At 44.3% G+C, this 56,969-nt stretch carries 58 protein-coding genes and 1 tRNA gene (2 of these 59 running past the window's edge); 46 read left to right on the plus strand and 13 right to left on the minus strand.

The window, feature by feature from the left end; genetic code table 11:
* The 4 genes from ACYVNW_RS17090 to ACYVNW_RS17105 form a co-directional block, all read left to right on the plus strand.
* On the plus strand, positions 1 to 63 hold the end of the coding sequence (locus ACYVNW_RS17090) for a carotenoid biosynthesis protein (RefSeq protein WP_460681133.1). It extends 585 nt beyond the left edge of the window; 63 of the gene's 648 nt are visible here — the last part of the coding sequence; its start codon lies beyond the left edge, outside the window; the stop codon is at positions 61 to 63.
* A gap of 44 nt (positions 64 to 107) precedes the next feature.
* Entirely contained in the window at positions 108 to 959 is an 852-nt protein-coding gene (locus ACYVNW_RS17095; protein WP_460681134.1) for a 4-hydroxy-3-methylbut-2-enyl diphosphate reductase, read from the plus strand.
* 12 nt (positions 960 to 971) lie between these two features.
* Positions 972 to 1,643 carry a fatty acid desaturase gene (locus ACYVNW_RS17100; RefSeq protein ID WP_460681135.1) on the plus strand — a complete coding sequence of 224 codons (672 nt, stop codon included), beginning with the start codon at positions 972 to 974 and terminating at the stop codon, positions 1,641 to 1,643.
* 816 nt (positions 1,644 to 2,459) lie between these two features.
* The gene (locus tag ACYVNW_RS17105; RefSeq protein WP_460681136.1) at positions 2,460 to 3,995 is read left to right on the plus strand and encodes a cryptochrome/photolyase family protein; all 1,536 of its coding nucleotides are present in this window, start codon (positions 2,460 to 2,462) and stop codon (positions 3,993 to 3,995) included.
* A gap of 73 nt (positions 3,996 to 4,068) precedes the next feature.
* Here ACYVNW_RS17105 and ACYVNW_RS17110 read toward each other — a convergent pair whose 3' ends face one another.
* Positions 4,069 to 4,671, minus strand: a complete 603-nt coding sequence (locus ACYVNW_RS17110) for an FEKKY domain-containing protein (protein ID WP_460681137.1) — start codon at positions 4,669 to 4,671, stop codon at positions 4,069 to 4,071.
* Positions 4,672 to 4,864: 193 nt separating this feature from the next.
* Here ACYVNW_RS17110 and ACYVNW_RS17115 point away from each other — a divergent pair, with 193 nt between their 5' ends.
* Positions 4,865 to 5,182, plus strand: coding sequence for a hypothetical protein (locus ACYVNW_RS17115; protein WP_460681138.1), 318 nt, complete (start codon positions 4,865 to 4,867; stop codon positions 5,180 to 5,182).
* A 347-nt stretch (positions 5,183 to 5,529) separates the two neighbouring features.
* Here the strand turns inward: ACYVNW_RS17115 and ACYVNW_RS17120 are convergent, their stop codons facing one another.
* Positions 5,530 to 6,387: a glycosyltransferase family 92 protein gene (locus ACYVNW_RS17120; RefSeq protein ID WP_460681139.1), complete on the minus strand. Its 858-nt coding sequence runs from the start codon at positions 6,385 to 6,387 to the stop codon at positions 5,530 to 5,532.
* A gap of 272 nt (positions 6,388 to 6,659) precedes the next feature.
* On the opposite strand from ACYVNW_RS17120, the gene ACYVNW_RS17125 reads away from it, so the two are divergent.
* Both ACYVNW_RS17125 and odhB read left to right on the plus strand, forming a co-directional pair.
* Complete coding sequence (locus ACYVNW_RS17125; RefSeq protein WP_460681140.1) at positions 6,660 to 9,485, plus strand: 2-oxoglutarate dehydrogenase E1 component; 2,826 nt, start codon at positions 6,660 to 6,662, stop codon at positions 9,483 to 9,485.
* Between the two features lie 180 nt (positions 9,486 to 9,665).
* The gene (gene odhB / locus ACYVNW_RS17130) at positions 9,666 to 11,252 is read left to right on the plus strand and encodes a 2-oxoglutarate dehydrogenase complex dihydrolipoyllysine-residue succinyltransferase (protein ID WP_460681141.1); all 1,587 of its coding nucleotides are present in this window, start codon (positions 9,666 to 9,668) and stop codon (positions 11,250 to 11,252) included.
* Between the two features lie 129 nt (positions 11,253 to 11,381).
* Here the strand turns inward: odhB and ACYVNW_RS17135 are convergent, their stop codons facing one another.
* The gene (locus ACYVNW_RS17135) at positions 11,382 to 11,861 is read right to left on the minus strand and encodes an outer membrane beta-barrel protein (RefSeq protein WP_460681142.1); all 480 of its coding nucleotides are present in this window, start codon (positions 11,859 to 11,861) and stop codon (positions 11,382 to 11,384) included.
* Here ACYVNW_RS17135 and ACYVNW_RS17140 point away from each other — a divergent pair.
* The 5 genes from ACYVNW_RS17140 to ACYVNW_RS17160 all read left to right on the plus strand — a co-directional run bounded on the left by ACYVNW_RS17140 (position 11,824) and on the right by ACYVNW_RS17160 (position 17,146).
* Positions 11,824 to 11,988: a hypothetical protein gene (locus ACYVNW_RS17140; protein WP_460681376.1), complete on the plus strand. Its 165-nt coding sequence runs from the start codon at positions 11,824 to 11,826 to the stop codon at positions 11,986 to 11,988. The two genes, ACYVNW_RS17135 and ACYVNW_RS17140, sit on opposite strands and share 38 nt — an antisense overlap.
* Positions 11,989 to 12,415: 427 nt before the next feature.
* Positions 12,416 to 14,269 (plus strand): glycoside hydrolase family 97 protein, encoded by a 1,854-nt coding sequence (locus ACYVNW_RS17145; RefSeq protein ID WP_460681143.1) that lies wholly within the window; start codon positions 12,416 to 12,418, stop codon positions 14,267 to 14,269.
* A gap of 111 nt (positions 14,270 to 14,380) precedes the next feature.
* On the plus strand, positions 14,381 to 15,124 hold the full coding sequence (locus ACYVNW_RS17150) for a hypothetical protein (protein WP_460681144.1): 744 nt from the start codon (positions 14,381 to 14,383) through the stop codon (positions 15,122 to 15,124).
* A gap of 171 nt (positions 15,125 to 15,295) precedes the next feature.
* A complete protein-coding gene (locus tag ACYVNW_RS17155) occupies positions 15,296 to 16,141 on the plus strand; it encodes an SDR family NAD(P)-dependent oxidoreductase (protein ID WP_460681145.1) in 846 nt (281 codons plus the stop codon).
* An 84-nt stretch (positions 16,142 to 16,225) separates the two neighbouring features.
* Positions 16,226 to 17,146 (plus strand): helix-turn-helix domain-containing protein, encoded by a 921-nt coding sequence (locus ACYVNW_RS17160; protein ID WP_460681146.1) that lies wholly within the window; start codon positions 16,226 to 16,228, stop codon positions 17,144 to 17,146.
* A 56-nt stretch (positions 17,147 to 17,202) separates the two neighbouring features.
* Here the strand turns inward: ACYVNW_RS17160 and ACYVNW_RS17165 are convergent, their stop codons facing one another.
* From ACYVNW_RS17165 to ACYVNW_RS17175, 3 genes are all read right to left on the minus strand, one after another.
* On the minus strand, positions 17,203 to 18,354 hold the full coding sequence (locus ACYVNW_RS17165; RefSeq protein WP_460681147.1) for an acyltransferase family protein: 1,152 nt from the start codon (positions 18,352 to 18,354) through the stop codon (positions 17,203 to 17,205).
* A gap of 115 nt (positions 18,355 to 18,469) precedes the next feature.
* Complete coding sequence (locus tag ACYVNW_RS17170; protein ID WP_460681148.1) at positions 18,470 to 18,658, minus strand: hypothetical protein; 189 nt, start codon at positions 18,656 to 18,658, stop codon at positions 18,470 to 18,472.
* Between the two features lie 92 nt (positions 18,659 to 18,750).
* Entirely contained in the window at positions 18,751 to 21,894 is a 3,144-nt protein-coding gene (locus ACYVNW_RS17175) for a protein O-mannosyl-transferase family (protein ID WP_460681149.1), read from the minus strand.
* 206 nt (positions 21,895 to 22,100) lie between these two features.
* Between ACYVNW_RS17175 and ACYVNW_RS17180 the strand changes: the two genes are divergently transcribed.
* The 3 genes from ACYVNW_RS17180 (at position 22,101) to ACYVNW_RS17190 (ending at position 23,983) form a co-directional block, all read left to right on the plus strand.
* Positions 22,101 to 22,171 (plus strand) — tRNA-Gln (locus tag ACYVNW_RS17180).
* 153 nt (positions 22,172 to 22,324) lie between these two features.
* Positions 22,325 to 23,269, plus strand: coding sequence for a ribose-phosphate pyrophosphokinase (locus ACYVNW_RS17185; protein ID WP_460681150.1), 945 nt, complete (start codon positions 22,325 to 22,327; stop codon positions 23,267 to 23,269).
* A gap of 129 nt (positions 23,270 to 23,398) precedes the next feature.
* The gene (locus ACYVNW_RS17190; protein WP_460681151.1) at positions 23,399 to 23,983 is read left to right on the plus strand and encodes a 50S ribosomal protein L25/general stress protein Ctc; all 585 of its coding nucleotides are present in this window, start codon (positions 23,399 to 23,401) and stop codon (positions 23,981 to 23,983) included.
* 19 nt (positions 23,984 to 24,002) lie between these two features.
* On the opposite strand, the gene ACYVNW_RS17195 is transcribed toward ACYVNW_RS17190, so the two are convergent.
* Positions 24,003 to 24,242, minus strand: coding sequence for a hypothetical protein (locus ACYVNW_RS17195; RefSeq protein WP_460681152.1), 240 nt, complete (start codon positions 24,240 to 24,242; stop codon positions 24,003 to 24,005).
* A gap of 605 nt (positions 24,243 to 24,847) precedes the next feature.
* On the opposite strand from ACYVNW_RS17195, the gene pth reads away from it, so the two are divergent.
* From pth to ACYVNW_RS17230, 7 genes are all read left to right on the plus strand, one after another.
* The gene (pth, locus tag ACYVNW_RS17200) at positions 24,848 to 25,408 is read left to right on the plus strand and encodes an aminoacyl-tRNA hydrolase (protein ID WP_460681153.1); all 561 of its coding nucleotides are present in this window, start codon (positions 24,848 to 24,850) and stop codon (positions 25,406 to 25,408) included.
* A 177-nt stretch (positions 25,409 to 25,585) separates the two neighbouring features.
* On the plus strand, positions 25,586 to 28,015 hold the full coding sequence (locus ACYVNW_RS17205; RefSeq protein ID WP_460681154.1) for a TonB-dependent receptor: 2,430 nt from the start codon (positions 25,586 to 25,588) through the stop codon (positions 28,013 to 28,015).
* A gap of 150 nt (positions 28,016 to 28,165) precedes the next feature.
* Entirely contained in the window at positions 28,166 to 30,634 is a 2,469-nt protein-coding gene (locus ACYVNW_RS17210; protein ID WP_460681155.1) for a TonB-dependent receptor domain-containing protein, read from the plus strand.
* A gap of 12 nt (positions 30,635 to 30,646) precedes the next feature.
* Positions 30,647 to 30,994, plus strand: a complete 348-nt coding sequence (locus ACYVNW_RS17215; protein ID WP_460681156.1) for a Spx/MgsR family RNA polymerase-binding regulatory protein — start codon at positions 30,647 to 30,649, stop codon at positions 30,992 to 30,994.
* A gap of 209 nt (positions 30,995 to 31,203) precedes the next feature.
* Positions 31,204 to 33,189: a M1 family metallopeptidase gene (locus tag ACYVNW_RS17220; protein ID WP_460681157.1), complete on the plus strand. Its 1,986-nt coding sequence runs from the start codon at positions 31,204 to 31,206 to the stop codon at positions 33,187 to 33,189.
* Positions 33,190 to 33,728: 539 nt separating this feature from the next.
* Positions 33,729 to 34,412 (plus strand): peptidase associated/transthyretin-like domain-containing protein, encoded by a 684-nt coding sequence (locus ACYVNW_RS17225; RefSeq protein WP_460681158.1) that lies wholly within the window; start codon positions 33,729 to 33,731, stop codon positions 34,410 to 34,412.
* Between the two features lie 92 nt (positions 34,413 to 34,504).
* Positions 34,505 to 35,101, plus strand: coding sequence for a TMEM175 family protein (locus ACYVNW_RS17230; RefSeq protein WP_460681159.1), 597 nt, complete (start codon positions 34,505 to 34,507; stop codon positions 35,099 to 35,101).
* Positions 35,102 to 35,118: 17 nt separating this feature from the next.
* Here the strand turns inward: ACYVNW_RS17230 and ACYVNW_RS17235 are convergent, their stop codons facing one another.
* The gene (locus ACYVNW_RS17235; RefSeq protein ID WP_460681160.1) at positions 35,119 to 35,688 is read right to left on the minus strand and encodes a cysteine hydrolase family protein; all 570 of its coding nucleotides are present in this window, start codon (positions 35,686 to 35,688) and stop codon (positions 35,119 to 35,121) included.
* Positions 35,689 to 35,815: 127 nt separating this feature from the next.
* Here ACYVNW_RS17235 and ACYVNW_RS17240 point away from each other — a divergent pair, with 127 nt between their 5' ends.
* From ACYVNW_RS17240 to ACYVNW_RS17250, 3 genes are all read left to right on the plus strand, one after another.
* Complete coding sequence (locus ACYVNW_RS17240; protein ID WP_460681161.1) at positions 35,816 to 36,169, plus strand: hypothetical protein; 354 nt, start codon at positions 35,816 to 35,818, stop codon at positions 36,167 to 36,169.
* A gap of 212 nt (positions 36,170 to 36,381) precedes the next feature.
* On the plus strand, positions 36,382 to 37,017 hold the full coding sequence (locus tag ACYVNW_RS17245) for a DUF2306 domain-containing protein (RefSeq protein WP_460681162.1): 636 nt from the start codon (positions 36,382 to 36,384) through the stop codon (positions 37,015 to 37,017).
* Positions 37,018 to 37,083: 66 nt separating this feature from the next.
* A complete protein-coding gene (locus tag ACYVNW_RS17250; RefSeq protein ID WP_460681163.1) occupies positions 37,084 to 38,184 on the plus strand; it encodes a hypothetical protein in 1,101 nt (366 codons plus the stop codon).
* A gap of 30 nt (positions 38,185 to 38,214) precedes the next feature.
* Here the strand turns inward: ACYVNW_RS17250 and ACYVNW_RS17255 are convergent, their stop codons facing one another.
* On the minus strand, positions 38,215 to 39,231 hold the full coding sequence (locus tag ACYVNW_RS17255) for a hypothetical protein (protein ID WP_460681164.1): 1,017 nt from the start codon (positions 39,229 to 39,231) through the stop codon (positions 38,215 to 38,217).
* A gap of 277 nt (positions 39,232 to 39,508) precedes the next feature.
* On the opposite strand from ACYVNW_RS17255, the gene ACYVNW_RS17260 reads away from it, so the two are divergent.
* The 3 genes from ACYVNW_RS17260 (at position 39,509) to ACYVNW_RS17270 (ending at position 41,659) form a co-directional block, all read left to right on the plus strand.
* Complete coding sequence (locus ACYVNW_RS17260) at positions 39,509 to 39,715, plus strand: hypothetical protein (RefSeq protein ID WP_460681165.1); 207 nt, start codon at positions 39,509 to 39,511, stop codon at positions 39,713 to 39,715.
* A gap of 227 nt (positions 39,716 to 39,942) precedes the next feature.
* The gene (locus ACYVNW_RS17265; RefSeq protein WP_460681166.1) at positions 39,943 to 40,818 is read left to right on the plus strand and encodes an ATP synthase subunit B family protein; all 876 of its coding nucleotides are present in this window, start codon (positions 39,943 to 39,945) and stop codon (positions 40,816 to 40,818) included.
* Positions 40,819 to 41,005: 187 nt separating this feature from the next.
* Positions 41,006 to 41,659 carry an alpha-ketoglutarate-dependent dioxygenase AlkB gene (locus tag ACYVNW_RS17270; RefSeq protein WP_460681167.1) on the plus strand — a complete coding sequence of 218 codons (654 nt, stop codon included), beginning with the start codon at positions 41,006 to 41,008 and terminating at the stop codon, positions 41,657 to 41,659.
* A 12-nt stretch (positions 41,660 to 41,671) separates the two neighbouring features.
* On the opposite strand, the gene ACYVNW_RS17275 is transcribed toward ACYVNW_RS17270, so the two are convergent.
* Together ACYVNW_RS17275 and ACYVNW_RS17280 are read right to left on the minus strand one after the other, a co-directional pair.
* Entirely contained in the window at positions 41,672 to 42,655 is a 984-nt protein-coding gene (locus ACYVNW_RS17275) for a nucleotide kinase domain-containing protein (protein WP_460681168.1), read from the minus strand.
* Complete coding sequence (locus ACYVNW_RS17280; protein ID WP_460681169.1) at positions 42,655 to 42,948, minus strand: TIGR03643 family protein; 294 nt, start codon at positions 42,946 to 42,948, stop codon at positions 42,655 to 42,657. The genes ACYVNW_RS17275 and ACYVNW_RS17280 overlap by 1 nt, the downstream gene beginning before the upstream one ends.
* 106 nt (positions 42,949 to 43,054) lie before the next feature.
* Between ACYVNW_RS17280 and ACYVNW_RS17285 the strand changes: the two genes are divergently transcribed.
* The 6 genes from ACYVNW_RS17285 (at position 43,055) to rpsJ (ending at position 48,166) form a co-directional block, all read left to right on the plus strand.
* The gene (locus ACYVNW_RS17285; RefSeq protein WP_460681170.1) at positions 43,055 to 43,276 is read left to right on the plus strand and encodes a hypothetical protein; all 222 of its coding nucleotides are present in this window, start codon (positions 43,055 to 43,057) and stop codon (positions 43,274 to 43,276) included.
* A 175-nt stretch (positions 43,277 to 43,451) separates the two neighbouring features.
* Positions 43,452 to 44,318, plus strand: coding sequence for a DUF808 domain-containing protein (locus ACYVNW_RS17290; protein WP_460681171.1), 867 nt, complete (start codon positions 43,452 to 43,454; stop codon positions 44,316 to 44,318).
* Positions 44,319 to 44,557: 239 nt separating this feature from the next.
* Positions 44,558 to 44,974, plus strand: coding sequence for a 30S ribosomal protein S12 (gene rpsL, locus ACYVNW_RS17295; protein WP_460681172.1), 417 nt, complete (start codon positions 44,558 to 44,560; stop codon positions 44,972 to 44,974).
* Positions 44,975 to 44,995: 21 nt separating this feature from the next.
* Positions 44,996 to 45,463: a 30S ribosomal protein S7 gene (gene rpsG, locus ACYVNW_RS17300; RefSeq protein WP_460681173.1), complete on the plus strand. Its 468-nt coding sequence runs from the start codon at positions 44,996 to 44,998 to the stop codon at positions 45,461 to 45,463.
* A 108-nt stretch (positions 45,464 to 45,571) separates the two neighbouring features.
* On the plus strand, positions 45,572 to 47,683 hold the full coding sequence (gene fusA, locus ACYVNW_RS17305; RefSeq protein WP_460681174.1) for an elongation factor G: 2,112 nt from the start codon (positions 45,572 to 45,574) through the stop codon (positions 47,681 to 47,683).
* A 177-nt stretch (positions 47,684 to 47,860) separates the two neighbouring features.
* The gene (gene rpsJ / locus ACYVNW_RS17310) at positions 47,861 to 48,166 is read left to right on the plus strand and encodes a 30S ribosomal protein S10 (protein ID WP_158825059.1); all 306 of its coding nucleotides are present in this window, start codon (positions 47,861 to 47,863) and stop codon (positions 48,164 to 48,166) included.
* Positions 48,167 to 48,628: 462 nt separating this feature from the next.
* Here rpsJ and ACYVNW_RS17315 read toward each other — a convergent pair whose 3' ends face one another.
* Positions 48,629 to 49,444 (minus strand): hypothetical protein, encoded by an 816-nt coding sequence (locus tag ACYVNW_RS17315; protein WP_460681175.1) that lies wholly within the window; start codon positions 49,442 to 49,444, stop codon positions 48,629 to 48,631.
* Between the two features lie 162 nt (positions 49,445 to 49,606).
* On the opposite strand from ACYVNW_RS17315, the gene ACYVNW_RS17320 reads away from it, so the two are divergent.
* On the plus strand, positions 49,607 to 50,866 hold the full coding sequence (locus tag ACYVNW_RS17320) for an NAD(P)-binding domain-containing protein (RefSeq protein ID WP_460681176.1): 1,260 nt from the start codon (positions 49,607 to 49,609) through the stop codon (positions 50,864 to 50,866).
* A gap of 33 nt (positions 50,867 to 50,899) precedes the next feature.
* Here ACYVNW_RS17320 and ACYVNW_RS17325 read toward each other — a convergent pair whose 3' ends face one another.
* Positions 50,900 to 51,505, minus strand: a complete 606-nt coding sequence (locus ACYVNW_RS17325) for a murein L,D-transpeptidase catalytic domain-containing protein (RefSeq protein WP_460681177.1) — start codon at positions 51,503 to 51,505, stop codon at positions 50,900 to 50,902.
* A 303-nt stretch (positions 51,506 to 51,808) separates the two neighbouring features.
* Here ACYVNW_RS17325 and rplC point away from each other — a divergent pair, with 303 nt between their 5' ends.
* The 11 genes from rplC to rplN all read left to right on the plus strand — a co-directional run.
* Positions 51,809 to 52,426, plus strand: a complete 618-nt coding sequence (gene rplC, locus ACYVNW_RS17330) for a 50S ribosomal protein L3 (protein WP_460681178.1) — start codon at positions 51,809 to 51,811, stop codon at positions 52,424 to 52,426.
* A 1-nt stretch (position 52,427) separates the two neighbouring features.
* Positions 52,428 to 53,057 carry a 50S ribosomal protein L4 gene (gene rplD / locus ACYVNW_RS17335; protein ID WP_460681179.1) on the plus strand — a complete coding sequence of 210 codons (630 nt, stop codon included), beginning with the start codon at positions 52,428 to 52,430 and terminating at the stop codon, positions 53,055 to 53,057.
* Positions 53,058 to 53,059: 2 nt separating this feature from the next.
* Positions 53,060 to 53,350: a 50S ribosomal protein L23 gene (gene rplW, locus ACYVNW_RS17340; RefSeq protein ID WP_460681180.1), complete on the plus strand. Its 291-nt coding sequence runs from the start codon at positions 53,060 to 53,062 to the stop codon at positions 53,348 to 53,350.
* Positions 53,351 to 53,358: 8 nt separating this feature from the next.
* The gene (gene rplB, locus ACYVNW_RS17345) at positions 53,359 to 54,183 is read left to right on the plus strand and encodes a 50S ribosomal protein L2 (RefSeq protein ID WP_460681181.1); all 825 of its coding nucleotides are present in this window, start codon (positions 53,359 to 53,361) and stop codon (positions 54,181 to 54,183) included.
* Complete coding sequence (rpsS, locus tag ACYVNW_RS17350; protein WP_460681182.1) at positions 54,183 to 54,449, plus strand: 30S ribosomal protein S19; 267 nt, start codon at positions 54,183 to 54,185, stop codon at positions 54,447 to 54,449. Before rplB ends, rpsS begins: the two co-directional genes overlap by 1 nt.
* Before the next feature lie 6 nt (positions 54,450 to 54,455).
* A complete protein-coding gene (gene rplV, locus ACYVNW_RS17355; protein WP_460681183.1) occupies positions 54,456 to 54,884 on the plus strand; it encodes a 50S ribosomal protein L22 in 429 nt (142 codons plus the stop codon).
* 7 nt (positions 54,885 to 54,891) lie between these two features.
* The gene (gene rpsC / locus ACYVNW_RS17360; protein ID WP_460681184.1) at positions 54,892 to 55,737 is read left to right on the plus strand and encodes a 30S ribosomal protein S3; all 846 of its coding nucleotides are present in this window, start codon (positions 54,892 to 54,894) and stop codon (positions 55,735 to 55,737) included.
* A 156-nt stretch (positions 55,738 to 55,893) separates the two neighbouring features.
* Positions 55,894 to 56,316, plus strand: a complete 423-nt coding sequence (gene rplP, locus ACYVNW_RS17365) for a 50S ribosomal protein L16 (protein ID WP_460681185.1) — start codon at positions 55,894 to 55,896, stop codon at positions 56,314 to 56,316.
* A gap of 132 nt (positions 56,317 to 56,448) precedes the next feature.
* The gene (rpmC, locus tag ACYVNW_RS17370; RefSeq protein WP_460681186.1) at positions 56,449 to 56,661 is read left to right on the plus strand and encodes a 50S ribosomal protein L29; all 213 of its coding nucleotides are present in this window, start codon (positions 56,449 to 56,451) and stop codon (positions 56,659 to 56,661) included.
* A gap of 18 nt (positions 56,662 to 56,679) precedes the next feature.
* The gene (rpsQ, locus tag ACYVNW_RS17375; protein WP_460681187.1) at positions 56,680 to 56,934 is read left to right on the plus strand and encodes a 30S ribosomal protein S17; all 255 of its coding nucleotides are present in this window, start codon (positions 56,680 to 56,682) and stop codon (positions 56,932 to 56,934) included.
* Between the two features lies 1 nt (position 56,935).
* Positions 56,936 to 56,969 carry the 5' end (the start) of a 50S ribosomal protein L14 gene (rplN, locus tag ACYVNW_RS17380; protein ID WP_157539792.1) on the plus strand. The gene runs 335 nt beyond the window's last position, so the window shows 34 of its 369 coding nt (coding positions 1-34); the start codon lies at positions 56,936 to 56,938; the stop codon falls past the right edge of the window.

Here is a 56,969-nt window from a genome sequence, read left to right on the forward strand (position 1 = left end):
TTAGCCGGGCCGGTGCTGCTGCTGGTACAGGCGGTGTTTTTTGCTTTATTGCTGCTGGCCTAAACTAATTGCGAGTTGTGCCGTTTTTAACGTAATTTTGTATTACTATGGGCGAATATGGATTACAGGTAACCATTGATGAGGATTCGGGCTTTTGCTTTGGTGTAGTATATGCTATTGATATGGCCGAAGAAATACTGGCTGAAGATGGCTACTTATACTGCCTGGGCGATATTGTACACAACGATGAAGAGGTAGAGCGGCTGAAAGCCAAAGGCCTGCGCATTATTGAGCATGAGGAGCTAAAGGGTTTACACAACGAGAAAGTACTGATCCGTGCCCACGGCGAAGCGCCCGAAACCTACCGCATTGCCATGGAAAACAACATCATGCTTATTGATGCCTCCTGCCCGGTAGTGCTTAAACTGCAAAACCGCATCAAAACCTCGCATGATGCCAAGGATAATATCCTGATTTTCGGCAAACACGGCCATGCGGAAGTGATTGGCTTGCAGGGGCAAACCAATGGCGAGGCACTGGTATTTCAGGATTTGGCCGAACTGGATAATGTAGAACTACCACAGCAAATTACGCTTTACAGTCAAACTACCAAAAGCACCGCCAAATTTTACGATATCAAAAACACCTTAATTGAGCGTGGCTACGAAGTAAAAGCGAACGATACCATTTGCCGGCAGGTATCTAACCGCGATAAGGAACTGCCTAAATTTGTAACTCAATTTGATAAGATTGTATTCGTATCAGGCAAAAAGTCTTCTAACGGAAAGGTGTTGTTTGAAGTATGCCGCAAATATAATCCTGATACCTATTTCGTTTCTTCGGCAGATGAACTGCATGCCGAAATGTTTGCGCCTCATGATAAAATTGGCATTTGTGGCGCTACCTCAACCCCCATGTGGCTGATGCGACAAGTAAAAGCCCGGCTGGAAAGCTATTAAATTTTATTATGTATGCGCAGGCCCGTATCCAACGCCGGAATTTTAGTTGCACTGCTGGTCATCGGTTGTTGGGTAACTTCTACGTTGCTGTTGATGCAATGGCAGGTGAATTGGCGCAATCCTTTGCTGTACCTGTTTATGCTGCTGCAAATGCACCTGTACACCGGCCTGTTCATTACCGCCCACGATGCCATGCATGGCACGGTAGCTTCAAATCCGAAAGTTAACACCCTGATAGGCTGTGTTACTACTTTTTTGTACGCGGCATTTTGGTATCCCAAACTGTATACCAAGCACCACAAGCACCACAGCCATGTGCACAGCGATGATGACCCCGACTATCATCATGGCAATTTTGTCACCTGGTATTTTACCTTCATCCGCAATTACCTTTCCATTTGGCAAGTTATATTTATGGCGGCTTTATTCAATATTTTAATGATTTGGATACCGCAGCCTAACCTGATTTTGTTTTGGGTGGTGCCTTCGCTGTTAAGCACTTTGCAGCTGTTTTATTTCGGTACCTATCAACCCCACAAAGGCGAGCACGAAAACCCCCATCATTCCCGCACCCAGTCCAAAAACCATGTGTTTGCGTTTTTGTCCTGCTACTTTTTTGGTTACCACTACGAACACCATGCCTCACCCGGTACACCATGGTGGAAGTTGTGGCGAATGAAGTGATTCTTTTTGTTTTTTGTGGTGCTACCCGCTTTGTTAGGCTTGTGCTGTATGTTGGTTGTTGTTCTTTTGTCTTGATAGAAAAGAACCAAAAACTTAGCGTAGCGGTCTCATGAGCGATAGCGAATAAATCAAGTAAAGCGCGCTTAGGCTTTTTTGCCGCACAAGGCCACCGCTGCAAAGGCAGTCAGCACCACAGGCTGTTTAGTGTTTGCGTATGAGCGGCTTGTGCTTTGTTTACTGGCAGTGCAAACACTAAAAGGCCTCTTGCCTGCGCTCAAGGCCACCAAGTGCTGCCCTCCTTTCGCCCAAAGCTGAGGGGCTGACAAAGGAATAGAGTTAAGAATCAAGAGCCAAGAAGCAAGAATCAACTGGTACTACACCTATCACCACCACGTCATTGCGAGGAACGAAGCAATCTCTATGCATCCTGTCTTAGTCAGGTGGTGAAAGATTGCTTCGTACCTCGCAATGACGCAGTGGTGTCAAGCATTTTGTTCATTCTTAATCTTATAAATTCTGATTAAGTCAGCTCCCCTCAATGCACATCAATACCCTACTTATGTGGCCTTGGCTTTTTCGGCTGTTACCGCAGTTGCCTTCCCACTGCACACCTCAAAGAAAAAGACGCAGCCACGAGTTTTCTTTTTGGTTCTTTTTCTTTTGCGGAAAAAGAAAAAGAACATCCACTGACATTCATACACGACAACCCTGGCCTCATGAAACACTAAATCAACATTTTTAACCCAGAATCACTAAAACCCTACTCATACAAGTGATAAAAAGAACAACAGCATAACCACTGTTGTTAAACCATGTATGCCCAATACCCTCCGCCTTATTTTAGGCGATCAACTCAACAGTCAGCACCACTGGTACCAGAAAGTAAACCCTGAGATTACTTATGTCATGATGGAAGTAATGCAGGAGCAGCAGTATGTATTTCATCATGTGCAAAAGATACTGGCCTTTTTTGGGGCAATGCGCAACTTCGCACATCAATTAAAAAAAGCAGGACACCAGGTGGTTTACATTAACCTGGATACACCGGAGAATACGCAGGATATTGAGCATAACTTGAAGCGGCTCATTGAACAGCACCACATCGAAAATTTTGAGTACCAGTTGCCCGATGAATACCGGCTGGATGAGCAATTAAAATTGATTGGTAAAGGTTTAGGCATTGAAACCTCAGTAGCCGATACCGAGCATTTTTTAACCCAGCGCGACGATGTTCGTAACTTTTTCGGCGGCAAAAAGAATTACTTGATGGAATCTTTTTACCGCTATATGCGCGAGCAAACCGGCGTGCTAATGCATGGCGACAAGCCCATTGGTCAGCGTTGGAATTTTGATGCTGATAACCGTAAAAAGTATGACGGTGCAGTGCCGCTCATTCCGCCCATTAGTTACAACCATGATGTATCGGCATTGAAAGAGATGATTGACCGGATGGGGGTAAGATACTTTGGTAAGGTGGATGAGAAAAGTTTAGAATGGCCGCTATCCCGCAAGGAGGCTTTAAGTTCGCTGGATTATTTCTGTGAACACCTGCTGCCGCACTTTGGTACTTATGAAGATGCCATGTTGCAGCAACACATCAGCTTATACCATTCGCGCATGTCGTTTGCGCTAAACTCCAAGCAGATTGCGCCGCGCGAGATCATTAACAAAGTAGTACAACACTGGCAGCAACATCAGCAGGCGATTTCTTTGGCGCAGGTAGAAGGCTATGTGAGGCAGGTGATGGGCTGGCGCGAGTTTATGCGGGGCGTGTACTGGGCACAAATGCCGGAGCTGGAACAAAAGAATTACTTTAATCACCAAAATAAAGCACCGCACTGGTATTGGGATGGGCAAACCAAAATGAACTGCATGGCCAAGTGCATTGGGCAATCCTTGGAGCATGCCTGGGCACATCATATTCAGCGCCTCATGGTCATCGGTAATTTCTCGCTGATTGCCGGCTTACACCCCGATGAGGTGGATGAATGGTATTTGGGTGTATATGTGGATGCCATACAATGGGTAGAAATTACCAATACCCGCTGCATGAGCCAGTTTGCTGACGGTGGCCTCATTGCCTCAAAACCCTATGCTTCTACGGCAGCCTACATCAACAGGATGAGCGATTACTGTAAGCATTGCCATTACGATTACAAAAAGCGCCATGGCGAACGGGCCTGCCCCTTCAACAGCCTGTACTGGAATTTTTTAGACCGCAACGCTGATAAGCTGAAAAGCAACCCCCGCATCGGTATGGCCTACAAACACCTCAACAACATGAGCCGAGAGGAACTGGAAGCGGTGAATGAGCAGGCGGCTGCTTATATTGATGATTTGGAGAATTTGTAAACTAGCTAAAACTTTGCCTGTACCCAACGCTTCTTCGCTTAAGTGTCCTAGCATGAGCGAAAAAGCGTTGGGCCTATTTGTAACCAATCACATCCTTTCTAACCTCTTTACGCCAGCGCTTGCCATATTGCTGATCAAGGTATTTAAAGATAACTTTATTATAAGCTAACATGCAAGTTTGGTCTGGTGGCGTACAGCCATATTCATAATATTTCAATTTATACTTCATCTCAAAAGTTTCTTGTCCGTGGTAATAGACAGGGGCAATACCACCGGCAAGTAAGAGTTTGACATTACTATGCTGAATATCTACAACTGCTTGACTGGCATCTATATCACATGCATTTAGCTCAATGATAAAGGGGATAATCGAATGGCCATTAATGATAAAAGTGCTATCAAGTTTGTAATTTTTGTTTATCAAATGATATTTCCCGTTCGGCAAGTCTTTAAAAGCAAATTGGCCTAAACTGTCACTCGTAACAGAAGTAATCATTTTTTTACTACTGTCAGCTAAAGTAAGCGGCATAGATTTTAATTGTAACCCATTTATTATTGTGCCTTTGATAACGAAAGTCTGACGGGATTGTGCGTTTACCATAATTGGTATTAAACAGATTAAGGCTATCGGTAAAGAAGTGATTATTGATTTAAAGGATAGGATCGGTTGCTTCATTTATTAGCAATATAATTGTCTTTCTTTAGTTTTTTAAATTTTTCCGGTTCTTTAAAGTTTGCAAGTTGAAGTTTATAAGTATAACAGCATAATAACTTTCCATATATTCACTTTTGTGAAAAGTCTCTTTGTCCTGTCCTTTATAGCCTTGTTTACTTGTAAAGCATTTGCACAACAACCGCTTCAACAAGCATTGAAAGGCAGAGTAAACGCTGAAGAACCTACTATGCCCACCAAGGATGCAGTAAGCCATAAAGGTGCTGAGGTGTATATTTATGATGCGGTAACCGGTTATAAAGTAATCAATAGTTCGCTTACTCTATTGTATGTAGGAGGTAGATACCCTAACCAGCTGTTAACAGTGTTGATTCAAGGTTTAAAGACTAATAAGGAATGTATAAATGCAAGGAAAGGCAAATGGCACTTTAGTGGCATTGTAAGCAGTTACAAGGGAAGGCCCGCTATTATAGTTACCAACGCTGTTCAATTGGGCCCCAAGATACAGATTTGATAAAAGGACTTACCCTTTTCCGCTCAAGCGTCCACGCTTGAGCGGAAAAGGGGGAATGTTAAAATCCCTAAACGAATTCAAATGGCTGCTATTAATTATCGGTTCTTTTTTGCAACGCGATTTCGCAGTACATAAAAGATAATGCCTGCAGATGTACAGGCTACTAAAATCAACGGTGTAATTTGCGGAATCATAATCGGTAATTGTTTTTTATGAATCTAATCAAACTTATCTGGAATTCTCAATATTACTCAATTATCCAAGCGTGGGTATTTGAGCGGGGATAAGATAATTACCAGTAAAAAGTAATAACAGTGCGTAAAGTAAAAATACTTTGAAACCTACTTTTAGTGTTTGGCCTTGTTGGTACTTGAAGTATTTGATTCTGCAGCCTTCCACATCAGTTCGAGTTCCAAGACACTTTCGTCAACTATTAAATTGGCTTCTTTGTTCAATTCATAAAAGTAATCGATGGTACGGTCTGTTGTTGGTGAATCAGCTCGGCCGCGCTTCATTTTTTCGTTATAATCTTCAAGTGAACGCAAAAAATAATGGTTAAGCTGTATTTTGTTTGAAGTATGGGTGGAAAGAGGGCCGTCAACACGCTCAAAGTTTTCATTTACAGTGTACCACCCTTTCTTCAGCCTGAAGTGATGCGGGTTGTAAGGCGCATCAATTGCGTACTGTGCTTGTACAATGCTTTTTACATGTTCATTGAACGACAGGCTTTTTAATGACCGGCGGATATAAGTAGAAAGTTGTGATTCGCTGCTCTTTTCATTTTGCCCGTTTGAACCAAACAGCAGCCAGTTAATGCATAATGCACCGTACTGTTCATAGTTTTTCAAAAAATCCGGAATGTTGCCATTAAGTGTTTTAACTACTATATATTCATCAACATCTATAAAAGCTATCCATTGGCAAATCGGGCCATATTGTTTCAGGCACCTGCCGTATACTTCCGTCTGTATGCCTTTACCTGCTACAACGGTTATGGTTACAATTCCTTGCCTTACATAATCTTTTAATGCTTCAGCCAGTGGCCAAGATGATTCATTATCATAAAAATAAAAATGCTCAACACCTGCCTTGCTATGGTAATCAATAAATTCTTCGAGGTAGCGTTTTTCCTCATCTTTTACGATACAGCAAATGGCAAGGCGGTAAGTAAATGAGCGTGGCTTATTAAATAATTTCTGTAACATTACAAAACTGGTTCAAGTTACGAAGGTAATTTTTAGAATGGAGATTTAGCTTTTACTTCAAGCCCTATCTCCAGTTCTTTAAAGTTTCCAAATTGAAGCTTTATGCCAGTAGTCCGTGACTATATGATTAACTACCTGCAAATGGTCTATATACTACCTTCAATCCCCTTCCGCCCCAAAATATAAACTTTCTGAAAACGATTTGCAAATTAAACCGTGTAACTTACCACAGTTATTGTTAATTTTGTACCGTTTTTAAAATAGGAACACCTATGGACCGTCTTTCGTACGTGAACAGCGGCAACGCTGATTATATAAACTCTCTTTACCAGTCTTACCAGCAAGATCCCGAATCGGTTGATTACGGCTGGCAGAAATTTTTTGAAGGCTTTGATTTCGGTCAGCAAACCGAAGGCGCAGCAGCAGGAGAGGCCCCGGCCGCAACCGGCGGCAATGCCCCCGAGCACTTCCTGAAAGAAATTAATGTGCTGAACATGATTAACGGGTACCGTACCCGTGGTCACCTGTTCACCAAAACCAATCCTGTGCGCGAGCGCCGCAAGTACTACCCAGGCAAAGAACTGGCAACTTTCGGCCTGAGCGATGCCGACCTGGACACCGTGTTTAATGCCGGTGTGGAAGTAGGCTTAGGCCCAGCCAAACTGCGCGACATCCGCGAATTGCTGGAGCAAACCTATTGCCAGTCTATCGGCGCCGAGTACCGCTACATCCGCGATCCGCATAAAATTAAATGGTTTGAGGAGCGTATGGAGAAAGGCCGCAATACGCCTAATTTCTCTATCGAAGAAAAGAAACGCATCCTGAACAAGCTGAATCAGGCCGTGGTGTTCGAAAACTTTTTAGGTACAAAATTCCTGGGCCAAAAACGTTTCTCACTGGAAGGTGCCGAGTCACTGATTCCGGCATTGGATTCGGTAATTGAGAAAGGGGCACACTTAGGCATCGAGGAGTTTACCATTGGTATGGCGCACCGTGGCCGCTTAAACGTGCTTACCAATATTTTGGGTAAAACCTATAAAGAAGTATTCTCGGAGTTTGAAGGCAAAACCTACGACCCTGAAACTACTTTTGGTGGCGACGTTAAATATCACTTAGGTTACTCTACCGATGTGGAAACCAGTAATGGTAACAAAGTACACCTGAGCCTTTGCCCTAATCCATCACACCTGGAAACGGTTGACCCGATTGTAGAAGGCTTAACCCGTGCCAAAATTGACGGCAAGTACAACAACGATAACAAAAAGATAGCCTCTATATTGATTCATGGCGATGCCTCAGTGGCCGGCCAGGGCATTGTATACGAGGTGCTGCAAATGGAAAAGCTGGACGGTTATCAAACCGGTGGTACCATCCATTTGGTCATCAATAACCAGATTGGCTTTACTACCAATTATAAGGATGCCCGCTCGAGTACGTATTGTACCGATGTGGCCAAAACTGTGCTCTCACCGGTACTGCACGTAAACGGTGATGACGCCGAGGCAGTGGTATATGTAATTAACCTGGCTATGGAGTTCCGTCAGGAATTTAATGAAGACGTATTTATTGATTTGTTGTGCTACCGCAGATACGGCCACAACGAATCTGACGAGCCGAAATTCACCCAGCCTACTTTATATAAAGCCATTGAGGCGCACCCGAACCCGCGCGAAATCTATAACCAGCAACTTTTGGCTCAGGGCAGCGTAGATGCCAACCTGGCTAAAGAGATGGAAAAAAGCTTCCGCGATTTATTGCAGGAAAAGCTGAACGAATCAAAATCAGAAGAGCGCTTTACCGAAAGCAAACCCATGTTTGCCGGTGCCTGGGAGGGTCTGCACATTGCCAAAACCGAAGAGGTATATGCCGATACCGAAACCAGGGTATCAGAAGAAACCCTGCTGGAGGTTGGCCGTAAATTAACCGAACTTCCTGCCGACAAACAGTTCTTCAAAAAAATTGAGAAACTGTTTGACGACCGCCGCAAAATGGTGAACGAAACCCGTACCTTTGACTGGGCTGTGGGCGAACTGATGGCTTACGGTACTTTATTAAAAGAAGGTCACCCGGTACGTTTAAGTGGTGAAGATGTAAAGCGCGGTACTTTCTCACACCGCCATGCGGTATTAACCCTGCCCGATACCGACGAAGAATACACTCCGCTCGATCACATCAGCGAGGAACAAGCCCGTTTCAGTATTTACAACTCTTTACTGTCTGAATACGGCGTATTGGGTTTTGAATACGGTTACGCTTTAGCTTACCCTGATGCGCTGACCATTTGGGAAGCTCAGTTTGGTGATTTTGCCAACGGTGCCCAAATCATCATCGACCAGTACATTGCCAGCGCCGAAACCAAGTGGAAGCGTGGTAACGGCTTAGTAATGCTGCTGCCACATGGTTATGAAGGCCAGGGCCCTGAGCACTCCTCAGCACGTATTGAGCGTTATTTGGAGCTTTGTGCCGATAACAACATACAGGTAGCTAACTGTACCACGCCTGCTAACTTCTTCCACATGCTGCGCCGCCAGCTACACCGCAATTTCCGTAAGCCATTGGTAGTGTTTACACCCAAAAGCTTACTGCGCAGCCCGGCCTGTGTATCTAAACTGGAAGACTTTACTCAGGGCGCTTTCCAGTTGTTAATTGATGACAGCTACGCAGAAACCAAAAAAGTGAAACGCGTGCTGTTCTGTACCGGCAAAATTTATTACGATTTGCTGGAGAAACAACAGGCCGACAAACGTACCGACGTGGCCATTGTGCGCGTAGAGCAATTGTACCCAACCCCGGTACTGGAGATGGAAGCTATCCAAGCCAAATACACCAATGCCAAAGATTTCATCTGGGTACAAGAGGAGCCAGAGAATATGGGAGCATGGCCATTCATGCTGCGCAAGTTCCGCAAGAGTAAGTTGCAATTGGATGTCATCTCACGTAAAGAGGCTGCCAGCACCGCTACCGGTTACTCTAAGCAGCACAACTCGCAGCAGTTGTACATTATTGCCAAAGCGTTTGAAGATGCTACCGCTGGTAAAGAGGTAAAAGAAACGGTGAAGGAAACCACCAAAGAAATGGCTAAAGCCAATGCTGATTAATTAATAGAATAAAATACAACCCTTGTCATGCTGAGGCACTCGAAGCATAGGTGCAGAGACGCTCATCGGAGCAGTGGGTGCGACTATCCTTCGACGGAGCTCAGGATGACAACGGTACTTTATAAAAAAGTAGACAAGCTTGCATTGTAAGCTAAATATAAAAACATAACAACTTCAACCATGAGTTTAGAAATCAAAGTTCCGCCGGTAGGCGAATCCATTACCGAAGTTACCTTATCGCGCTGGGTAAAAAAGCAGGGCGATGCTGTACAAATGGACGAAGTAATAGCCGAGCTGGAATCAGACAAGGCTACCTTTGAGCTTACTGCCGAACAAGCCGGAACTTTAACTACCATTGCAGCCGAAGGTGATACCCTGCCTATTGGCGCTGTAGTAGCCAAAATTGAAGATGGTGGTGCTGCGCCTGCTGCTGCACCGGCAGCACCGCAACAAGAGACTGCCCCGGCCGCACAACCGCAAGCTGAAGCCGCACCTGCCGCTCCGGCTGCCAATGCTGCCCCGGTAGAAATCAAAGTTCCGCCAGTGGGTGAGTCGATCACTGAGGTTACCCTATCGCGCTGGATTAAGAAAGACGGCGAGGAAGTAGCCATGGACGAAGCCATTGCCGAACTGGAATCTGATAAAGCCACTTTTGAACTCACTGCCGAAAGCGCAGGTACTTTAAAAACCATTGCCAACGAAGGTGATACTTTAGCTATTGGCGCGGTAGTTTGTTCTATTACGCCTGGCGCAGGTACTGCACCTGCACAGCAAAACGCACCAAGCCAGCCTGCTGCCCAAGCCTCGGCACAACCGGCTGCACAGGCAGGTGGTTACGCGGCAGGTACGCCATCGCCGGCTGCCGGTAAAATACTGGCCGAAAAAGGCATTGAGCCCAACGGCGTAAGCGGTACCGGTGTAGGTGGCCGTATTACCAAAGAGGATGCCATTAACGCCAAGCAGCCAGAGAAAGCTGCACCATCGGCTTCGCCGAAAAGCGCACAGTCGCCGGCTTCTTCAGCGCCTCAAATTGTTCCGCAAACTGCGCAAAGCACGCCAACCGGAACCCGGGGTGAGCGCCGCGAAAAAATGTCGAACCTGCGTAAAACCGTAGCCCGCCGTTTGGTAAGCGTTAAAAATGAAACCGCAATGCTGACTACCTTTAACGAGGTGGATATGCAGCCGATTATGGAATTACGTGCCAAGTATAAAGATAAATTCAAAGAAAAGTATGGCGTGGGCTTAGGCTTTATGTCGTTCTTCACCAAGGCGGTTACCGAGGCCCTGAAAGAGTGGCCTGCCGTAGGTGCCCGCATTGAAGGCGAAGAAGTGGTATACAGTAACTACGCTGATATCTCTATCGCCGTATCGGCCCCTAAAGGTTTGGTGGTGCCCATCATTCGCAATGCCGATGCCATGACGCTGGCCGAAATTGAAAAGGCTGTAGTTACCCTGGCTGGTAAAGCCCGCGAAAACAAACTGACCATTGAGGACATGACTGGTGGTACCTTCACTATTACTAATGGTGGTGTGTTCGGTTCCATGATGTCGACCCCGATCATCAATGCACCGCAATCGGCAATTTTGGGAATGCACAACATTGTGGAGCGCCCGGTAGCCGTAAACGGACAAGTGGTGATTCGCCCGATGATGTATGTAGCCTTGTCATACGATCACCGTATCATTGACGGCCGTGAATCGGTAAGCTTCCTGGTACGCGTAAAACAACTGCTGGAAGACCCAGCACGTTTACTGTTAGGTGTATAAGCTTTTGTTATGATATAAAAAGAAAGCCCGGTGTTGAGCCGGGCTTTTTGCGTTTATGTGGTGGTTAAAAACTACAGGCATATAGCTTCGATTTGGAAACATCTAGGAGCAAGAAAAATAGGAAGGAATTTAAAAACGTTGACCTATACCCAAATAAAAAGTGACAGTTTTAAGTTGAGTAGCATCAAATCCAGTCGTATTTTTTTGCATAATATTGGTTAATCCAAATTCCAGATTGCCGCTGATGCTAGTGCCGCTGGCAGTTTGAAAACCAAATACACTGGTAATGCCAGCGTCAATTCGTTTAAAATCGCCGTTGGTGCCATAAGTGATTTTATAAGTTATCGGATCACCTGTACTTATGGTTTGCTTATTTACTCCATTTAAACCCCATGAAAAGAAAGGACCTGCACCCAGAAATATATCGGCACCGCTTGCTAATGGTATGTGCCCTATTGCATTCAGCGGAACTTCTAAATAATGTAATTTATACTCTTCGAACACGGAGACATTGTTAAAAAAATCATCCCCATATACCGGATTCAAAGTGCCGCCTTTACCGGCATAAAATATGGCAGGACGTAAAGAAAAGAAATCATTGAACCGCAATTCGGCTGTTAAGCCTAATGAGAAAGGTGTGGAAGCATCTGTAGTAACCTATTGCCGATGTGGCGTGGTTGGACGTAAATATGCGAAATTTGAACCGCCAATTAAGCCGAATGTTACTGCCGGATAACTACCATCTCCATAATACTGGGCATAGGAGGTAAAAACAGACAGTAAAAAACCGAAGGTAAATAAAAGTTTTTTCATGAATTGTGATATGGTAAGGCGCTAAGATAAGATTTTCTTTAGTGGTTTGAGTCTTTCACACGAGTACTTAAATCCAATCATCCCAGTCATTATTTAGTGCTTCACATAGCATAAAAATCCTTATAGCGGCAGCAATTATTAAGTAGTATTGGCCGATGAGCAGTCGATAGCCTGAATAAAAACAAGGATGTTAGTTTGATCTCATTTCAATAAATGTTTAAATGACATTATTTATTAAAAATTTATCTAAAACTCTTATATTACCTCACATTCTAATCCATTGCTACTAAGGCAAATAATTAATAGTAACGGTTACAATGTCACATCTAACCATCATATCAAACACTGCCATGAAACTGCATTTGCTGCTGCGCCCTTTACTTCTGATTTCCTTTATTATCTGTTACTTCAACCTGAGTGCACAGCAGAATAAAATTACAGTCAAAAGTCCGGATCAAAATGTAGTAGCCACTGTTTTTACTGCCAATGGGAGTTTGCAATATGCCGTACAATACCGGGGCCAGCCGGTACTCGAGCCTTCGCGTATGGGTTTATTTATTGATAGTACTGCATATGCAGGTAGTGGCAAATTGGTCTCTTCCAAATCTAAACTTATTCAGGAGCGCTTTGCCTGGCGCGGTAACCATAGCACCGCACAGCATTACGCAACGGCGGCCACCATTCATACCAATCGTACAAGCACTGTTAATCAACTGGTGATTGAAATGCAGGTGTTCAATAACGGTGTAGCTTTCAGGTATTTGATGCCCTACCGTAGGGGTGCTACCCTGAATCATGAACTTACTACTTTTGCTGTGCCGGAGCAGGCGCAGGTGTGGTGGCAGGGTGATGTACAGAATTACGAAGGTGAGTATAAACAAAACAAGCCTGCCGAAATCAAGACTGGCCAGGCCATTGGTTTACCGCTTACCATGGTGCTGCCGCATCAGCAATGTTATGCGGCTATTGTTGAAGCTGATGTAAACCATTACGCGGGTATGCACCTGGAGGCTACGGGTAGCAATGCATTTCATGCTTCGCTTGATGGCAAAGTAAAATTAACCGGTAACATAAAAACGCCCTGGCGTATCATCACCATCGGGCGGGATTTGGATGCGTTGGTCAACAATGATATCATCGCCAGCCTTTCGCCCAAACCTGACCCGGCATTGTTCCCCAAAGGGTTTAATACCGATTGGATTAAGCCGGGTAAAAGTGTATGGTCATGGATGACGGACAACCGCAGTGTAACCCCCGAAAATATGCGCCGGTTTTCAGACCTGGCCTCGCAGTGCGGCATACCATACAATTTGGTAGATGACGGTTGGGGCCGCTGGCAGCAGCCCGGTAAAGACAAGTGGCAGATGATGAGAGATTTGGTGGATTATTCGGCTGCCAAAAAAGTTAAAATATGGGTCTGGGCAGCCTACCCGGATAACAACGGCATACCCGGCCTCAAAGACTCGGTATATATGATGGACTTCTTCCGCAAATGCCACGAAACGGGCATTGTGGGTGTTAAAATCGACTTCATGAGCAGCGAAACACAAGCCATGATGGATTTTTATAATCGTGCCAGTCGTGAGGCGGCAAAACTGCAGCTCATGATCGATTTTCATGGTGCCGGTAAACCATCCGGCCAAAGCCGTACCTGGCCCAATGAGCTGTCAAGAGAAGCTGTTCGTGGGCTGGAGTATAGCGATGGTACGGATTATCCTACACATAATACCATTATTCCGTTTACCCGTTACCTGGCCGGGCACGGCGATTACACGCCCTTGAGCATGGATAAGTTTGTATCTTCCACCACACTTGCGCACCAGGTAGCTACGGTAGTTACCTTTACCTCGCCATTTTTATGCTTGGGCGTAGACCCTGCCAAATTGTTAAAAAGTGAAGCACTGCCATTTGTGCAAGCCATCCCAAGTGTTTGGGATGAAACCAGGGTACTGCCTGCAAGTGCCATTGGTGAGGTTTGTGTAATGGCCCGTCGTAGCGGAACCACTTGGTTTTTAGCAGTCCTGAACAATAAACAAACCCGAACTTTGAGCATACCGCTTTCATTTTTGAATAAAGCCAATTACAGTTGTAAAGTTATAGGCAACATAACCGCAGCTAATAGTAAAACGGTAAATAGCAAAGATAAATTCACGGTTAATTTGACTTCTGGCGATGGTTTGGTTGCCATTTTTCGCCCCCGGTAAATCCAACAGATAAAAGCTGATATTGCTGAGATTAATATTTCTGTTTTAATACTTGTAATCATCATTCTGTTTATTATATTCGTAACAAATAAGTTACAAACCCCCTAATTAATGATGATTAAAAATTTTACTTCAACCGGTTTATCACTGGCTTTAGTTGGCTTGTTAAGCCTGTCGGCCTGCAAAAAAGACAACACCACAGCTTCAGCTGATGCCGATGTTTCTTTCGGTATGGCATCAGACAACACCTTAGTAACTGTGGCTACAACCAACGGTAGTGGCCAGCTGGCAACCTTTGCTACAGCAACTACACCTGCAATAGCCTCGGTAAAATGGACGGATGCCATTGCCAACATCAGCAAATTCAAGCTGGAAGCTAAAAAGGATGGCAGCTCTTATGAGGTCAGCTCTGCCGGATTGGCCAATGTAGATTTATTGGCGCTTAACCCATCAACTATTAAAGCCACCTTACCCAAAGGCACTTACACGCATGTAGAACTAAAAGTGCAATTGGTAAAAGCCACAGGCACTGCTATGCCACTGGTGTTAAAAGGCACTTATACTACCAAAGCAGGCACCACCGTACCTATCGAATTTGATTTTAATGATAACCTGATCTTGGTAGCTTCGTTAAATGATCTTACCGTTGATGGTAAAAACAACTTCGTAGCCAAACTGAACCTGCACCTGAACAAAATGTTCGGCAACATCTCGGCACAGCAAATTGATAATGCCACCCGCACTAATGGCGCTGTGTTGATTAACAGCACCACCAACGTAGCACTCTACCAGAAAATCATTATAGATATTTTGACAAGCGGCGACGGTAAATTAGAACTTAAAGGAAAAAAGTAAAACCTGCATCCATACACACATTGTAGGCTTAAAGTGGTTGGTTTTGTACCAACCACTTTTTTTATTGCTATTGTTTTCCCTCATTTTCACTACAAACATCCGCAATTAGGCTACAAACGGGCCGTACCTTCTGCCCAACTTTGTGTTGTTAAAAATTAATAACATAAACTTATGGCACAGCAACAAGAAAGTAATAAAGTATGGTTCATCACCGGCGCTTCGAGAGGATTTGGGCGCGTTTGGACCGAGGCCGCCTTACAGCGTGGCGACAAGGTAGCTGCCACAGCACGTAAACTGGAAAGCATAGCCGATTTTAAAGAAAAGTACGGCGAGCAGGTATTAACGCTGGAACTGGATGTAACAAACCCCGAGCAGGTAAAGTCAGTGGTAACACAGGCGCATACGCACTTTGGCCGGTTAGATGTGGTATTAAACAATGCCGGCTATTCTCTGGTAAGTACCATTGAGGAGGCCAGTGCCGATGACATCACGGCGTTGTATGAAACCAATGTATTGGGGCCGGTTGCGGTGATACAGGCGGTTTTACCGCTATTGCGTGAGCAGGGGTTCGGGCATATTCTGGGCACATCGAGTAATTTGGGGCATGTTACTTTGCCGGTTATCGGTTACTATTGCTCTTCAAAGTGGGCATTTGAGGCCATACACGAAAGTTTGGCCGCCGAGGTAAAACCTTTCGGTATCAAAGTTACCATCATTGAGCCTGGCGCATATGCTACAGAATTTGGCAGCCCGGATTCATTGAAATTTGCTGCGGGAATGGACGTCTACACTAACTTTAAAGAACAGTTTTTTGGTAGCTTAAGAACGATGGAAAGGGGCGACCCTAATGCTACACCACAGGCACTCTTCCAGATCGTAGACGCCGAAAACCCGCCGCTGCGGTTCTTTTTGGGTAGCCATAACCTGCCCTGGACACGCACAGCTTACCAGGCGCGTTTGGCTGAATGGGAAGCATGGGCAGAGGTTTCAAACGCTGCTCAGGGTGAGCCTAAGTAAGCAAAATGTAAATACTATAGCTCAGAAACAGATGATAACCGGTATTTGAATGAATATCGGTTATTATTGTAATAAACATTAACCATGAAACGGGAAGAAAATACGCCGTATAAATTTGACTCACTATCTGATGCGCACCGGGTTTTTGGTTTGCCCAAGCCCAAGCATCCGCTCATTAGTTTAATTAACGGTGTGCATGGCACTGTTGATATGAGTAATCTACCGCAACTACATGTACTGAGCTTTTACAAAATTTCGTACAAGCCCCGCCTGGGGGGTAAACTCAAATACGGACAAAGTTATTATGATTTTGACGAAGGCGGTCTCCTGTTCGCTGCCCCGGGCCAGATTGTGGGCCCTAATGATAACGATGCTAGTGTATGCTCTGAGTATACGCTGCTCATTCATCCCGACTTTTTGTTGGGTACTGCTTTAGCCAAAAACATCCGAGAATATGGGTTCTTTTCATATACAACTAACGAAACCCTTCATCTTTCGGAAGAAGAAAGGATAACCATGATGGCGATTTTTAAGATGATTGAAACGGAGCTTAACAGCCGGATTGATGATTTTAGTCAGGATGTAGTGATTTCGCAAATTGAACTTTTGCTTAACTATGCCAACCGTTTTTACAAACGCCAGTTTCTTACCCGCAAAGCCATCAACCATAATTTATTGCAGCAAATGGAAGAGGTATTGAACCGGTTTTTTAACAACGATAGCTTGTTAAATCAAGGTATTCCGACTGTAGCTTATCTGGCCGAACAGTTAAACTTATCGCCAAGTTACCTGAGTGATATGCTGCGCTCACTTACCGGGCAAAATGCACAGCAGCATATCCATCATAAGCTAATTGAAAAGGCGAAAGAAAAACTGTCTACTACCAACTTATCGGTAAGTGAAGTGGCTTATGCATTGGGGTTTGAGCATTCACAGTCGTTCAGCAAGCTCTTTAAAACCAAGACTAACTATTCGCCTCTGGAGTTCAGGCGTTCGTTTAATTAATAGCTAAAAGCAGTAGGTGAATAGTTAGAGCGGTTTTTAAAAGGTGGCAGCACCCATCAAACAACACGCTTTACACCCGGTATATGCACTACAACGCTGCCTAATATAAAACTTAATATTACACCCAGCGGCGCTACTACCAAGCATTTCAAAGCCGGATCAGCCTGCCAGGGTTTCAGCAGCATGGAGAGGCTAACAAGCACCAGTGGATGGAAAATATAAACTGCAAACGTACTGCGCGACAGGCTGGCAAGAAAAGGTGAAGACTTGTTCCATTTAGCTTTACCGATACACAAAAAAGCGGTGGCAATGCTAAAACCCAGCACTTGTTCCCACAGGGCATACCACAACTGCGGCCAGTGTGCACCTGCACTAAATTGCTCAACCGGAAACTTAAATACCATGCGTGCAATAAAAAATAAAGGGAACATAACGATAGCCAGCCATACGGCAAAGCGGCGCATTTTGATACCCATGCTTGCGGTAGACTGGTGCAGCCACTGATTACGGGCTGCCATCAAACCCAGTATAAACAAGGCGATGTATTGAGGGAAATGCCCTAACTGAAAGCCCAGTGGCTTCAGTGTCCAGCCCACTGGAAAAATAATACGAACCAAAAAACTAATGAGGCCCACACCTGCCGCAAACCACCAAATGTGCCTGGCTTTTGGCGCAGCTAAAAGAGGTGCGACCTTGTTAATGATTAGCCTGTATACTACATACACCTGTGTGAACAGTAAAAGCGCAGCTACAAACCACAACACACCAAAATCTATCCAGTCATCAAAGCCACTTAAGTATTGCGTGTAAGTAATGTGATTGCCTTTAGCAAAATAATAAGTGAGGTAACTTAAAAACGGCGAAAGGATAAATGAGTAAAAGGCCAGCGGCAGGCCGAGCCTTAGCAGGCGGTCGGCCACAAATTTAACAGGCCCTTTCCTGTCATATGATGACGGGATAAACAAGGCCGACAAAAAGAAGAAGAAACCCATAAAAAACGATTGGTTGACCGATACCAAAATTGTCATCAACAATTTGGGTATGAGCAAAGTCGTTTTTTCACTGTAGTACCATCCGCCCGGCGCACCGTAAGTTACTAAGGCGTGATGAATGACTACCAAAGCCGTAAGTACTATCTTAATGTTGTCTATATAAACCAGTTTAGTTTTAGGGTGTTCGGGAATGACAGGTTGGGTATTGGTGGTCATGGTATAAGGTAAGTTGAACGATATGATAATAAGATGCAATATAGTTCTTGATGTTGTACTCGCCTCCTTTTAAATGATTTAGTTACTCATTGCCAAATACATATTAAGGAAATAATTAATCAATATGGTCATTGTACGGATACATCTGCGCCTTTGTACCATAAGCGGTTGCCCCGCTATCAAACGCAATGACAAAGTTTGAGCTCCCTGTACTGACATGCATATGCCACTGCTGCGCCTGCTGCGTAGCGCTGCGGGTGCTTCGCGCTGCTTCGGGTGCTGCGCCTGCTGCGTAGTGCTGCACCCGCTGTGCGCAGCAGTGGCATATGTATGTCAGTAAAATAAAGAAAGCCGGTGTTGATAAACACCGGCTTTTTTTATTTTGAGCAAGAAGATTTACTGCCTACTGCTCATTACTGAGGCAAATTTGCCTTCGTAATCTTTCATCTGGGCGCTTAGCTTGTTGCTCAGGGCAGTTTGCTTGGCCTGCTGTGTAGTACCAATCAGGGCATTAATTACTGAAAGGCTTAATTGGATATCGCGCTGATTAACACTATTACCGTTTTGCATATTGGTGTATTGGTAATCCAACAGGTTCTTCAGGTAATCATCCAGGTGGTTGGTCCATTTTACAGCCAGGGCAGTTTCGCCTAACTTAAAGGCATTGTCAATCAGGTAATATTTACGACCGGCTACCTCGCTATACGGCATCAGGTCGGGCATTACTGTATCATATTTGCGAATGATGTTTTTAGCCAGATCAGGGTGGCCTTCTTTCTGCAGGTTTTCAGCCAGAGTAATAAACTGGCGCAAAATGATAGGGTAGAACATCACCAATGATTCATGATCGAGATACCTGGCGGTTTTCATTTGCCCGTATCTGAATTTGTTCATCATGTTATTATACATAATCAGGGTGTTGGTCGCACCGCCTTCAGTTTGCGCGGTATCGGGCTGTACAGGTTGCAGGCGCATCGCAAAGCCTTCATCGTGCAGGTACTTATCCATTCCAATCAGGTTATCGCTGCCCACGGTGTTGGCAAAATAGATTGGGCGTTTCCAGTTGTTGTGGGCCAAAATATCCAGCATGGCCAGGTTATCTTTGGTTACATAATTAGAAGGGTATGTCCACTGCATTACCGGTAAAATCTTCGCTGCATCCTGTGCAGGTACAGTGCCGGTGCTGATAACCTCTGCCGGGTTAATAGTAATTTTAAAGTTTTTGGTAGGCAGGTAATTTACTGCTGCACCGCCATCTTCATATTGTACTTTTACATTAGGGTTGTCAGAAGTTAAAAAGTCGAACACTTCTTTTACCTCCGTAGGAGCGGTGATTTTTTGGTCGTTAAAATAAAGTACATCTCGTACACCGGCCGCAAATTTGTCGTTTGCCATGGTAATCGGCAATGGGGCCGATTCATTCATTTTTTGCTTCATCTGGCGTATATACCAATCGGTACCCAGTAAGCTCAGGTTTACAATGCGTATATCGGGGCGTACGTTTTCAACTTCCTGTAAATACCATAACGGGTAAGTATCGTTATCCCCATAAGTGAATAGTATAGCATTCGGGGCGCAAGAGTTTAAATAGTTCCAGGCCATGTCATGCGGAGTGAGTTTGGTAGAGCGGTCGTGGTCGTCCCATTCCTGGCTGGCCATCAGTGCAGGCGCTGCCAGCAGGCAGGCTACTGTGGCAATTATGCCGCTGGTTTTAGCATTAAGCTTTTTACTCAGCAAATCGGCAATGGCAATTACGCCTAACCCTATCCAGATGGCAAAAGCGTAGAAAGAACCGGCATAAGCATAGTCACGTTCGCGTGGCTGGTTAGGGTCCTGGTTCAGATACAGTACAATAGCCAAACCGGTAAAGAAGAACAGGATAGCCACCACGCCTGCATCTTTTTCGTCACATTTAAAGTGATAAATCAAACCGAAAATGCCGATAATCAGCGGCAGTGCGAACAGGCGGTTGTAAGACTTGCTTTGGGTAACCGAATAAGGGAATGCCTTATTAAACTGGAAGCCGCTGATCCAGTTGCCGTCAATGCCGTTCGAATCGTTTTGGCCGTCCATCTCATTGGTGCGGCCTACAAAGTTCCATAAAAAGTAGCGGGTGTACATCTGGTATACCTGCCAGCTGAAGAAGAACCCTAAATTATCTTTCAGGGTAGGCGAATCGTTTTCGCCCAGGTTCAACCATTGGCGGTAAAACTGCGGATGCCCGGCTTTATCGCTGAAGGTACGGGGGAACAGGGTATTGTGGTCGTACTCAGTTTTAATTTTTTTGCCGGCTACTTCATATTGGGTTGCGCCACGGCGGTAAAGTGTAGCGCCTTCGCTTTGGCTTACTGGTTTGGCGTCAAAATACTGGCCGTACAGTAAAGGCGTTTCTCCATACTGATCGCGGTTGAGGTAGCTATTCAAGGCAAAGGCATCCTGCGGGTCACTGTTGTTCAGGTTAGTTTGCGCTTTGGCGCGGATGATGATCATCACAAAAGAGCTGTATCCAAACAGAATAAACAGGGCGCTAATCAATACCATATTCAACATATAGCGGCGCTGGCGTACTTTAAGCACATACTCTAAAAACGCCAGGATGGCCACCGCAATCACCAAGCCTATAATACCACCACTGGCCAGCAAAGCCAGGCCAAAAGTAATAGCGGCAATAATAACAGCAGCATGAGCCTGGGTTACGGTATAGTAAATACCTGCAACTATAGTGGCAAACACCAATAAATAGAAGATAGCTGCACCAGTGCCAAAACCCATATGTAGGGTGTTCACGAATAATAAATCGGAGAAGGCGGCGCCTTTAACTGTAAATTGGATGATGCCCCATAAAATAAGGCCCAGCACCACTATACTTACTATAAAAGCAATTATGCCACCTCTCCAGGTAGGTTTTGCCGTGCGGCGGAAATAAATTACCAGAGCAATAGCCGGAATTACCAGCAAGTTGAGCAGGTGTATACCGATGGATAAACCCATAATGTAGGCAATGAACACCAGCCATCGGTCGGCGCGGGGCTCGTCAGCATGGGTATCCCATTTCAGGATAGCCCAGAACACTACGGCAGTACATAATGATGATTGCGCATATACCTCAGATTCTACGGCTGAGAACCAGAAAGTATCGGAAAATGTATAAGCCAATGCGCCTACCAAACCGGCACCAATAATCAATATCTGCTGAGTGGAGGTAATGGCCTGGCCGCCTTTCACCAATGATTTTTTAGCCAGGGCAGTAATGGTCCAGAACAAGAACAATATGGTAGCACTGCTGGCCAGAGCCGAGGCCATGTTAGTCCAGTAAGCCACTTTGGTTAAGTCGCCGAATGAAAAAAGCGAGAAGAATTTACCAATCATGGTAAACAGGGGCGCACCTGGCTGGTGGGCTACCTGGAGGCGGTAAATACAGGCGATGAATTCGCCGCAATCCCAAAAGCTGGCAGAAGGCTCGAGTGTAAGAACATAAGTAAGCGTAGCCACTAAGAATACCAGCCAGCCAAACAGGTTATTGGTTTTTGTATAACTCATTGTTTAAATATAATACAGTAAGTACAGTTTTAGCTGCCGAAATTAGCAAAACTATCGGTACCAAGAGGCAGCTTTAACAAATTTTAACCATTAACCGGTTGAGACAAAGTGAATTGAAAAATTTTTTAAAAAATGGTTTTGACAATTTAAAAAAGCGTTCTATATTTGCATTCGATTTCGGAAGGGACGCCAACCGAAAACAGGCTTGCCTGATAGTATAATGGTAGTACGACGGTTTTTGGTACCGTTTGTCTAGGTTCGAATCCTGGTCGGGCAACAAATTAGATTTCGGATTTCGGAGTTTCAATTTCGGATGTAAGTTCGAATAGAAAAACTGAAATCCGATTGTTTTTTATACAGGTTTGATAGCGGGATGCAGATAGCGGAAATTTAAACATCCGAAATCAAGCATCCGAAATCCAAAATCAAGATGCCTTTACAGTTTAACTCTGTTAAGTTATTTGCAGGTTCAGGCTCTCAGGAGCTGGCCGGAAAGATTGCCTCTTCTTACGGAAGGGATTTAGGTGATATGACCATCTCGCGTTTCAGCGATGGTGAGTTTCAGCCCCATATTAATGAATCTGTACGCGGCTGCGATATATTCTTTATCCAGTCTACCAATCCACCTACCGATAATTTAATGGAACTGCTGATGATGATTGATGCCGCCCGCCGTGCATCAGCGCATTACATTACTGCGGTAATTCCGTATTTTGGTTTAGCCCGTCAGGATCGTAAAGACAAGCCCCGTGTGGCAATCAGCTCAAAACTGGTGGCTAACCTGCTTACTGCAGCCGGTGCCCACCGGGTAATGACGATGGATTTGCATGCCGCGCAAATACAGGGCTTCTTTGATATTCCGGTAGATCACTTGGATGCTTCGGTTATTTTTGTGCCTTATATCAAAAGCTTGGGCCTGGAAAACCTGACCATCGCTTCGCCTGATATGGGCGGCTCTTACCGCGCCCGTACCTTTGCCAAGTTTTTTAACGCCGAGGTAGTGATTTGCGACAAGCGCCGTAAACGTGCCAACGAAATTGAATCAATGACCATCATTGGCGATGTAACCGGGCAGGATATTGTATTGATCGATGACATTGTAGATACTGCAGGTACGCTTTCAAAAGCAGCCGGACTGATTATGGAGCGTGGTGCCCGCAGTGTAAGGGCGGTATGTACGCATCCGGTACTTTCAGGTAAAGCCTATGAAACCATTGAAAATTCGGCTTTAACTGAGCTAATTGTCACTGATACCATTCCGCTGAAACACGAAAGCAGCAAAATTAAGGTATTGTCAACGGCCGATTTGTTTGCCCGTGCCATTATGAACGTAAATGAGCATGGCTCTATCAGCCAGTTGTTCAAAGTAGATTAAATATTGCTTATAGTTGATGGTTCGTAGTAGTATCGACATCATTAACTGAATAAACAAATAAAATATTGTAGATGATTTGTTCCATGAGCGGTCATTTATGAAACAACAACAAATAACAAATAATAAAAAATGAAATCAATTGCTATTAGCGGTTCTCCGAGAGAGAACGTAGGGAAACGCGATGCCAAGGAGCTGCGTTACCAGAGCCAGGTACCTGCAGTATTGTACGGCGGTGCTACCCAATCACATTTTGCAGTGGCGGCTGCCGATTTAAAAACTATTGTATATACCCCTGAAGTATACTTTGTAGATTTAGATATTGCCGGTACTGTTACCAAAGCTATTTTGAAAGATCTTCAATTCCACCCATTAACCAGCGAAATTATTCACGTTGATTTTATGGAATTGAACGAAAACAAACCCGTAACCATTGAAATTCCAATTGCTTTAACCGGTACTTCTCCAGGTGTAAAAATGGGTGGTAAACTGGTGCAAAAATTACGCAAGCTGCGTGTAAAAGGCTTACCTAAAGACCATGTTGATGCTATTGAAGTAAGCATTGAAGGTTTAGAAGTAGGTAAATCAGTACGTGTACGTGAAATCAGCGTTCCAAACCTGACGATTACCAACACTCCTGAAGATACCATCGTATCTGTAACTACTTCTCGTGCCCTGCGTCAGGCAGAACAAGAAGCAGCTTCAGGCAAAAAGTAATTTTAGCGCTTTTTCAAGCTTACAAAGCGGCAGTACATTTTGTGCTGCCGCTTTTGTGTTTTATAGGAGTTTTGTTTGTGTTGAGTGTTTGGTGTTTCTTCGTTAGGCCGGGGTTGCCAGTTATAAATGTCAGTGGATGTTCTTTTTCTTTTTCCGCAAAAGAAAAAGAACCAAAAAGAAAACTCGTGGCTGCGTCTTTTTCTTTGAGGTGTGCAGTGAGCAGGCGACCGGTAGTGGTGGCCGAAAAAGCCAAGGCCACATGGTGAGAATATGGGAGGTTCTGTGTTTATAGTTGCCTATAATAGGATTGATAGAATTTAAGAATGAACAGGATGAGATGTGACATTTTGTTATCTTCCACGTCATTGCGAGGAACGAAGCAATCTCTATGCGCCTTGTCTTAGTCGGGCGTTGAGAGATTGCTTCGTTCCTCGCAATGACGTGGTGGCGATGGGTGTGGTACCAGTTGTTTCTTGATTCTTGGCTCTTTACTCTTGATTCTCCTTTCCCCGTCAGCCCCTCAGCTTTGGGCGAAAGGCGGGCAGCACAGGGTGGCCCTGAGCGCAGAGAAAAGGCCTTTTAGTGTTTGCACCAACACTGATTAAAGCACTACTTGTTCATACGTAAACACTAAACAGCCTGTGGTGCTGACCGTCTTTGCAGGGCAGGCCTTGTGCGGCAAAAAGCCTAAGCGGGCTGTACTTGATTTTTTGTTACTTTTTGATCAAGCAAAAAGTAAACTGCCAATCATAACAGCACTAACCACAAACCAAACAGTTATTCCCTCATCAATCCGCTCTGAATTTTAACTACTTTTGCCCCAGCACAGCAAACCTACCCGGCTGTGATAATAACTGAAGAATAATGAAATACCTCATCGTAGGCTTAGGCAACATTGGCCCTGAGTATGCCGATACCCGCCATAATATTGGCTTCATGATACTGGATGAACTGGTGAAGCAGGAAAACAACAAGTTTTATAATATGCGCTTGGCCTATTACACCGAAATACCATACAAAAGCCGCACACTGCATTTAATTAAGCCAACTACTTACATGAACCTGAGCGGTAAAGCTTTAAGCTATTGGATGAAGGAACTACGCATTCCCATTGAAAACGTACTGGTATTGGTGGATGACTTGGCTTTGCCCCTGGGTACCCTACGCCTTAAACCCAAAGGTAGTGCGGCCGGACATAACGGACTCAAGAATATTGAAATGATTTTAGGGCATAACAACTATGCCCGCCTGCGTTTTGGTATCGGCGATAATTTTCCTAAAGGCCGTCAGGTAGACTATGTGCTGGGTGGTTTTGACGAGGATGAGAAACCGGAACTGCCGGCCCTGATTGACCGCTCGATTGAAATGATTAAAAGCTTTGCCACCATTGGCACCGAATTGACCATGACCAAGTTCAACAAGTAGCTCTAATGTTAAATAAGGTTAAAATATGTTAAAAGGAGAGCCCCATACTGGGGCTTTTTTATTTTTGAGAAATATTTAAACCTATATGCAACGTAAGGCGGGTAAACAACGTCTTATCGATAATTCGCAGCAACGGTTGCGGGTTTGTATATCCATCAACACAACTTATCACACAAAATGAAAAAGCTATTGCCGGCATTGCTGTGCATCTTCATGGGTTTTATTGCCCATGCGCAAACCACAGTAAAATCTGTTACCATCCGCGGTACAGTCATTGATTCGGCTACCAAACAGCCCGTAAGCTATGCCACCATCGCCCTGCGCGATGCCCAAACCAGTCAGCCCATTAAAAGTACCTTAACCAAAGACAATGGCAGTTTTGAGTTAACTAAAATACCAGCCAAAACTTATCAGCTGGCGATGGCTTTTGTGGGGTACCAAAGCAAATACATCACCTTAAAAGTTACTGATGACGATATTAATTTAGGCCAGTTGAAACTGGTGCCTGCCAAAAACGAATTAAAAGAAGTATCGGTTACCGCGTTAAAGCCGGTGGTTAAGCAGGAAGTAGACCGCATTGGGTATAGTGTGCAGAACGATCCGGAAGTGAAATCGCTCACTGCGCTGGATATGATGCGCAAAGTGCCCATGCTTTCGGTAGATGGTAATAATAACATAAAGCTGCGGGGGCAGGACAACTATAAAATACTTATCAACGGTAAAGAGTCGTCATTAATGGCCCGTAACCCATCAGATGTATTGAAAGCAATGCCGGCGAGTAACATCGAAAAAATTGAGGTGATTACTACACCTCCGGCCAAGTACGATGCCGAAGGTTTGGCCGGTATCATCAACATCATTACCAAAAAGAATGGCGATCAGGGTTATAATGGTAACATTAGTGCCCGCTATAACAACGTATGGGGGCCGGGCATCAATTTTAACGGTAGTGTAAAGCAGGGAAAGTTTGGGTTAAATGGTTATGTAGGTTATAACAAAAGGCAAACGCTGGATAACCCGTTTAATAACATGACCACCTTTTACAATGCGGCCACTGGTGCTACCACCGGTACTTTAACGCAGGATGGTAGCCGCGCCAACGGTGGGCATAATACTTATGCCAACGCTGAGTTAAGCTTTGAGGCCGATACCCTGAACCTGATTACCGGCTCCTTCAGTTTTTATAATGGAAGCAACCTGCAAAATTTTAACCAGTTCACTTTACAAACAGACAACAATGCAGCTAACCAATCATACCGGCAAATTAACGATGGCGAAGGCACTTATAATGGTAAAGATGCTTCATTAAATTATCAATTGGGTTTTAAACGCAGCAAAGAGCAGTTACTTACTTTATCATATAAATACAGCAGCTTTGGCAATAAGCAATTTACCAATTCTGTTTTCACCGAGCTTAATAACTATCTGCACGATAATTACCGCCAGTTCAATAATTCGGGCAGTACGGAACATACTATTCAGGCTGATTATGCACACCCGGTAAAAAAATTAAGTATTGAGGCAGGAGCGAAGGCCATCTTACGTAATAATTATAGCGATTTTCAAAACGATATTTTTAACAGCAACTTGAATGCTTACGTAACAGACCCTAAGCAAACCAACAATTTTGATTACAAGCAGGATGTGATAAGCGTTTACAATACGTATTCGCTTAAGCTGGAAAAATGGGCCATTAAAGGTGGCTTGCGCCTGGAGCATACTAAAGTTGATGCCAATTTTACCTCAACCAGCAGTGTGGTTAATCAAAATTATAATAACCTGATCCCATCGTTCTCTATCCAGCGCAGCTTTAAAAATTTCAGCTTAACCGCCGGTTTCACCCAGCGCATCCAACGCCCCGGTATTTGGCAGCTTAATCCGTTTGTAGATAGCTCAAACGTAAAATATATCAACCAGGGTAATCCAAACCTGCGCCCGGCGGTAAATAACAATATTGAGTTGAACTATAGTAATTTTGCTAAGGGTTCTATTAACCTGAGCTTATTCTACTCTACAGCCAGCAATACAGCGCAAAGTGTAACTACGGTTGGGGCCAATAATGTTTCGTACACTACCTACCAAAACGCAGGCTCACGCCAAAGCTTAGGTATTAATGGCAGCACCAATTACCCGATCACCAAAAAACTGACACTCAACATGAACGCCAGTGCGCAAGAGGTATGGATAAAAGGCACCTACAATGGCAATTTCATTAGCAATAATGGTGTACAGGGCTATGCTTTCTCCGATTTTGGTTACAAAATAAAAGATGGCTTCCGGGTAAGCGCCAACGTGAATTTCGATAGCCGCTGGGTACTACTTCAAGGAGTAGATAATTATTGGTTAGGTTATGGATTTAGCAGTACCAAGGATATATTGAAAGGTAAAGGTTCAATTAGTTTATCACTCAACAACCCTTTCAGTAAGTTCAATAAACTGGATTTTTATACCCGTACGCCCGATTTTTATACCATCAATACAAATTATAACCGTTACGCTAATGTGTTCATAGGGTTTACTTATAAATTCGGTAAATTGAATGCTGCCATCAAGAAAAACCAGCGTGGCATTCAAAATGATGATGTAAGCAGTGGAAGCAGTCATTAATACTTAAGGCAGAACAGTCACTGATTTTGCTGACTGTTCTTCCTTTGTAACAAAACAGTTATAAAACTAAGATTTTAGTTAAAAACTGTTAAAATAATACAAATGCTGTAATTTGATGGGTATATTGCAGCACTCAACTGAATAAACCTTATGAGACAATTTTTACTGGCAGTACTATCAGTTTTCTGCCTGTCTGTTGCTGCCACCGCACAAACTACTGCCCCGGCAGGTACCACCAATATCAAAGGCAGCGTTATTGATTCAGCTACCAACAAGCCCTTGGGCTATGTAACCGTATCAGTGCTCGATGCCAAGACTAACCAACCTGTTAAAGGTAGTTTAAGTAAAGACGATGGCAGTTTTGAACTGGCAAAACTGCAACCTAAAGCTTACAAATTGGTACTGGCTTTTGTAGGTTATCAAAACAAAAGTGTTAATGTAACCACCAAAGAAGGTACTACTGCTGTAGGTAAAATTTTGATGAGTGCCAGCAGCAAACAGTTAGGCGAAGTATCAATCACGGCGGTTAAACCTATTATTAAACAAGAGGTTGACCGCATTAGCTACGATATACAGGCCGATCCTGAAAACAAGGTACTCAATGTGCTCGATATGCTGCGCAAGGTTCCCATGATTTCGCTGGATGCTGATGATAACATTAAGCTGAAAGGTAGCGGCAGTTACAAGATATTAATTAATGGAAAACCTTCAAGCTTAGTAGCACGTAGCCCCAAAGATGTGTTCAGAGCTATGCCGGCATCATCCATTGAAAAAATTGAAGTAATTACTAACCCACCTGCCAAATATGACAGTGAAGGTTTAGAAGGTTTGATCAACATCATTACCAAAAAGAAACTGGATAACGGTTATAATGGCAGTGTAAACCTCAACTACCGTACACCTACCGGTGGTCCTGGCGCAGGCGGCTCATTAACGGTTAAGCAGGGAAAGTTTGGTTTGTCTACTTATTTTGGTACCAACAGGTTTAAGCAACCTACCACTGGCAGTTCAAGTACCCGCCGTACCTTCAGTGGCTCCATGGCGAATAACGATACCTCATCTACCCGCTTGGTACAGGATGGTAACCAAACCTATAAAAGCAATTATAGCTATTTGGGTGCCGAGTTGAGTTACGAGATAGATACCCTTAACTTGTTAACTGCGGAGTTAAACTTTAATGGAGGCAAGAGCAATAATAATTCTTTCCAGGCATCAGTGCTCACCAACACTATTGCGGATACCATATTGCAGCGATACAACAATAACAATTTCGGGCGTAGTAATTACAATGGTATTGATGCTGCATTAAATTATCAATTGGGTTTTAAGCGTAACAAAGAGCAACTCTTAACTTTATCATACAAATACAGTGTATGGAATGATGACAGCTTTAATAACCTGAATATTGACAACCGGCTGTACTATAACATCCCTAACTATCAGCAGCTGAACAACAGCCAGTCTAAAGAGCAAACCATACAGGTTGATTATGTGCACCCACTGAAAAAATTAACCATTGAAGCCGGTATTAAAGGTATTCTACGCGATAATAACAGTGACTTCGGCTACGATCAAGCAGCAGATGCTACCGGGTTGACTTACAATCGCGTTGACTCGCTTTCCAACCGGTACCAAAACTACCAGTATGTAATTGGAGCTTACAACTCTTATACTTATAATTATAAGGGTATTGCCTTTAAAGGTGGTTTACGTTTAGAGGAAACCATTATCGATGCTGATTTTATTAGCAACGGCACCAACCTGAACCGTCACTTCCTAAACCTTATCCCTTCTATATCCATTAACAAGCGGTTTAAAGACAACAGCAGCGTTAACTTCGGTTTTACCCAGCGTATACAGCGCCCCGAAATTTATAACCTGAATCCTTTTATCGACCGCTCTAATCCTAACTTCCAATCTACCGGTAATCCAAACCTGGTACCGGTGGTGAGCAATAACCTGCAGATAGGTTACAGCAAGTTTAAAAAAGGTTCTATTAACATCGGCCTGAATTACCGCTTCTCTAACAACTCCATCCAGCAGGTAGATACTTACAACCCGGCTACCAAAGTAACTTTAACCACTTACGAAAACATCGGGCACAATAAAGCATTAGGCAGTAACTTTAACATTAACTACCCCATCACTAAAGCATGGAATGTAAGCCTTAATGGTAACCTCAATTATATGTGGATTGATGGTATAGTAAATGGTGTAAGAACCGAAAATGAAGGTTTACAAGGTTATTTCTTTGCTTCAACCGGTTATAAATTTAATAAAGGCTGGCGGGTGAATGCCAATTACAGTTATAACAGTCCGTACATTACGCTGCAAGGTCAGTCCAACGCTTACAATTATTCTTCCTTTAGCTTGAATAAAGAAATTATTAAAGATAAATTAACTTTTTCGGGCAGCGTAGCCAATCCGTTCTCAAAATTCCGTGACTATGTACGCACTACCTCGGGCCCTAACTTTGAACAAAATACATTTTCACAAAGCTATTACCGTTCTTTTAGCTTTAGCCTAAATTATCGTTTTGGTAAACTAAAAGCTGATATTAAAAAGAATCAGCGCAGTATCAATAATGATGATAAAGGCGGCGGTAAAAGCGCAAACTAATACTTTTACGGCATGAAAGTTTATGGCATCCCGAATTGTAACACCGTAAAAAAAGCGCTCGACTGGCTGAAAGTCCATCAGGTAGCTTTTGAGTTTCATGATTTCAAAAAGCTGGGCATCACGCCCGAAAAATTGGAAGAATGGAACCAGAAAACCGGTTACGAAAAGTTTTTGAACAAACAGGGGCTCACCTGGAAACAACTGGATCCGGCTGTTAAAGCAACCATTATTTCCGCCACCGAAGCCCTGCCGCTATTGCAGGAAAAAAACAGCATGATCAAACGCCCGGTCATAGAAGATAACGGTTTTCTGTATTTCGGCTTTGATGAGAAAGTGTATGCTGAACATTTTGAGAGATAGAGGCAGTCAAGATGTTTAATAAAAGAGAAAGGACAAAAGACAAAGGATTTATTTCCCTTATCTTTTGTCCTTTCTCTTTATATCAAAACTTCAAACTTCTATTCCCCCTTTAGGGGGCAAGGGGCTGTAACTTTAAAATTACTTATATCTATTTTATCTAATTAATAGTATAATTGCTTTATTAACTGATTTTAAAGTTTATAACCGTAATGAAGCAGTACCTTGCAGCCGGCTTATCGCTGGCCTTAATGGCAACTGCCGGTTTAAGCCGGGCGCAACAACAGCCCGCTGCCGCAGCAACCGCCACCAATTACAATTACCATGATGCCTTTGCCCCGGTATTTTACAACCACAACGGCAATGAGTACCGCGCTGCCAGCGGCGAGCCTGGCTCCAAGTACTGGCAAAACCGTGCCGACTATGTGCTTTCGGCCCGCCTGAACGACCAAACCAGTGAAATTAGCGGCAGCGAAACGGTAACCTACACCAACAATAGCCCTCAAAAGCTGGGCTTTTTGTGGATGATGCTGGATCAGAACATTTTCAAACCCGATTCTCGCGGTGAGGCTATTACCCCACAAACCGGTAGCCGCTACCGCAAGGTAAATGGCCAGAACGGCAGTGGTTATACCATTAAATCGGTAAGCGTAGAGATAAACAAGGTAGTAACCAAAGTAAAATATTTAATTGATGATACCCGCATGCAGCTGTTCTTACCTAAAGAGCTGGCAGCTAATGGCGGTCAAATTAAAATCAAAGTAGATTTCTCTTTTATTGAGCCTGATTACGGTGCCGACCGTACCGGTATCCAAGCCACACAAAATGGAAAGATATTTGCCATTGCACAATGGTACCCCCGCATGTGTGTGTTTGATGACGTATTGGGCTGGAATACCCACCCTTATGATGGCCCGGGCGAGTTCTACCTGGATTATGGTAATTTCGATTTGAATATCACTGCACCTGCCAACCACATTGTGGTGTCTTCAGGTGAGTTGCTGAACCCGCAGGATGTATATACCCCAGAGCAGCAAAAACGCTGGGCACAAGCGGCACAAAGCGAAAAAACAGTAATCATTCGCTCGGCTGCCGAGGTTACCCAAGCTTCATCACGCCCAGCCGGTAAAAAAGAACTCACCTGGCACTTTAAAATCAATAATGCACGCGATGCTTCATGGGCATCATCAGCCTCATTTATTGTAGATGCTGCTAAAATGGATTTGCCAAGCGGTAAAAAATCGCTGGCTATTTCGGCTTACCCGGTAGAGAGTGACGGAGCTGCTGCCTGGGGCCGTTCTACCGAGTATGTAAAAAAATCAATTGAATACAACTCTAAGAAATGGTTTGAGTTTCCTTATCCGGCTGCTACAGCTGTAGCCAGCAATATTGGCGGTATGGAGTATCCGGGTATTGTATTCTGTAGCTACCGCAGCAAAGGCGGCAGCCTTTGGGGCGTAAATGACCATGAGTTTGGCCATACCTGGTTCCCGATGATTGTAGGTTCAAACGAGCGTTTATACGGTTGGATGGACGAAGGTTTCAATACCTTTATTAATGAACTGAGTACTGCCGATTTCAATAACGGCGAATACCAGCCTAAGCGCAAAATGGATATGCACCGCATTGCGCCTTACATTGCCAATGATCGTTTAGAGCCTATCATGACTGAGCCTGCCGGCATGAAAGAGCCTAACATTGGTACCTTGTTGTACAGCAAGCCAAGCATGGGCTTAGTATTGTTGCGCGAGCAGATTATGGGGCCTGAGCGTTTTGATTTTGCATTCCGTACCTACATTAACCGTTGGGCCTTTAAACACCCTACACCTGATGACTTCTTCCGCACTATAGAGAATGCCGGCGGCGAAAGCTTAGGCTGGTTCTGGCGCGGCTGGTTCCAGAACAACTGGAAACTGGATGTAGGTGTAACCAACGTACAATACGTGGATAACAATGCAGCCAAAGGTGCTATGATTACGCTGACAAATAATGAGAAACTGGCTCTGCCGGTGGTATTGGAGGTAAAGTTGAAGAGCGGTAAAACCGACCGTGTAAAATTACCGGTTGAAATATGGATGCGCAACAACACCTGGACGTTCATGTACCCGTCAACTGAGGAAATACAGTCGGTAACCTATGACCCTGACCACGTATTCCCCGACAGCAACTCGGCTAACGATGTTTGGACACAGCAATAAGAAAATAACAGCATAAGTATGAAACGCCACTGCTTACATCAGCAGTGGCGTTTTTGTTAACTCTTGAAAAGCTACCTTTCCATCACATCATTGCTTCGTTCCTCGCAATGACGTGATGGTGTAATTGTGCCTGACTGAGTTTTTTCTTTTGCCTCTTTTTCTTGGTTCTTGACTATTGACTCTTGATTTTCTTCCTCCTCTGTCAGCCCCCTCAGCTTTGGGCGAAAGGCGGGCAGCACATGGTGGCCTTGAGCGCAAGGTAAAGGCCTTTTAGTGTTTGCACTGGCAACAGGCAAAGCACAAGTTGTTCATACGCAAACACTAAACAGCCTGTGGTGCTGACCGCCTTTGCAGCCAAGGCCCTGTGCGGCAAAAAAGCCTAAGCGGGCTGTACTTAATTTTTTAGTTCTTTTGTATCAAGACAAAAGAACAACAACATTCAACATAGCACAAACCTAACCAGCATAAACATCATTTTAACACTTTTTCATCCCCCACAACAAAACCATTATTTCAATAAAAAGGTTACCCTAATAACTATGAAACTCAGATACCTCATTATACTATTCATTACTTTATGCGCGGCATCAGCGCAGGCGCAAAGCCTGAAAGGCTCGGTGGTAGAGTTAGGTACCAGCACCCGGCTGAACAATGTATTTGTTCGGGATATCAATAACAAACAGGCCGTACTCACCAACAGTAAAGGGGAATTTGAAATATCAACTGCCATAGGGCATACGTTAATTTTTTCATCGCCCGGCTATACGGCCGATACCTTATACCTGGTGAATTTAAACAGCCGTAAAATTGAACTGCGCTCGCAAAGTATCGCACTGCGCGAGGTAACCATCAATTCATCGCGCCGTTTCGATCCCCGTACCGAGTACCCGGAAGTATACCAGCGCAGTAAAGTATATGCACTGTCGCCCAGCACCTGGTTTAGCCGCAGCGGCAAACAGGCCCGCCGCCTGAAACGCTATTTTGAAAGCGAAGTGCAGGAGCGCCATGTAGATTCGGTATTCAACCGACTGTATGTAAGCAGTCTGGTGCCGCTGCGCGGGCAGGACCTGGATGACTTTATTACCCTTTACCGGCCCAGCTATGCTTTTCTGCGCAGCAACACCGGCCCATCGCTGGCCGTGTATGTGAACGACTCGTATAAAAAGTGGCAAGCCCTGCCGCCAGAAAAACGCCACCAGCAACGGTTAACTTTACAGGAGTAGTAGAGATAGTACTGAAGATTTGTTTCAATGGCATTAATGCTTAAATTCGGCATTAATGCCATTGTTGTTTAAAACGTATTTCAGTCAGCCGTATGAAAACCTCCCGCCTCGAAGCTTTTAGCGATGGTGTGTTTGCCATCATCATTACCATTATGGTGCTTGAACTTAAGGTGCCGCACGGCGACCAATTGCGCGATCTGCTTCCAGTGCTACCACGCTTTTTAAGTTATATTCTCAGCTTTGTATACGTAGGTATTTACTGGAACAATCATCACCACATGATTTATACTGTTGATCGCATCAGTGGTATGGTGTTGTGGGCTAACCTTAATTTGCTGTTCTGGCTATCCCTGGTGCCTTTTGTAACCGATTGGATGGGCGAACACCATTTTGCACAATGGCCGGTAATTTTGTACGGGTTTATATTGCTGATGTGTGGAGTAGCCTATGCTGTGCTTGCGCAGCTACTGATGCGAAATGCTGGGAAGGAAGCTATTATTACCCGTGCTTTTGGTAACGACAGCAAAGGCAAATTATCAGTACTGGCCTATATCATCGCCATTGGGTTAGCTTTTATCAGCACTGCTGCCAGCATGGTAGTTTACGGCCTGGTAGCTGTAATGTGGTTTGTACCCGACAGAAGGGTAGAGCGCATCCTGTATCCGGATGAAATGAGGAAACACAGGTAAAGCGCTCTATCCTTGTTTTAGCTGACCTTCTTTATCCACTCTTCACTGCTCAGTACATCAGCTTGCAGCGGAAATACTTTTTCTATCAACACCTGATGAATTTCAGGGTCAGGGTCGGCACAGCAATCGCTTAATACGCTTACCTGATAATCCATATCGGCTGCCATACGCAGGGTAGAGAGTACTACGCCTGCGGTACGTACACCTGCCAACACCAGGCTGCGTATGCCATTGGCTTGAAGAATAGTGGCTAAATTACTGCCAGTAAAGGCACCAAAACGTTTTTTATCAATTACCGTATCACCGGGTTGTACCTGTATCTGGGGAATTAGCTGGCTCTGCTCTCCGCTAAATAAATTGTTTTCTTTTACCTGCTGAAAGAAAGGCATCGTATTCGGCCCTATTTCGGGGTGTCCTTCCTGGAAACCTACTTTGCAGTAAATAACTTTAATGCCAGCTTTGCGGGCAGCAGCTGCTGCGTTGTTTACCTTTGTAGCCAAAGCATCAATATCCGGTCTTTTATCGGCAATACCTGCCTGATAATCCATAATCAGCAGGGCTGTAGTGTTGAAATTAATGTTGCTCATAATAACTATAATTTGCCGCAGCGGGCATTTGTTTGCTGATGCCCGGCGTATAATTATTTAATGGTTTTGTAACAAAGTAGTGATGCGAAACTCATATATTTATAAGCATAAAAACTAATTTAAAACCATGAAGAAAATTTTAATAGCGCTGCTGCTTGTGGGCAGCATTGGAGCAGCAGTAGCTGCTGTGGCTGATTTAACCGGCAAATGGACAGGTAGTGTAAAAGGCCCTGATGGCAGTGAATACTCATTAGGCTACAACTTTAAAACTGAAGGCGATAAACTCACCGGAACGATTGAAAGCCCGATTGGTACGGCCGCTATCGAAAACGGAAAAATTAAAGGCGATGAGTTTACCTTCAGCTCTAACCTGAACGGAATGGAAATTCCGCATAAAGGAAAATATTATACCGACTCGGTGGGTATTGATATTGACTACGGCGGCCAAACCATGCACGCTACTTTAAAGCGGGCTAAATAATCCAAAATTTAACATACTATACAAAAGGCGTCCATTACAGGCGCCTTTTGTATGTGCATCTAACAAGTAAGCGCTTGCTTGCTGATAAACAGTTGCCATTAACCGAGTTTCTGGCATATTCACCGTTAAAAAACTGCCGTTCACCGCTTTGTTGTAGCGCTATAGGTTGTATTTAGACGTACTTTGTATCAACTAAACGCAAAAACACGGTTATGAAAATTAATCAGTTCACCCGCAACGCAGCTGTAATACTGGCTATAGCCATCGGTTTATATCCTGTATTGTATTTATTGGTAGATATGCATACCAATGGTTTACTGGCCAGCAAACCCAAAGAGTTGTTGAATGACCTGTTGTGGAACGTTATGTTCTACACCCATATTTCAACCGGTGGCCTGGCGCTGCTTACCGGCTGGCCTCAGTTTAATTTAAAACGCCGCAGGCGCAACATCGGACAGCACCGCATATTGGGCCGTATCTATTTAATTGCAGTGGCTATGAGCAGTATTACCGGCTTATATGTAGCCTTTTTTGCTACCGGGGGGCTTATCAGCGCTTATGGTTTTTCGGCTCTGGCCCTGGCATGGTTATTTACGGCAGCCCTGGCCTATACCTACATCCGCCGCGGGCAAGTAGAACCGCACCGCCGCTGGATGATAATGAACTACAGCCTTACTTTTGCCGCAGTTACCTTACGGTTATGGTTGCCCTTACTGATTGCCCCAGGCCATATGCAATTCACAGATGCTTACCATATAGTTGCCTGGTTGTGTTGGGTGCCCAACCTTATATGTGCCTGGTGGATAGCCAGGCCAAAGCGGGTAAAGCCAAAACTACAGGTAGCCTGATCTAACAACATTTTCTACATTTGCCACGCTTAGTAATCATCGTGGCTTTTTTGTTGTTATTTGCTTATGCCTTTATCTACTGATCGTATGCCGGTTCCGGATATTGAAGTTGCCGCTTTGTTTGGGGTTTTTTCAATTGATATGCTGCCGTTGAACACGGTTGACGTAAGCCGGGAGCTGCAAGCCTACATTAATGGCAGTATTATTACGCTGCCCATGGATTTCAACTTTGCGTACAATCTTGCACCTCATCAGCGCTTGTACTTACAAATTAGTGCCAATGGCCGCACCTGGTATATTGCCCATGAACAATACCATGAGGATATAGTGATTGATTTAAGCGATACTGCCAGGCGGCTTATTATAGTTTACTACCTGTATGTCAATCCTAACTCCAATTGGCGGAGTATCGTATCGGGCCAGTTGCTGCAATTAAAGAGTTATGGTATTATGCCTGATGCCGAACTGTATGTGCACGTCACAGACAGCCATCAGCATACAGCTGAAGTATCAGCAATGGTTACTGCGCTAATACCGCAAGCCATGATCAATACTTCGGATATAAATCAGTTTGAGTATCCGGGCGTTAAACTGGTGCATGAGCTGGCCGGGCGTTATCCCGATTGTGATTTTATGTACTTTCATTCCAAAGGCATGTCGCATGGATTGCATGGCCGGCTGCCCGAAGACGTGGCACTCATGACCCGCACCTTTGAAAGCTGGCGCAAGCACTTGCAATTACTGCGCAAAAATGGTATTGAAAAGGTAGGGCTTTTCCCGGCCATGGCCGATAGTAACCAAGCTTTGCCAAACGGCAGAAAAGGCGGTTGGATTTGGTACAATTACTGGATGGCTAAAGGGCGTTATCTTGCCAGTTGCCCTGAGCCTGAACTCACTGATGACCGCTATTATTACGAGGAGTGGCTGGGTATGCGCAGTGGAGAACCTCAGCCAGTTATTCATCATGATTGCTGGAGCTTATATGATATAAAGCAATTTAACAAAACTTACTTTACCTCTACTGAAGCCACTTATCATCTTAACCGGATGATGTATAAAATGGGCAGCAATTACATTGCTCGCCGGCATCCTTGGCTAATTAAAAGTTCGTTCACCTTGCAACTGCTGCTGAACTGGAAGGCATTTATAAACAAATTCTCAAAATAGCTGCTAACTCAATCAGCAATTATTTACCAGTTAAAACAAACTTAATTGCGGACTCGCAGCCGGCGATAAACTTTTTAAGGATTTGAACCGGATATGCGGCCGTTTTTCGGTACCCATGTTGTGCTGACCCGAGCGGTCAATTTCACCTTTAATGAGGCAGTTAGTGAAGAGCACGCCTTTATAGTCAGTAATATTGCCCTGTACGGGGCTACAGGTGAGCACATGCCCATTGTACATAAAGCCGATGGTGTTGGCTTTTTCGTTGCCGCGGGTCACATGGCCCTCTAACTTTATAGGGTCGCCGTGCTTCCAGTCGGGAAACAAAATAATGTCGTCGCTTTCTTCTTCAGTGAACAAGGGCTTATCTTCCGGGTTAAGGGTTAGGGCGGAACCGGTATCATCTTTATCAGGTACTACGCCTGATGCAAAGCCAATTTCCAGTTCGCGGCCTTCTGCCAGGTTTTGGGCCAGTTTATCAAACAGGGTAGCCGGGCAGTTACGATATTGTTCCAGGTAATATTCGGGCACTTGTAAGGTTTCGCCGTTGCTATTTTCCAGACCCACCATAGCAAAAGCGTGGGCATCAGCCGGATCAAACTTTACGGATTTAAATTTGCGGATAGATAGTGAACCCATATGCCTGCTGATGGTTAACACCCATTTGATCGCCTTAATGGCGGCGGTCACCAAATTGCGGGTAGCGGTTTGTTGCAGTTCTTCAGGCGTAAGTACAGGCAGGGTAGAAGAAGCCTCTGGCGGTGTTTGCAGGGCGGCGGCCGTGTTAGTTAGCCACCCGCCAAAGCCGGCCGGAATTACGGCCTCCCAACTGCCCCTGCGTATTTTGATAGGAATATCAAAATCATAAGCCATTAAAACGGGGGCTTGCTGCAAAATAAAAAAGCGCATTACCTCATCAATACCCTGTAAGGCCAGGGCCGCTTTACGGGCATCCAGGTAGCCATGGGTAACCAAGTGACCTTTGTATTTGAAATAAGCAAAATCATCTTCCTGCATATCGGCAGGCGGCAGCAATAACTCTGACGGCATTAGTTCGTTTCCCTCGTTTTCTTGAAGGTTGAAAAGTACAACAGTTTAGGTAATATTTTGGTATTTGTTGGTAAAATTACGGGTGCTGCGTGGTGCTGCGCACAGCGGACGCAGCAGGTGCAGCACCACGCAGCACCCGCAGCACCATGCAGCAGTGACATGGATGTGTCAGTGGTTTTTCGGTAGATACAATCTGCCGGCATTGGGCTTCGCAGTTGAAAACTTCGAAGAGCGAGGGCTAGCTTTTTCAAAAATATAACTGTTACCCTGTGAAAGTTTGTATTACTTCTATTTGAAGGAAGTGAGTGGTAAAGGATCCGATATGATGGAGTTGATATTGCGGCAAAAGGAAGGGGGAGAAATTGGTATTTATGTGATGATTTTAGATGTAAAAGTTGATGATATCGTAAAGGAGTTGAACCGGTATCCTGAGCAATACAGCTTTCACAATCTGGGCAGAAGTAGAACCGGCTTTACTAATTAATGCCATATCAAATTGATTTAAAATATTTATAATTATGTTTTACTAACCTAAGTTTAGGCAGCATAACTTAGATATATAATATAACAATCTTTCAGTTTACAAGTAAGGGTTTAGTAACTTTACCTAAATGAGCCGTGTCGGGCAGGTAAGCTGGAAGCTTACCAAATGTAAGGTCTAAGTTATGCTGCGCTAATCTTAGACAAATAAAGGGGAGATAATTAAATAATATGAAATTCATTGAGGCAATGTCTTCGTTAGATAGAACATTTTGGGCACTTATTATTGGAATAGTTGGAGGCCTTTTCTTAATTATTTCAGCAATCTTTCAGTATAAAGATAAAAAGACGTCTGACCGAGAAGCTGACGAAGCAAAACGCCAAGCGAGCGAAGCTCGAATAGAAGCAGGAATCAATGCACAGCATCTGTTGACTGCCCAACGAGAAGTAATTGCATTACAGCGGGAAGCGAACACAACATCTGCACATATAGCAGCAAAGGCGGAGGAACTTGCTGATAGCTACAAACGAAATGCGGAACTTCAAGAACAATTAACAAATGAATTAACAGGAGGAGGAACAACGCCAATATTATATATATATGCAACACCTTATGCATTTAATAACGGAGTCAACAATTCAATTCAAGTTCACTTTGTGTTGAAAAATAACGGAAAATACAGTTTAAGTGATGTCAAAGTTCAAGTATCTGACATGTTAAGCGGATACATGTCTCAATATTATACTGTTTTAAATGCAGGAATTGGAGGAACGATGGGCACTCAACCAGGCTTAGGCATCGGTAGCGAAAATCAATGGAATCCGGTTAAAACATTTAATTTGGGCACTTTGCAACCCGGAAGCCAAAATAACTTTTACACTGCACTTATACCAAATTACCCAGTTACAAATATTCATGAGAGTGCAGCTTTAAATCCTGGCTGGCCGGTGAATGTCAGATGGAATGCTGGAACATTAGATTTGTATACAAATTTCAAATGGTCAATAAATCACCTCAAATTAGGAACGGTAGAGGCAGTTTTAAATCAAAAAATCGTACAATCTGAAAAGTTTATTGAGTATGAGTCATTTCTTGATCGACATTAGTTAAACTCCTTTATTCTAGTACGAGTTTGCAAACTCAGGTCGTTTTACGATTAATAAATCACAAGTTAAGCTTAGGCCAGCGAAAATGCTGATAACATCCGCCAAAACATAGCCCTGTAACCATTGTTGCATTCAGATACTTATTTACGACAGCTTACTTAAACACTAAGCATTATCTATTTGCCACATGGAAACAGCCCTGCCCGGTTTATTTTTATATCCTGATTTTATTGACGAAGCCAAAGAGCAAAAGTTACTCAGCGAGATTGACAGCCAGACCTGGATCATAGATTACCTGCGGAGGCTACAATACTACGGATACCGTAATGAGCTGGAGAAGCCTTATAATTTGATTCCGTTTCCGGTGGAGATGCCGCCATTGATCCATCAGCTCTCGCAAGAAATTGTGGCTCAAAATATTATTGATTTGCAACCCGACCAGGTGATTATCAACGAGTACGTTCCTGGCGAGGGGTTAAAGCCGCATAAGGACAGGGCTTACTATGAGAACCAAATTTGCGGGGTAAACCTGGGCAGCAGCTGTGTAATGCGCTTTATTAAGGGCAAAAACTTGGAGGTGTTTGATATTGAAGTGCCCCGGCGCTCACTGTATGTAATGCAGGATGATGCCCGTAAAAAATGGAAACATGGCATCCCGCCACGCAAAAAAGATAAGGTAGATGGCGAGCTGCACCACCGTGAGCGCAGGGTATCTATTACTTACCGCAAGGTAAAGCCCAAGCGTGTACACCCTATTAACCCCGAAGGTAAGGTAGCTCATTTATTGCAGGAGCAGTTCCACATCAGCCCCGAAGAAATTTTAAGGCTAAGCAAACCTTGATATCATCCGGTATTAAACAGGTAAACTGCCTATCCAGTCATTCAGTCCCCACTTGGGCGGGAAAAAGTACTGGATAGGATGGCTAACCGGTGAGTAAAGTTGCTTGATGCGCGTGCGTCCGGAGATACCACCGGCTTCGGAGTGAGCTACACGGGCGTATTTATCGGTTTCGCAAAACAGGTTCTGGCAGTCGATGAGTTGCAGCGGCCTTCCCCACAGGCTTTTAAAGTGTAGTCCCAGGCGCTCAAACTCCTGCTCCTGCCTGTCAGTGATATAGCTGATAACATCCGCCTCACTATAATCGCCCAAACTGCTGAAACATTTGCGGATTCCGTCTTTGGCACCGGGGCCCGGCATTACGAAATCCATCTCGCTAAAATTGGTAAGTATGCTGTAGTTGATATCAATAGCATACTGGTAAGCCAAAAACTTGCCAATGGTAGGATAGCCCAGCAGCAACTGGTAAACTGCTTCCATTGATGGGGCTTTCATCAAGCGGTCTGCCAAATGCGATTGTAACATCTGCTCCAGCAACTTCAGGTGGTTCTCATGCTTTCTGGCATAGCCATAAGCGCTGTTGCCGGAAGCCATCATGTAAGCGCCGGAGTAAATCGTTTCCCCAGCCTGCAAGGCTTGATGAAGAACCTGATTATACCGCTGAAATGAATAACCCCTCCAGGTCATCTCACCCAATTCGTGCTGCAACAACTGCCAGGTCTCTATCTTATTAAACAGCTTAAATAGCAGGATGCGGAACAATAATTCATCGGGCGACTGCTCACCTTTGTATATGACCTCGCTGATGAGGTACTGGCTTACGCGGTCGGCCGCGCGGTAGGCATTGGTAAATTTATGTTTGAGCAGGATGGGGTCGGCGGTGAGCGTGGGTTTACCGGCAAGGCGGTTAAAGAATATCTCCTGCCGCTCGGCGGCAAACCGCCAGTAGGTATCCAGTATATACGTAGCCGTTGGCGGCTGTTTAATAACTGCAATCATCAGCTGCGCTTACTGATTTTGTTGAGGCTGATTTGCCGCTCCATGTTGCTTTTAAAGCGGGTTAGGGTTTCTGTCTGCAATTTGCTGTGCTTGGTATGCCTGCCTTGTACTCTGGCCCGCCACATTTTAAAGCTCGACTTTTTCATTTCTCTTCGCATCAGGTCAATTACATTTTTTTCGCTCAACCCAAACTGCGCTTCAATAGCATCAAAGGGAGTACGGTCCTCCCAGGCCATTTCAATAATTCTATCTATGTCTGTTACCGACAATGCTGTTGTTTCTGCATTATTCATATTCAAAGCAACGTATATGAAAGGAGATAGTGTGCATAAACTTGTACCAAGTTGTTAAATGCAAGCCCACTCATGAACATTTATAGCTGCTGGTTGTCGTTAATAGATGAGTTCAGCATTTGTAAAAGAAGGCGATTATCAGCCACTAAAAGATGTAGCACCTAATATGGCTTCACTGGTTTTGTATTTGAAGCGTGAAAACGGAGGGTTGGTTTACGAACTGAGAACCCGTTTTAGCGAAAAGCACCAGTTGGAAGTACATGAAATGAGCGATGGATTGGGTTATGCCATTAATGAGCAACAGCAGTGGCAGGTGATATTGGATTAAAGGTGCATAACTGCATAAACTTACGTCTCAACCCTGCAATTCCAAATCAATAGTATTATTAATTCGGAGTCTTGAAGGATAAACTTGCCTCTTATTTTTGTAAATAGTAGCCAGCACGTGAACGATTAAGGCCGATAACTGTTGATGGGTGGGTTAAACTCGCAAACCGCTCACTATGGCTTCAGGTATATTTGCAATTTTAGATGATATTACGGCGCTGATGGACGATGTGGCCGTAGCCGCAAAAGTAGCTACCCGCAAAACAGCCGGTATTTTGGGCGATGACCTGGCCGTAAATGCCGAAAAGGCTACCGGTTTTATGGCCACACGTGAATTGCCGGTGCTTTGGGCCATTACCAAAGGTTCGCTGCTTAACAAGCTCATTATTGTTCCGGTAGCTTTATTGCTGAATGCTTTTTTACCGGCCAGCATCACCTGGCTGCTGGTGGCAGGGGGCTTGTACCTGGCTTATGAGGCCGCAGAAAAAATTATCGGTTTTTTGTTTCATCACTCCAAAGAAAAGCATGCGGAGCCGGAAGATAACAAGGGCACGGCGAGCACAGAGCAGGCCAAGATCAAATCGGCCATCGCTACAGATTTTATCCTGTCGATAGAGATTGTGATTATCGCTTTGGGAAGTGTGACCGATCAAGTACTTTGGATACAAATTGTGTCGGTAGCTATTGTAGCCGTACTGGCTACCATTGGTGTTTATGGTTTGGTTGCCCTGATGGTAAGGATGGATGATGCCGGTTATAAATTAATTAAATCATCAGACGGTGCGGGGTTTATCAGGCAAACGGGCAAACTGCTGGTAGCCGCGCTGCCCGTGCTCATCAAAATACTGAGTGTAGTGGGTACGCTGGCTTTATTACTGGTATCGGGGGGTATCTTTGTTCACCATATTGCTTACATCCATCACCTGATGTCTAAACTTCCATCCACGCTGGCCGAGCTGATTATAGGTATGGCAGCCGGGTTATTGGTATTTGCTATTGTTGAAAGTGCCAAATGGTTATGGGGTAAAGTAAACGCCAGATAACCAATCGGTTTTGTCACCTATTCCGAGTAAGCGCCCGCAACAGGGTAGGTGAATTGCATAAGATTTCGCTATCAATCATGCACCCTTATTACCTCCTGCTTTTCTATTCTCCGCTACTGCCCGCTCTGTTCATTCTATAATAAAAAAACTTTCACGCAACCGCTTGAAAATCAAAAACAATCTTCGTACTTTTGCAGTCCCGAAATGCGGGATAATAAAATTAACAGTAAAAGGAAGAAATGCCTACTATTCAACAATTAGTTAGAAAAGGTAGAGTAGCTCTGGAGGATAAGAGTAAATCCCCAGCGTTGGACAGCTGTCCACAGCGAAGAGGCGTGTGCACCCGTGTGTACACCACTACCCCTAAAAAACCAAACTCAGCAATGCGTAAAGTGGCCCGTGTGCGCCTAACCAACGGTAAAGAGGTGAATGCCTATATCCCTGGTGAAGGTCACAACTTACAGGAGCACTCTATCGTGTTAATCCGTGGCGGCAGGGTTAAAGATTTACCAGGTGTTCGTTACCACATCATTCGTGGTGCACTGGATACTTCAGGTGTAAATGGCCGTAACCAGCGTCGTTCTAAATATGGTACTAAACGTCCTAAACCAGGTCAGCCAGCTGCACCTGCGGGCAAAGGCGGTAAAAAGAAATAATTAAAAGGAGGATAGTAAACAATGAGAAAGTCAAAACCAAAAAAGAGAATTCTCCTGCCTGACCCGAAATTTAATGATATTCTGGTAACCAGGTTTGTAAATAACATGATGTATGACGGTAAAAAATCTACCGCATACGGTATCTTCTACAATGCGGTTGATATTGTAGAGAAAAAAACCAGCGAAAGCGGTTTAGATACCTGGAAAAAAGCACTGAACAACATTATGCCATCTGTAGAAGTGAAAAGCCGCCGTGTAGGTGGTGCCAACTTCCAGGTGCCTACTGAAGTTCGCCCTGAGCGCAAAATCGCTTTAGGTATGAAATGGCTGATCAGCTATGCCCGTCGCCGTGGTGAAAAAACCATGATGGAGAAACTGGCCGGCGAAATCATTTCTGCTGCCAAAGGTGAAGGTGCTGCCGTAAAGAAGAAAGAAGATACGCACAAAATGGCTGAAGCCAACAAGGCGTTCTCACATTTTAGGTTCTAGTGAATGGTTGATTAAGTGAGTGGTTGATTAAGTGGGGAGAATTTCATAACTACTCACACAATCAACTTAATCAACTACTCACCAGCTATCAACTCAATAACAAAAGACATGTCAAGAGATCTTAAATATACAAGAAACATTGGTATTGCCGCTCACATTGATGCGGGTAAAACCACCACTACAGAGCGTATCCTGTATTATGCAGGGGTAAGCCACAAAATTGGTGAGGTACACGAAGGTGCCGCTACCATGGACTGGATGGCGCAGGAGCAGGAGCGTGGTATTACCATCACTTCGGCTGCAACTACCGTATTCTGGAATTACCGCAACAACAAATACCAGGTAAACGTAATTGATACCCCGGGCCACGTGGACTTTACCGTAGAGGTAAACCGTTCATTACGTGTACTGGATGGTCTGGTTTTCCTGTTCTCTGCGGTTGACGGTGTAGAGCCACAGTCAGAAACTAACTGGCGTTTGGCTAACAACTACAATGTGCCCCGTATCGGTTTCGTTAACAAAATGGACCGTTCAGGCGCCGACTTCCTGAAAGTTGTAAAGCAAGTACGTGATATGCTGGGCAGCCACGCGGTGCCACTGCAAATTCCTATCGGTGCTGAAGACGGCTTCAAAGGTGTGGTAGATTTGATCAACTTCCGTGGTGTGGTTTGGAACGAGCACGATAAAGGTATGACCTTTACCGAAGTGCCAATCCCTGACGATTTGGTTGACGAAGCTAACGAGTGGAGAGAGAAATTACTGGAAGCCGTTGCTGAGTTTGATGATACATTGATGGAGAAATTCTTTGATGATCCAACTACCATCACTGAGCGCGAAGTACTGGACGCTTTACGTCAGGCTACCTTAGCCGGTAAAATTGTTCCGATGACTTGCGGTTCATCTTTCAAAAACAAAGGTGTACAAACCATGCTGGATTATGTAATGGAGTTATTGCCTTCACCTTTAGATTCAAAAGGTGTGGTAGGTACTAACCCTGATACCGGCGAAGAAGTATTGGTTAAACCAGATGTTAAAGAGCCATTTGCAGCCTTAGCATTTAAAATTGCTACCGACCCGTTTGTAGGCCGTTTGTGCTTCATCCGTGTATATGCCGGTAACCTGGAAGCAGGTTCATACGTGCACAATATGCGTTCTGATAATAAAGAGCGTATTTCACGTATCTTCCAGATGCACGCCAACAAGCAAAACCCTATCCCTAACGTAGGTGCAGGTGACATTGCTGCGGTAGTAGGCTTTAAAGATATTAAAACAGGTGATACCCTTTGCGACGAGAAGAATAAAATCATCTTAGAGTCAATGGTATTCCCTGAGCCGGTTATCGGTTTGGCAATTGAGCCTAAAACTCAGGCCGACGTTGATAAACTGGGTATGGCTTTAAGCAAATTGGCTGAAGAGGATCCAACCTTCCGCGTAAATACTGACGAAGATACAGGTCAAACTGTAATTTCAGGTATGGGCGAGTTGCACCTGGACATCATCATGGACCGTTTGAAACGCGAGTTCAAGGTAGAAGTTAACCAGGGTGCGCCACAGGTAGCTTACAAAGAAGCGATCAGCGGCCAAACTCAACACCGCGAAACTTACAAGAAACAAACCGGTGGTCGTGGTAAATTTGCCGATATTCAGGTAATCATTTCTCCGGCTGATGATAACAAAGAAGGTTTACAGTTTGTGAACGAAATTGTGGGTGGTGCTATCCCTCGCGAGTTCATCCCATCTGTAGAAAAAGGCTTTGCTGCTGCTATGGCTAATGGCGTACTGGCAGGTTATCCTTTAACCAGCTTAAAAGTACGGTTGATTGATGGTTCATTCCACGCAGTCGATTCGGACGCATTATCTTTCGAGATTGCAGCCCGTTCAGCTTACCGTGAGGCTTTACCAAAATGTAAACCGGTATTACTGGAGCCAATCATGAAAATCGAAATCTTAACCCCTGAAGAAAACATGGGTGATGTAATCGGTGACATGAACCGTCGTCGTGGCCAGCTGCAAGGTATGGACACCCGTAACGGTGCTCAGGTAATTAAAGCGATGGTACCACTTTCAGAGATGTTTGGTTATGTAACTCAATTACGTACCATTACCTCAGGCCGTGCTACCTCAACCATGGAGTTTGACCACTATGAAGATGCACCACGTAACGTACAAGAAGAAGTGGTAGCTAAATCAAAAGGTAAAGCTAAAGGTGCTATTGCATAAGTAAACTTTTGATTACACCGATTACATTGTGATTTCACAGATGGGTCGGTGTAATCCTTTAATAAATAGATTAGCCTAACAAATAGCTCTTAGGTCAATCACAACAAACATCAGTGAAATCGCCATTGAATCGGTGTAATCCTTTTTAATCGGCGAAATCACAAAATTTTAATAACAATGAGCCAAAGAATCAGAATCAAACTGAAATCTTACGATTACAACCTGGTTGACAAATCAGCTGAGAAAATCGTGAAAACTGTAAAGCCAACCGGCGCTGTAGTAAGCGGACCGCTGCCTTTGCCAACTGAAAAGAAAACGTTTACCGTACTGCGTTCGCCGCACGTAAACAAAAAAGCACGTGAGCAGTTCCAACTGTGCTCTTACAAGCGCCTGCTGGATATTTACAGCTCTAACTCTAAAACAGTTGACGCGCTGATGAAACTTGAACTGCCAAGCGGCGTTGAAGTAGAAATCAAAGTGTGATAGTACCGGAAGATTCGGAAAATATAAAGGCCATCTGCATGCAGATGGCCTTTGTTGTTCAATAATGTTTTGGTCTGTTTACCAACCTCTGTGGTAACCATTATCATAATGATGCCAGCGACCGTGCGGGCCACGAGGGCCACGACCATGACGGCCAGGACCATCTTGTACTAAACAGCTGGTTAACATGCTGGCTAATGAGGCAACTAATGCTATGGCGACAATGCTCTTTTTCATATCTGTATATTTTTATTGTTGTTATACAGGTCTGACAAAATTGAAGCCAAAAGGATTAATTCTATATTTTGAATAAGCCTGAAATCAGGTAACGTTTTCTTTACAAGCTGTAAGTATTCCTGTAAGTGTTACAAAAATCTCCAAAGGGCAATCACTAATAAAAAAAGCCGCTTGAAAAGCGGCCTTATAATTTTTGTATTGGTTCTTGATTCTCAACTCTAAATTTTAATACTCTGGGTTGCCGGTAATCTCTTCCAGCTTATTGCGTGCGGTTTGAAGATCACGTGCCAGCTTTTTCTCTTTTTCGTTGGCCTTCACTTTGTAAGTTTTGTATTCATTATCTAAATCATCATACAATTTAGTGCGGTATTTAGCCTCACGGCGGTTACTGCCCGATTGCATGATAACCACAGCTGCAGTTGCACCAAATACCAGTACCAAACCCCACATCAGTGTATTATACGCCGACTTAGACATTTTAATGCCCAGCAGGCTAATGGCATCGGCTTTACTGTTTGATTCATTCAGGCTTTCTTCTTTGCTGCTTACATCACTCTGCAAATCTTTCACAGTTTTCGTTTGTGAATTCAAGCTGGCTTGTAGCTGTTTTACCTTGCGTTTCTGGTTGGTTAAGCTATCGGTAATATTTTTATAAAAGGCAGCAATTACAGGGCGTTGATAACCGTAAACCTTGGTTAGCAGGTACTGGTACTGGCTGCTCAGGCTTTTATCGGCAACCATGTTAACAGCGGCACCGGCTGTATTCGCAGCACCCGGCTGCCGATAAATTGATGCAGCAGGCCTGCGGTAGCTGGCAGGTTGTGTACTTGTGGCTGGTTTAGCTGGCGTGATAGTGCGTGGTTGGGCGGCAGGTGTAGCAACAGGCCCTATAGTACCGCGTTGCAGTTTGGGGTTCACCACCATGGTTTTGGCTGGGGTGCGTGTTGGTTTAGCTTTGGTGCTGTCTTGTGCATGGCTGCACAGGGTGCCCAGTGCTAAAATAACAAAGGCCGAAGCTTTTAAAATAGGTAGTTTGCTCATATACTGCAAGTTTAATAACACAATTATAAAATAAATTATTTAAGCATAAAACATCTAACTCATTGTAAATCAACTCTGGGTTAAAGCTTTATACCTATTGTATACGGATAACGAATATAACAGTTCCTGTTAAAAATTGCCAAACGTATTTATATTAGTGGGATGAATATCGGAATTATCGGTTTAGGGGATATGGGTAAGCTATACGCCAAGGCATTCGCCAACGCAGGCTACACCGTTTGTGGCTGCGATTTGCCTGCACAACGCGCCCGGCTTGAACAGGAACTTAACCCGCTGCACATCAAAGTGCTTGACAATGGGCGTGAGGTATCACGTATCAGTGATTTCATTATTTACTCTGTTGAGGCCGACCGCCTGCCTGCAGTAGTAGCCGAGTGTGCCGCATCTACCAAGTACGGCGCCATAGTAGCCGGCCAAACTTCGGTAAAGCACCCCGAAATTGCCCTGTTTGAAAAATACCTGCCTGCCGATGCTAATATCATTACTTTTCATGCCATGCACGGGCCGGGCTTTGAGCCGGCCGGGCAGAAGCTCATCATCATCCCGCACCGGGCCGATGAAGCCGCCTACCGCCGGGTATTGGATTTATTTACCGCCATCAATTCTGATATTGTTGAGATTGATGACTATCACGAGCACGATAAAATTGTGGCCGATACCCAGGCTGTAACCCATGTAGGTTTCGAGAGTATGGGCACCGCTTGGAGCCATGCGGGTTTCTTTCCTTGGGAAAATGCCTCATACCTGGGCGGTATTGATAATGTAAAAATCCTGATCACGCTACGGATATTCAGTTATAAGGCGCACGTGTATGCAGGCCTGGCATTACTAAACCCGTATGCCAAACAGCAGGTAAAAGCTTATGCCCAATCAGAAAGTGAACTGTTTAAGTTGATGATTAAAGAGGAGGAAGCTGAATTCAGGGAGCGGCTGTATCGTGCCCGCGATTTTGTGTTTCACGAAAGCCGCCAGTCTATTATGCTGAACGATCAGGTGATGCAGGAGTTTTCTTTGCATGACAATGCCGGTTTGCGCAAACCTAACTCGCATCTGAGCATATTGAGTATGGTAGATGCATGGCATGCGCTGAATGTTAACCCTTATGATAACCTGATCTGCCAGACACCACCCTTCCGCCTGCGCCTGGGTATTGCCGAATATCTGTTCAAGAATGAAGATTTATTAGAAGAATCTATTGAAACCGCTCTATACGATAAAACCATCCGCGGTGACGATTTGGAGTTCCATTCGGCCGTTCGTGAGTGGTCGTCCATTATTGGATATGGTGATATTGAAGGCTATAAAAAGCATTTCAACCAGGTACAATCCTTCTTTAGTCACCGCCTGCAGGATGGCCGGGAACAAAGTGGGGAACTGATTAAGCGGTTGATGGAGGAATGATTAATTAACGTTGATTTGAAGAAGCTACTCAATTTAACTATATATCCACAATAATAAATGTTTCTTCTGCTTTTTTAGCAATTCATCTACTGCTTTCATTGTTGTGTTTGATACGGCCGGGCAGCCCCAGCCTTCAGGAGTACCAATAGGGTATACTTCCTGATCTGGTATTACATCCCACGAGTGAAACACTACCTGGCGGGCAGCAGCATTACTGTTGGTGCTTTCCAGCCCGGTTAAATAATATTTAACATGAATGCCCCACATGCTGTAGCCCCGCCCGTCTACCCGGTACTTGCCTAATGAGGTACAATGGCTATTGGCCGCATTACTAAATACGGGCTTCTCTTTAGAACGGTCGTATGACCAGGGTTGGGTACCGCAGCCATGGCTTACCAAGCCCGACATCCAAATGTTGCTTTTCTTAAAATCCCAAACTACGAATCGTTTAATGCCAGAAGGCAAGCTCATATCTATTAAAATGCAATAAGTAGCGTTATAGCCGTGTTGTTTGCAATAGGCCAGAGCCTGCTGGGCTTTAACTTGGGTACGAAGAGTATCTAAGTGCGGCTTTTGAGCTTTAACCCTAATGCCGTGTAAGCATAAGCACGTAAACAAAAATAGGATACAGGTTTTCATTACAAATAATAAGGTAGCAATTTAATCATAATTAACCTGCCCGAAAAAGTTTGATAGCGCTTCGGCAAAGAAATGACGTTGATTGAAGGGGAGTGCTGGAAAATGTTTTTCAAGTTACCCAATTTACTTGTGCGTAAAATCAACGTGGACAAGTGTTTTCGAACTACCTCAAATATTTTCAATTATTTTTCTAAGTGTTTGAAAATTAGTGTAAAATTCCTATCTTTGCCGACCCTTTTAGGGGCAAAAACGCCTTGAACGAAGCCCTACTGCTTCGATGGGCAATTAAACAAATTAAAAAAAATGTCAGGAATTATTGGTAAAAAGGTAGGAATGACCAGCATTTTTGATGAGGCAGGGAAAAACATTCCTTGTACGGTAATCGAGGCTGGTCCATGTGTAGTAACGCATGTAAAATCTGTTGACACAGATGGTTACGCTGCTATCCAGTTAGCGTATGACGAAAAGAAGGAAAAGCACACTACTTCACCTCTCAAAGGTCACTTCCAAAAAGCCGGTGTTACGCCAAAGCGTAAGATGGTTGAGTTCACCACATTTGAAGACGAAAAAGCATTGGGCGACACTGTAGGTGTTGACATCTTTGCCGTTGGCGATTTTGTGGACGTGGCAGGTACTTCAAAAGGTAAAGGTTTTCAGGGTGTGGTAAAACGCCATGGTTTTGGTGGTGTGGGTATGCAAACCCACGGTCAGCACAACCGTTTGCGTGCGCCAGGTTCACTGGGTGCGTCATCATGGCCTTCACGCGTATTTAAAGGTATGCGCATGGCGGGTCAAACTGGTAACGTACGCGTGAAAGTCCAAAACCTCGAAGTGGTAAAGGTATTTGCTGAGCAAAACCTGCTGGTAGTTAAGGGTTCCGTTCCGGGAGCTAAGGGTTCATACGTAATCGTGGATAAATAAGATGGAAGTTAGTGTTTTAAATGTATCAGGACAAGAAACAGGTGCCAAGGTGCAGCTTCCTGATGCGGTGTTTGGTATTGAGCCAAACGAACATGCCGTTTATCTTGATGTAAAGCTATACTTAGCTAACCAGCGTCAGGGTACTCACAAATCAAAACAGCGTAACGAAATTGCTGGTTCAACCCGCAAATTGTATAAGCAAAAAGGTACTGGTGGCGCCCGTGCGGGTAGCATCAAATCACCTTTGTTCAACGGTGGTGGCCGTGTATTCGGTCCGCAGCCACGTGATTATAGCTTTAAGCTGAACAAAAAATTAAAAGCGCTGGCACGTAAATCAGCTCTTACTTACAAAGCTCAGGATAACAGCATCGTGGTTTTAGAAGATTTTAGCTTTGATACCATCAAAACTAAAAACTACGTAAACCTGGTAAGCAGCCTGAACTTAGGTAACGAGAAAACCTTATTGGTACTGCCTGCTGCCGACAACAATGTATATTTATCAAGCAGAAATCTGAAGAAAGCGAAAGTGATTACTGCCGACCAGCTGAATACTTATGACGTATTAAACGCCGGTAAGCTGTTATTAACCACAGGTTCTGTTAAAACTCTGGAGGAAGCGTTTGCTAAGTAACTATGGAAATTTTAAAGAAACCCTTACTTACTGAAAAAGTAGCCCAACTGACCGAGAAACTGAACCGTTACGCTTTTAAGGTAGACCACAGAGCTAACAAAATTCAGATCAAAGCAGCAATTGAGGCAATGTACGGTGTTAATGTTGAGGCAGTAAACACCATGAAATATTCCGGTAAACTGAAAAGTCGCAACACTAAAGCAGGTATGGTTTCAGGCCGTGCTGCTACTTACAAAAAAGCGATCATCACGTTGAAGGATGGTGAAACAATTGATTTTTATAGCACAATATAAAAAGAGAGATGGCAGTAAAAAGATTTAAACCGGTAACCCCGGGTACCCGCTTCAGAGTGGGCGCTGACTACTCTGACATCACTACCAACGTTCCAGAAAAATCACTGGTAGTGCCAATTAAAAAGTCAGGCGGTCGTAACGGCAGCGGTAAAATGACCATGCGTTACATTGGCGGTGGCCATAAAAAAGCATACCGTTTAATTGACTTTAAACGTAATAAATTTGATATCCCTGCAAAGGTAGCTACCATTGAGTATGACCCGAACCGTTCGGCTCGTATTGCGCTGTTAGTGTACGTTGATGGTGAGAAAAGATACATGATTGCCCCTGAAGGTTTAACCGTTGGCCAAACCGTAGTGTCTGGCAATGCAGTTGCTCCAGAAGTAGGTAACACCCTGCCGCTGAAAAGCATTCCGCTGGGTTCAATCATTCATAACATTGAGTTAAACCCTGGTCAGGGTGGTACCATTGCACGTTCTGCAGGTACTTACGCACAACTGAGCGCCCGTGATGGTAAATACGCCATTATCAAATTGCCTTCAGGTGAAACCCGCATGATCCTGGCTACTTGTTTAGCCACTATCGGTACTGTATCAAATGCCGAGAAAGCTAACGAAGTGTTAGGTAAGGCCGGCCGTAAACGCTGGTTAGGTCGTCGTCCACGCGTACGTGGTGTAGCTATGAACCCGGTAGATCACCCTATGGGTGGTGGTGAAGGCCGTGCTTCAGGTGGTCACCCACGCTCACGTAAAGGTTTATTGGCTAAAGGCTACAAAACCCGCGACAAGAAAAAATCATCAGATCGTTACATCATCGACAGAAGGAAGAAATAATGGCACGTTCAATTAAAAAGGGACCTTATATTGATCATAACCTTGAAAAAAAGGTTACGACTTTAAATGATACCAACAAAAAATCGGTGGTTAAAACATGGTCACGCCGTTCCATGATTTCTCCTGATTTCGTTGGTCATACATTCGCAGTACACAACGGTAACAAGTTTATCCCTGTGTATGTAACAGAAAACATGGTTGGCCACAAGCTGGGAGAGTTTGCCCCAACCCGTACATTCCGTGGTCACGCAGAAAAGAAAAAATAACCCGCAATGGAAGCAACACAAAAAGTTAAAAAGTCTGTCCTAATCCGGCAGCGCAAAGAGCAGGAAAAAGCTCAGCAAGGAGGAGCTTCTGCTGCACGGTTACAAAACTGCCCAACCTCGCCTCGCAAGATGCGCCTGGTGGTAGATCTGATCCGTGGCGAAAACGTTGAAAAAGCGTTAAACATATTAAAGTTTACTAACAAAGAAGCGGCTATCCGCGTTGAAAAACTTTTACTTTCAGCTATCAAAAACTGGGAGTCAAAAAACGAAGGTCAGCGTGTTGAGGACAGCAACTTATACGTAAAAGAGGTTTCAGTAGGTGGTGGCCGTCAGTTAAAAAGACTGCGCCCTGCACCACAAGGCCGCGGTTACCGTATACGTAAGCGTTCAAACCACGTTCATTTAGTAGTGGATAGTAAAACCGTTAACAATTAATTTAACCATGGGACAAAAAGCACATCCAATAGGTAACCGTTTAGGCATCATCAGAGGCTGGGATTCTAACTGGTTCGGTGGCAACAACTACTCCGATAAATTAGTTGAAGACGAAAAAATCCGCAAATATCTTTCTGTACGTATCGCTAAAGGCGGCGTATCTAAAGTAGTAATTGAGCGTACCTTAAAACGCATCACTGTAACTATTCACACTGCCCGTCCGGGTATTGTTATCGGTAAAGGTGGTCAGGAAGTTGATAAAATCAAAGAAGAGTTAAAGAAACTGACTAAAAAGGACGTTCAAATCAACATCTTTGAAATTAAACGCCCTGAGCTGGATGCACAGTTAGTAGCCGAAGGTATTGCTAAGCAATTAGAGGCTCGTATCTCTTTCCGTCGTGCAATGAAAACTTCAATCGCTTCTACCATGCGTATGGGTGCTGAAGGTATCAAAATTATGTGCTCAGGCCGTTTAGGCGGTGCTGAAATGGCACGTACCGAGCAGTACAAAGAAGGAAGAATTCCTCTGCACACTTTCCGTGCTGATATTGATTATGCTTTAGGCGAGGCTTTAACTACCTATGGTAAAATCGGTATTAAAGTTTGGATTTGTAAAGGTGAAGTTTACGGTAAACGTGACCTGAGCCCTAACATTGGTTCAACCAGCAGCGCAAGCGGTAAAGGTGGCCGTCCAGAAGGTGCCGGTAACTTTGGTGGTAACGACCGTGGCGGTAATGACCGTCGTGGTGGTGGCGACCGCAGAGGTGGCAACAACCAACGTGGTGGTAACAACAACCGTCAAGGCGGTGGTAACCGTCAGGGTGGTGGCAACCGTCCTGGCGGAAACAGATAATTAACAATAGATATGAGATGTTAGATTGGAGATATGAGAAATAACTTGAATCTGACATCCAAATCAGACAAAGAACTTAAGTTTTAAAAAGATAAGAGAGGGCAGGTAGAGATAGCAATCTCACGTCTCGAATCTCACATCTAAAATCTTAAAAAAATGCTACAGCCAAAAAGAACGAAGTTCAGAAAAATGCAAAAAGGCAGGATGAAAGGTATGGCCACCCGTGGTGCTGAACTTTCATTCGGATCTTTCGGTATAAAATCACTCGAGCCGGCATGGATTACCAGCCGTCAAATCGAGGCTGCACGTATTGCTGTAACACGTTTCATGAAACGTGAAGGCCAGGTATGGATCAGAATTTTCCCTGACAAACCTGTAACCAAAAAACCAGCAGAGGTACGTATGGGTAAAGGTAAAGGTGCTCCAGAGTACTGGGTAGCCGTTGTGCGCCCGGGCCGCATCATCTTCGAAGCCGAAGGTGTGCCACTGGAAGTTGCTAAAGAAGCAATGCGCTTAGCCGCCCAGAAATTACCGGTGCAAACCAAATTTGTAACACGTAGAGATTACGTAGAAGCATAAACCCTGGTAGCTGCAGGTGGTAAACAACAACGGTTGATTACCTGCAGTGATTCATAAAACATTGTAAGCTGAGGTTGCGAGTTCGAGATATAACTTGCAACTCGCAGCTTGCAGCATACAACAAGTAATAAAATGAAAAACTCAGAAATTGTAGCCCTCTCAACAGAAGAATTGACGGCTAAACTTGGTGAGGACAAAGCCAATCTGACAAAGATGAAATTTGCACACGCAGTTTCAGCGATTGAGAATCCGAACCGTATTAAAAATCTGCGCAGAGATATTGCCAGAGTTAGTACAGAATTGTCGAACCGCAAAGCAGCAGCCGCTACTGCTACTGAGCAATAATAACAACACGTGCGAATCATGGAAAGAAATTTAAGAAAAACACGTATCGGCTTGGTAGTAAGCAACAAGATGGAAAAATCTATTGTGGTTGCTGTAGAGCGTAGAGTGAAGCACCCTATTTACGGCAAGTTTGTTCACAAAACTGCCAAGTTTATGGCTCATGACGAGAACAACACTTGTGGCATTGGTGATACCGTATTAATTATGGAAACCCGCCCATTGAGCAAAACTAAAAACTGGAGATTAGTTCAAATATTAGAAAAGGCGAAATAAGATGGTACAACAGGAATCAAGACTGACCGTAGCCG

It is taken from the genome of Mucilaginibacter koreensis (assembly GCF_054783355.1).

Bases quoted from the DNA above. Each gene is read 5' to 3' on its own strand.
- ACYVNW_RS17095 (WP_460681134.1), top strand. From the start codon at position 108: ATGGGCGAATATGGATTACAGGTAACCATTGATGAGGATTCGGGCTTT.
- ACYVNW_RS17100 (WP_460681135.1), top strand. From the start codon at position 972: ATGCGCAGGCCCGTATCCAACGCCGGAATTTTAGTTGCACTGCTGGTC.
- ACYVNW_RS17105 (WP_460681136.1), top strand. From the start codon at position 2,460: ATGCCCAATACCCTCCGCCTTATTTTAGGCGATCAACTCAACAGTCAG.
- ACYVNW_RS17110 (WP_460681137.1), bottom strand. From the start codon at position 4,671: ATGAAGCAACCGATCCTATCCTTTAAATCAATAATCACTTCTTTACCG.
- ACYVNW_RS17120 (WP_460681139.1), bottom strand. From the start codon at position 6,387: ATGTTACAGAAATTATTTAATAAGCCACGCTCATTTACTTACCGCCTT.
- ACYVNW_RS17125 (WP_460681140.1), top strand. From the start codon at position 6,660: ATGGACCGTCTTTCGTACGTGAACAGCGGCAACGCTGATTATATAAAC.
- odhB (WP_460681141.1), top strand. From the start codon at position 9,666: ATGAGTTTAGAAATCAAAGTTCCGCCGGTAGGCGAATCCATTACCGAA.
- ACYVNW_RS17140 (WP_460681376.1), top strand. From the start codon at position 11,824: ATGGCAGGACGTAAAGAAAAGAAATCATTGAACCGCAATTCGGCTGTT.
- ACYVNW_RS17145 (WP_460681143.1), top strand. From the start codon at position 12,416: ATGAAACTGCATTTGCTGCTGCGCCCTTTACTTCTGATTTCCTTTATT.
- ACYVNW_RS17150 (WP_460681144.1), top strand. From the start codon at position 14,381: ATGATGATTAAAAATTTTACTTCAACCGGTTTATCACTGGCTTTAGTT.
- ACYVNW_RS17155 (WP_460681145.1), top strand. From the start codon at position 15,296: ATGGCACAGCAACAAGAAAGTAATAAAGTATGGTTCATCACCGGCGCT.
- ACYVNW_RS17160 (WP_460681146.1), top strand. From the start codon at position 16,226: ATGAAACGGGAAGAAAATACGCCGTATAAATTTGACTCACTATCTGAT.
- ACYVNW_RS17165 (WP_460681147.1), bottom strand. From the start codon at position 18,354: ATGACCACCAATACCCAACCTGTCATTCCCGAACACCCTAAAACTAAA.
- ACYVNW_RS17175 (WP_460681149.1), bottom strand. From the start codon at position 21,894: ATGAGTTATACAAAAACCAATAACCTGTTTGGCTGGCTGGTATTCTTA.
- ACYVNW_RS17185 (WP_460681150.1), top strand. From the start codon at position 22,325: ATGCCTTTACAGTTTAACTCTGTTAAGTTATTTGCAGGTTCAGGCTCT.
- ACYVNW_RS17190 (WP_460681151.1), top strand. From the start codon at position 23,399: ATGAAATCAATTGCTATTAGCGGTTCTCCGAGAGAGAACGTAGGGAAA.
- pth (WP_460681153.1), top strand. From the start codon at position 24,848: ATGAAATACCTCATCGTAGGCTTAGGCAACATTGGCCCTGAGTATGCC.
- ACYVNW_RS17205 (WP_460681154.1), top strand. From the start codon at position 25,586: ATGAAAAAGCTATTGCCGGCATTGCTGTGCATCTTCATGGGTTTTATT.
- ACYVNW_RS17210 (WP_460681155.1), top strand. From the start codon at position 28,166: ATGAGACAATTTTTACTGGCAGTACTATCAGTTTTCTGCCTGTCTGTT.
- ACYVNW_RS17215 (WP_460681156.1), top strand. From the start codon at position 30,647: ATGAAAGTTTATGGCATCCCGAATTGTAACACCGTAAAAAAAGCGCTC.
- ACYVNW_RS17220 (WP_460681157.1), top strand. From the start codon at position 31,204: ATGAAGCAGTACCTTGCAGCCGGCTTATCGCTGGCCTTAATGGCAACT.
- ACYVNW_RS17225 (WP_460681158.1), top strand. From the start codon at position 33,729: ATGAAACTCAGATACCTCATTATACTATTCATTACTTTATGCGCGGCA.
- ACYVNW_RS17230 (WP_460681159.1), top strand. From the start codon at position 34,505: ATGAAAACCTCCCGCCTCGAAGCTTTTAGCGATGGTGTGTTTGCCATC.
- ACYVNW_RS17235 (WP_460681160.1), bottom strand. From the start codon at position 35,688: ATGAGCAACATTAATTTCAACACTACAGCCCTGCTGATTATGGATTAT.
- ACYVNW_RS17240 (WP_460681161.1), top strand. From the start codon at position 35,816: ATGAAGAAAATTTTAATAGCGCTGCTGCTTGTGGGCAGCATTGGAGCA.
- ACYVNW_RS17245 (WP_460681162.1), top strand. From the start codon at position 36,382: ATGAAAATTAATCAGTTCACCCGCAACGCAGCTGTAATACTGGCTATA.
- ACYVNW_RS17250 (WP_460681163.1), top strand. From the start codon at position 37,084: ATGCCTTTATCTACTGATCGTATGCCGGTTCCGGATATTGAAGTTGCC.
- ACYVNW_RS17255 (WP_460681164.1), bottom strand. From the start codon at position 39,231: ATGCCGTCAGAGTTATTGCTGCCGCCTGCCGATATGCAGGAAGATGAT.
- ACYVNW_RS17265 (WP_460681166.1), top strand. From the start codon at position 39,943: ATGAAATTCATTGAGGCAATGTCTTCGTTAGATAGAACATTTTGGGCA.
- ACYVNW_RS17270 (WP_460681167.1), top strand. From the start codon at position 41,006: ATGGAAACAGCCCTGCCCGGTTTATTTTTATATCCTGATTTTATTGAC.
- ACYVNW_RS17275 (WP_460681168.1), bottom strand. From the start codon at position 42,655: ATGATTGCAGTTATTAAACAGCCGCCAACGGCTACGTATATACTGGAT.
- ACYVNW_RS17280 (WP_460681169.1), bottom strand. From the start codon at position 42,948: ATGAATAATGCAGAAACAACAGCATTGTCGGTAACAGACATAGATAGA.
- ACYVNW_RS17285 (WP_460681170.1), top strand. From the start codon at position 43,055: ATGAGTTCAGCATTTGTAAAAGAAGGCGATTATCAGCCACTAAAAGAT.
- ACYVNW_RS17290 (WP_460681171.1), top strand. From the start codon at position 43,452: ATGGCTTCAGGTATATTTGCAATTTTAGATGATATTACGGCGCTGATG.
- rpsL (WP_460681172.1), top strand. From the start codon at position 44,558: ATGCCTACTATTCAACAATTAGTTAGAAAAGGTAGAGTAGCTCTGGAG.
- rpsG (WP_460681173.1), top strand. From the start codon at position 44,996: ATGAGAAAGTCAAAACCAAAAAAGAGAATTCTCCTGCCTGACCCGAAA.
- fusA (WP_460681174.1), top strand. From the start codon at position 45,572: ATGTCAAGAGATCTTAAATATACAAGAAACATTGGTATTGCCGCTCAC.
- rpsJ (WP_158825059.1), top strand. From the start codon at position 47,861: ATGAGCCAAAGAATCAGAATCAAACTGAAATCTTACGATTACAACCTG.
- ACYVNW_RS17315 (WP_460681175.1), bottom strand. From the start codon at position 49,444: ATGAGCAAACTACCTATTTTAAAAGCTTCGGCCTTTGTTATTTTAGCA.
- ACYVNW_RS17320 (WP_460681176.1), top strand. From the start codon at position 49,607: ATGAATATCGGAATTATCGGTTTAGGGGATATGGGTAAGCTATACGCC.
- ACYVNW_RS17325 (WP_460681177.1), bottom strand. From the start codon at position 51,505: ATGAAAACCTGTATCCTATTTTTGTTTACGTGCTTATGCTTACACGGC.
- rplC (WP_460681178.1), top strand. From the start codon at position 51,809: ATGTCAGGAATTATTGGTAAAAAGGTAGGAATGACCAGCATTTTTGAT.
- rplD (WP_460681179.1), top strand. From the start codon at position 52,428: ATGGAAGTTAGTGTTTTAAATGTATCAGGACAAGAAACAGGTGCCAAG.
- rplW (WP_460681180.1), top strand. From the start codon at position 53,060: ATGGAAATTTTAAAGAAACCCTTACTTACTGAAAAAGTAGCCCAACTG.
- rplB (WP_460681181.1), top strand. From the start codon at position 53,359: ATGGCAGTAAAAAGATTTAAACCGGTAACCCCGGGTACCCGCTTCAGA.
- rpsS (WP_460681182.1), top strand. From the start codon at position 54,183: ATGGCACGTTCAATTAAAAAGGGACCTTATATTGATCATAACCTTGAA.
- rplV (WP_460681183.1), top strand. From the start codon at position 54,456: ATGGAAGCAACACAAAAAGTTAAAAAGTCTGTCCTAATCCGGCAGCGC.
- rpsC (WP_460681184.1), top strand. From the start codon at position 54,892: ATGGGACAAAAAGCACATCCAATAGGTAACCGTTTAGGCATCATCAGA.
- rplP (WP_460681185.1), top strand. From the start codon at position 55,894: ATGCTACAGCCAAAAAGAACGAAGTTCAGAAAAATGCAAAAAGGCAGG.
- rpmC (WP_460681186.1), top strand. From the start codon at position 56,449: ATGAAAAACTCAGAAATTGTAGCCCTCTCAACAGAAGAATTGACGGCT.
- rpsQ (WP_460681187.1), top strand. From the start codon at position 56,680: ATGGAAAGAAATTTAAGAAAAACACGTATCGGCTTGGTAGTAAGCAAC.